Here is a 53,488-nt window from a genome sequence, read left to right as displayed (position 1 = left end):
TCACTTTTCCCCCCCCCCCCCGGGGGGGCGGGGGGGTGGGGGGGGGGGGGGGGGGGGGGGGGGTTGGGGGGGGGGGGGGGGGGGGGGGGGGGGGGGGGGCCCCCCCCCCCCACGTCGAGGCTGTCCACGATGGTGTGTGCACCCCACGAACCTGTTCCGGCTCAATCAGAACATCCGCCCGTCCTCAGCGAGGTGACCTGGTGCACCGCAGACCGCGTCGGCGGTACCGGGGCCACTGTGTCCGGTTGCTCCTGCCCGACAGTCGGCGCGGGCTGGGCCGTGCAGCCACCGGTTGCGGTGCGAGCGTGGTGCCGTCGGCCCTTGCGATGCCGCCGCGGCGCGGCACCGCAAGGGTCCAACTTTGAGGCTGGTGGTCGCAGTCCGCTCGCATACCAGGACGGATGCCGTGCGCGTGCCCCACGGGCTGATTCCTGGATCCCGTGCTGCAAGCACCTGGACCTACGCCCCAGTGCTCACATGTCCTCTCAGGTGTACCTCGCGATGGGGATGTGGATATCGAGGACGGCACCGCTGGCGCGGGCTGGTGGCGCGTCCAGACTCTCCAGGACGTGGAGCATCGGCGTGTTGACCGCGGCGACCGTCGCGGTCAGGGTGTGGTGTCCGGCCCGGCGGGCCACGTCGGCCGCGTGTGCGGCCAATGCGGTGCCGAGCCCCTTGGACTGCCATTCGTCCTCGATCAGCACGGCGAGTTCGCCGACCCCTTGCTGATCGGTGCGCATGACGTTGGTCATGGCGATGATGCGGTCCGTGCGCTGGGCGGTGGTGGTGACCAAGGTGGTGCCGCGCTCCGGGTCGGACAGCAGCCGCCATCCGGCCGGAGACATCTCAGGTTTACCCGCGTGGTAACGCAAGGCTCGACTACCCGGCGAGCAACGGCGGTGCAGGGCCTGGATGGGCCCGAGGTCGGCGGGGGTCACCTCCCGGGTCCGGGTGGTGGTGCCGTCGGTCAGCGTGATCGGGTGTGCGGGGCCTCGAGGGCCGGCGTCGGGCATGCGGCGCTCTCCTCACATAGCGAAGTGATTGGTGTGCCGCGACCCCTCCTGGGGGCATGTCCGCCTTGGCACAGGAGCAGTCTTTTTCCACTCCCCAGCCGATTCAAGGGGTGTTCACGCCATATCGATTACGCTTCGCGCACCACTTGTCACTCATCGGAGTGACATTTATGTGCTCTCAGTCCTCCTCCGCCGCCCCCGAGGCAAGGAGCATGTACGCACCGACCCGTACGACGTCCCAGTCAGTGCCCGGGTCACGGTCCCGCGCACGCTGCAGCCAGGTCGCCCGGTCCCTGTGCTGACGGCGCAACTGCTCCATGTCCAGTTGGACACCGGGCGGAGGGCCTGCCTCCTCCAGCTCGCTGATGCGCTGGTCCATCGCGGCGAACAGCGCCCGGTCGAGTTCGGTCACAGCGGCGAGGAACTCGCTCGTCGGCATGGTCACCCGGCCCGTCTGCGGGCCGGCGAACTCGATCACGCCTTCAGGGTCCGCCCGGTGCTCCCAAGCGACGGTCACGGCGTCGTCCTCGCCGACGATGGTGCGCCAAGGGCGTGTCCGAGGGCGGAGTGGGACGGTCGGGCCCCCTCAAGGACTCGGCTTGTCACGGCAGGAGCGGGCGTCGATCGAGGGGCCGCTCGGCTTGTGGGTGCTGATCCAGCCGGGTTCCGCGATGGGCAACCCGGGCAGGGACGTCACGATGTCCCCGATCCACTCGCTGGTGCCCACGAACCTCTTCAGCCAGGTGGCCAGTCTCCGGCAGTCTGCACGATGGCCCTTGGGCAGCCCGATTCCGTAGAGCTGAGGCGCGCCGATGGTGAGCCCGGGGAGCACGCGCAGGTTGTCCGCAGCGTGCTGCTGGGCAAATCCGTAGAGAATCGCCTGGTCGGTCGAGACAGCGGCGACCTGACCGGCCACCAGAGCCTCAATGCAGTCGGAGGCGTCGTCGAGGACCTGCACGACCACGCCCATCCCCTTGAGGTTGGCCAGCGCCTCCTGCGACGTGGTGCCGTCCCAGGTGCAGACCCGCTTGCCTCGCAGGTCCTCAAGTGCCGTGATGTCCCAGCCGTTTGAGCCCACGAGAAATCCCTGGCGAGTCTTGAAATAGGGACCGACGAAATCAACCTTGCGCATCCGTTCCGGCGTGATGGAGAACGAGGCGATCACCATGTCCGCCGTGCCGTCCTCCAGTTGAGCGATTCGGTCCCCCGACGAAACGTCGACCGGCTGGCTGAACGGGACCCCCAATTCCTTCTTCACGCGCTCGAAGAGCAGATAGTCCATGCCCGAACGGTCATAGTTCTCGGAATAGGAGATCCCCGGCAGATCATTGTGCGTGGCAACGGTGACCCTCTCGGCACCGAGGAAGTGCGGCTCGCCCGACGACGAGCCGCAGGCCGTAAGGGCAGCGGTGACCGCCACGGCAAGCGCGGCCGCGACGCAGGCCGACGGCCGTCGTGACATTTGACCGGCCGGCCCTGGGCACGGTGTGCGAGACATGGTCTCCCCCTCAGTCGTGGAACGCCGCACTGGCGACGGAAACAGCTAGCAGGCAGCCCTCTTCGGCGGACAGGATGACCTGGACGCGAACCTCGGTGCGTGAGCCGCCGAGTGGGAGGTCGACGGGCGTCCCCGCGCGCACCCCCTCGACCCGGCCCGTCTTGCTCCCCCCGATGAGTTGCAGGGTGAGTTCACTCTCGGGCGTGCAGGACTGCTGCAGCGGATCGGCGTCCTCGACCGCCAGCGTCAGGCGCAGCCAGGAGCGTTGCGCGGAGCCGTCGACGACGATCTGCGCGGCGGACGTGTGCGCCATCGGACCCGAGGGGGAAAGGTGCGTGCGTCCGGTGACGTCGATCTCGCCGTGCTCGGCGAGATGATCCATTCCCACGAGCCCCAGGACCGCGAGAAGCAGGGCGAAGCCTTGCACGAGCGCACGCGGAACGGGCGAGCGACTGTTGCCCACCACGCCCACGACCCGGCAGAAGGACAGCACCACGGCCGTACCGATGGCGGCGTACACCCAGGAGAACTGACGAGCCGGTCCGGCCGGACCCGCGATCAGCGCTGTGGCGCCCAGTGCCAGTACCAGAAAGAAGGGTGGCCAGTTCCAGCCGCTCCAGCGCTTGGCTCTGCCGGAGAACTCGCTGACATCACCTGTGAAGAGGGTGAGGACCACCCTGCCGACCTTGCCGATCGTCAGCGATCCGGAGCCTGTTGAGTTCACGTGATAGGTGTCGGTGGAGCGGTGGGGAGTCACCAAGCGGCTCCACCGTCCGGACGACGGCCGAAGTGGAAGTCAGCGTGCGTGATCCGGCCGATAGCCGGTGAGTTTTCACCGTGGGACGTCACCGTGATGGTGTCACCGGGCCGGTTCGACTCCATGGCCCGTCGTACGTGAGTGAGCAGGGCTTCGCCCGTCAGCGAACCCTCCGCCAGCCACCGACCGATCGCCGTCTCCAGTACCAGCCGGTCGCCTGCTGTCAGGTTGGCGACGGCTTCGACGGCAGCTGCTTCCTCCGGGCTCCCCGCCGAGGCGTCGGCCTGCCCGCGCAGCAGTCCGCCGAGAAGGGCGCGGCCGCGCTCCACGGCACTGTCCGCGAGTCGGTTCTGTACCGACTGGGTCAGCGTGCCGGCGAAGGTGGCCGCTGCTGCGGTCACGAACGGGGTAACGGCGGCTGCAGCTGCCAGCAGATCAGACATGGCTTTCCCCTCCTCGGCAGCACTCGCACAGGCCGCACTCGTACGCCTCAGGCAGCGCGTTCTGCCCTCGTTCAGCTGGCTTTCGAGGCTACGGAAAGCGAATGCGCCACATGCCGGATGGACTCTTCTGACGGTATTTCTCCGATGCTGTCAGCTGCGAGTCCGAGTGTGTGCTGATGCGGTCGGAACGCGTCACGTGAGGAGCGGTGAGCGCGGCTGCTGTCACCCAGTACTGTCCGGCCGAGTGTGAGTACGTCAGCCCGGACGGGCTGAGTACGTCGGCCGATTCCCACCAGCGCCGCTGCTGGTCGAATGAGAACCATGACTCCTCACGCAGCGCGCCACCCCCGCATGCAGCACGTCACCAACACCGGCTCTGCGCTTGCCGTTGTCCTGGTGCCACTGGCGGCCGGCATGCTGCTGGCCAAGGCGTTGGGCTCGGACCCTCTGACGTCGGTCAACGCGATGATCGCCCACAGCGGGCAGCGAGCACGCGTGTCAGCGTCGCAGTGGCGTGGATGCGGCAGATATGCACTGCGCGGGCGGGAGGCTGCCGCGCGCAGGGCCGCACTGCGCACGCGCGCGGCTGCCGCCTGCCGCTCGGCGACCCGCACGGAGAGGAGTACCGCTGCCACGAGCGCGGGCGCGGGCGCCGAGGAGAACCTGTCCCCTGTCCAGGGCATTTAGGTTTCGCACTTCTCCTCGGCGTTGTCGGTGGCTCAGCAATTGCGGGTACTTCCGGCTTTCGCGTGGGCTCTTGCCGCCCATCTTGCGGCGGTTGCACAGAACTCGACGCCGACGGGCGCAGCAGCATCTCCATGGAGGACGCCGCCGTCGCGCTTGTCGACGAGGCGGAACTGCCCCGCTTCGTCCAGCGCCGCTTCACGATCGGCTACTGATCGGTCGCCGACGGGGCATCAGCGGCGGGCCGGCGCCGAAGCCGCGCTCATCGTGGTGGGCTCGGCCCTCCCCTGGACCTGACTGCCTGGCAGCCCCGGAAGTGGCGCCGCTCCCGTGGATACCTGGCGTCAGCCACCCCCGCAGGTCGGGCCTGTTTTCGTGCAACGTCCCGAAGGAGTTGAGCCAGAACCTGACGAAACAGACACAGCCACAGGCGCCGATGGCACGTATCAGAACTTGCCCATGTGCTCCTCGGTGCGGTGCCCCAACTGCTCACGGAACTCCGCGAAAAAGCTGTCGGTGAGCGGCGGCCACCCCCAGAAGTCGAAGGCGAGCGCACCGAGGGCGAAGCCGGACGGCCACTCCCACTCGGTGACCGGGACGGACACGCCGCAGGAGGAACAGACGGCCCTCCCCTCCCCCGTTTCCCGCCATGCGTCGATGCCGTCCTGGAAAGGCTGCCAGGCCTCCTCGTCCGCCTCCCACTCCTCCGGATAGCTGATGATCACGGTCTTCGTCCGGCAGCGTGGGCACGTGGCGGATTCCGGCTCGCTTTCCCCCTGCCCCCCGATGTGGTCATCCCGCCCGACGATGACGGCCACCGGGCCCGGTATCCAGTCCGAACCCCAATCTTCCGCAGTCCGCTTCCAGTTGGGTCCCGGCACGTACCCCTCGTCCACACTCAGGCTGTACATCGCGTCACTGGACATCTCGCGCGTGAGTAGGCCTTCGGCAACCATCCAGTCGACCATCCGCTCCGCGAGCACCCCGGCCTCCTCGGCCGTCACCTCGACATCGACGATCCGCTCGAAGAAGTCACCCATCGTCCTTCAGTCCCCCTTGATCAGTCGGCGGAACCCACGATGCCATCCCCCTCCGACAATGGACCGCGTCACCAGGGCCTGTCCGGCGGATCTTGTGACCGTCGTGGTCTCGGGTCGTTGGCATGGTCATGGGGCGGGGAGATCTGACGAACGCGGAGTGAGTTCGGCTCAGGCCGCATCTGCCGAAATCCGGGCAAGTGGTGGCCGTTGGGCCAGTCACCGCAGGCTCATCAACGGGATCTTGTACCGGCTGCGCCCCGGGATGGCGGGATCTGCCTGCGCGTTTCGGTCCGTGGAAGACCGTGTACGAGCGACACAGACGCTGGTCGGCGGACGGCACACGGGACTAGATCTTCGCGGCCGTCCTGGCTGACGCCGACGCGGAAGGTCGGATCGACTGGTCGATGGTGAGCGTCGATTCGACCATCTGCCGGGCCCATCAGCATGCCGCCGGGGCCCGCAGGAGCGTTCCGCAAGTGCCGGGAAAAGACGCCAGCGGGCCAACCGGCAAGCCCGCGGCAGCAAGGGCGGCCGACCCGTCGGCTTCGACAAGAGGGTCTACAAGCGCAGGAACGAAGTGGAGCGGACAATCAACGCCCTGAAAACTTCCGGGCAGTGGCCACGAGGTTCGACAATCGCGCCTACATCTTCCACGGCACCGTCACCGTCGCCTCGATCCGACTCTGGCTCCGCTCATGATCCGCCGACTGGCTAGTCGTCCGAGCCGGTAGCCGACGGCGGTACCTCGACGACGAAGAACAGGAAGGTGGTTTTGATCGAAAGGTCATGGAAGTCGTCCGGGAACAGCTCACGGGCGGCCGGGTCGGGCTGCGGCTCGCTGATGACGGCAAGGCGGAAACCGGCGGTGGTGAAGGCATCGGTCATCGCGTGCAATGGCCTGCGCCAGAACCTCATCGGGACGGACTGCCCGTTGAACGTCCAGTCGAAGGTATAGCTGGTGGTCGCAAAGTAGTCGGGCCGAGGATCCTGGATCGTGTAGGCGACGAAGGGGTGGTCCACCGACGCGATCAGCCGGCCGCCGGGCCTGAGCACTCGCCGCAACTCGGCCAGCGTCGGCCCCCAGTCCTCCAGGTAGTGCAGCACCAGCGACGCGACCACGTCGTCGAACGCACCGTCGGCGAACGGCAGGCGGTCACTGAGGTCGACCACGTGCAGGGCTACGTCGTCACCGAGCCGCCGCCTTGCCAACGCCAGCATCCCGGCGCTGGCGTCGATGCCGGTGACGACCGCACCGCGGTCGCGTAGTGCAGCGGACAGGGGGCCCGAGCCGCAGCCGGCGTCCAGGATCCGACGGCCGGCCACGTCTCCGGCGAGGGCTAACATCGCGGGCCGCTCGTAGTACGCGTTCACGAAGTTGTTCTCGTTCTCCGCCGAGTACGCCTCGGCGAAACTGTCGTAGTCATTCACCTGGTCCCGATCTGCAGACCGGGCGAAGCTCTCGGGCACGTCGGTTACGCGTTCCATCGCCGCAGCCTAGTAGTCACATGATCCGCCGGACAGGCCCTGGTGAGGAAGCAACACCGCTGCGGGCGCACCGACTCAGTCCCCCATGTGCCGGGTGGGGGCGGGTTCCCACCTACCTGTTCCGGTCATACCTGCGGCGGCAACGCGTCTGCGCAGCGCCATTCCCGGCAAGGACAGAGCCCCGCCGGCTCACACGGTGTCGCACACCGATCTTCACCCCTGACACCTCCCCCGCATCGGACAGCGAGCGTCACATCACGGGGTCGGCAGTCCCTGACGCCGCACATTCCCAGCCAGTCCGAGCACATGACTATTTCCACCTCAAGTGGGATGGTCAGCTTCCACCTCAAGTGGGATGGTCAGCGCCGGGTCCAGCCGAGGATTGCAGCGACCCCCCGCCGACCAGGCGCCGGTTGTCGCCGATCTCCTCCGGGGTTGAACGTCGAGGACCGAGCTCGGCGTGAGCGGGTGCGCCCCGCTTCGGCCGAGTTGATCGAGGCAGGGCCGGTGACCGTGAGGTGGCGCGGCATTTCAGGGCGGCGGTGGCGCCGACGCCGTCTCGGTCGTGCGAGGCGCGGGCTGCCGAGTGGGACACATATGCGTAGAACTGACCCTTGTCCCGTAGGCGGAACGCAATTAGAGTTCGGCAATGTCGAACAACGGTCGGGGTGCTTTGTGGAGCCGATCGTGTGCAGCGGTTGACGCAGCGTGGCGCGCCGCTGGTCAGAGCACGCCCGAGGGCGCGGTTGAACAGCCGCAGGAAACCCTGCCGAGCAAATCCACCGGGAAATCGCCATGCGAACCACCGTCTTGAATCCGTCCACGGCGCGGCGCGGCACCATCGCACACCGTGTCGCGGCCTCTCGTCGCTGGCCGGGCAACGCCGTTTCCGTTTACACCTTCACCGTGCCAGCGGTACCCGCCGAGGTCCCCGTCGCCCGAAAGAGGGCGACCTGCGTCCTGCGGGACTGGGGGCTGCACGAGGACGGGCTGAACACGGCCGCGCTAGTGATCTCCGAGCTGGTCGGCAATGCCGCACGGCACGCCGTCCCGCAATCGGTCAGAACCACAGTGATGCTCACCAGAACCGGGACGACGCTGGCGCTGGCAGTGCACGACGAGCACCCCTTCCTGCCGCAGCCCCTGCCCACGGCCGATTCCGGACAGGAATGCGGACGGGGCCTGATGATCGTCGACAGCCTCGCCCGCGAGGCAGGCGGCGCGTTGCAGGTACGCCGGGTGCCCACGCGCGGCAAGGAAGTCCGGGTGCTCTTCCCCGCCGCCGACTCCGCGGACCTCGCGGCATGTCTGGCTGACGCATGCCCGGTGATGCACTTTCAACGGTGAAGCCCAGGTGATCGCAGTGACCGCAGGGCTGTGCGTCACGGCTGACCCGTCCGGCACCCGACTGTCGGCGGTCAGGTGGGCTCGCCTGCCGGGGCCCTTCTGGTGCCAGCCCCGGCGGCGTGCTGATGCGTGCCGATCACACTCAAAAACAGGCCCCTGACCAGCGCAGACAGACTTCCACGACGACGAGCATGACCCCGAGGGAGCCACGGTCGCGGTCGAACGGGACCGGCTTCGAGGCGTCCTGAAGCAAGCACGTGCCGACCTGGACGACTATGCGCATCGGTGGACTCGCCGCCGCAACGGGCGTGAGCGTGCGGGCGCTGCGCATCGACAAGCGGATCAGTGATCTGGTGAACACCCGGGACAGGCTCGACACCGCCTCACCATGGCCACCGATGCCAGGAAACTGGGCCGCCCCTGCCCCCGCTGAGCGGAAGCGGAGACCGCACCCTCTGCCACTCCTCCAACCGCTGATTACGGGGTCGCCGCGAAGAAGTGACGAAGAGTTGTAGAACACCGGCCGCCATACCACGGCCACCCCTGGACGACGGGCTGTGGCTTCGACGTAACCGGTCGGCGTACCGGGCGCCCACGGGGACCTGGGCCGGCCCTGCCGGAGTACGTCACAGCGGGTCCGGCTGACACCCCTACGCCACCTGCCAGGCGGCCGCCAGATGGGCGGCCCGGGCAGCGACTCGCCGATCTTGCCGCGGCGAAGATGGAACGGCACACCCAGGATTCACCTCTAGGGTGACGCACCATTACTTTCCCGAAAGGCAGTGTTGATATGGCCGTCGACGCATCGAGCGTCGCACGAGAGCGGGGCCAGGAGTCCGGTGATGAGCGATGGAACGGCGGGCAGGACAACTCGTCGTCATGGCGGACCGCCTGGCCTCTGGCTCTGTCGCTGCTGCCGCTCGGTCTGCTCGTCATGGCGTCGTGGATCGGCCGCCACGTGCGCCCGAGCGCGGACGAGTGGTGCTTCCTGCCGAGCGTGCGTGACCACGGCATCTCCGGGCTGATCGGGAAGTTCTACTTCACCGACAACGGACGGGTCGGCAACGGCCTGCTGGTCGGGCTGTACGCGCAGTTCCCCGTCGCCGGGCACCAGTGGTTCGGGCTGATCAGCGGAGTGCTCATGCTGGCGCTGCTGTGGGCGCTGACCGTTCAACTCCTGCGCAGGGCCGATCTGGCGGTGCCGCGTGGTCTCCCGCTGCTCCTGACGTCCATGATCACCGCGGTGTTCCTCTTCGCGACACCCAATACGTACAAGACGTTCTACTGGCCCGCGGCCTCCGTCTCGCACACAGTCGCACCGGTGCTCGCCTGCGCTGTCGCCATCCCGCTGCTGCGCGCAGGCGGCCGCCGCAGCCGTATCGCCGCCCTGGCCATCGTGTTCACGGCAGGCGTCTTCATGGGCACGCTCTCCGAAGAGGCGTCGGTCGTCGCCCTGGTGGTGCTGTCATGTGTGGTGCTGTTCGCGCACCGCGTCTTCACCGTGCGGGTAAAGGCCTTCGCACGCCGCTGGTCGCTGCTCGGGATGGCAGGCATCGCCATCGGCACGGTCGTGCTGGTGACATCTCCTGGTTCGCGCAATCGCCGCGAGCACTACGGTGCCGATCGTGCATCCATGTTCGCCCCCGAGTCGCTGCTGGACTCCCTGCGGGGATATGCGCAGATCCTCGAGACGATCCTCACCACCTGGCAGTACGCCGGAGCTGTCGCGGCCGGCGTACTGCTCGGACTGCTGGCACGGGGCCAGGCTCGGCGGCCCGCCGTCCTGCTCCCCTGCCGCCCGCTGCTGCTCACCACTCTCGGCGCGGCCGCTTTCCTGGTCTCCGGCTACCTGTGCACCGTCATCACCTACCCCGTCTTCGGAGCAGACGTGGTGACGACGGAACGCACCTGGAACGACTACCTCCTGCTCTACGTCATGCTGCTGGTCGGCGTCGGTGCCTTCATCGGGCGCTCACTTCGGCTGCGTGGGCGCCGTACGGGGGTGGCGACCGCGGCGGCCGCGGCGGTTTGCGCCGCGGCCGTGCTGGGGCTGGTCGGCCCGCTGAACGGACTCGGGGACGCAATGGAGGTACGGGCCGAGAAGTGGGACGGTCAGGACCGGTATCTGCGCGAGCAGGCGGCGGACGGCGCCAAGGTTGCCCCGTACACGCCCGTTTCGGTCGCCAGGATGCTGGAGCCCTTCAGCAACCAGGGCCGCAGGATCTGGCCGGCACAGTGTGTCGCCGACTACTACCACCTGGACAAGGTCACTTACGGTCGCACCCACGATTGATCGTGGGGTGGCTGTTTTGTGGCGTCCGAAGGGCATGCCATGGACCAGGGCCGTCGGTATCACGATCGCCGGGGAGACCCGGCGCGAGACCGCGCGGTTCCGCAAGGACGAGCCTTGGTTCCCGGCGGCCTACGCAGCCCTTGAAGCCATCGGGGCCGGCATGGCCACGGAGGACAGCTGGAAGGCCATCGCGCCCTTCACCTAGCGACAAGCACGCCTGGCGCGAAGCGCGGCGACCGGCAGTCATCAGCCCGGATCTGCGTCGAGCACACCAACGCCGAGCTGCGGCAGTCGCCTGCTGACCACCCGCCAAACAACGAACCACCATGCCGGCACGCCCCGAACTCAATGGCGGGTGACACCGTTACTCGACAAAGCGTCCCTGAGCTCGGATGCGGAGGCGGCCGCCGTGTGGGAGAGGTTTGTCTCCCGGACCACATAGTGCGGCCGCCGCTTCGCCTCGTGGTAGATACGTCCCACGTACTCGCCGATGACGCCGAGCGTGGCGAGCTGGATGCCGCTGAGTGCGACGATGGCAGTGATCAGGGTCGCGTAACCGGGCGTGTCCACCCCGTCGAGCAGGACGTTCGCGATGATCCACAGCGCATAGCCGAGGGCGGACAGGAAGAGCCAGAGTCCGGTGTGTATCGCCATGCGCAGTGGGCGGCTGTTGAAGGAGAGCAGCCCGTCGATGCCGTAGTTGAGCAGGCGCCGGCCGCCCCACTTGGACTGCCCGGCCGCCCGCTCCACATTCTGGTAGGTGAAACTGACGGTGTCGAAGCCGATCCAGGAGAAGAGCCCCTTGGAGAATCGGTTGCTCTCCGGGAGGGAGAGGACGGCGTCGACAGCTCGGCGCGACAGCAGCCGGAAGTCGCCTGCCCCGTCGACGACCTCGACCTCCATGAAGCGGCGCACCAGACCGTAGTACGCGCGGCTGAGAGTCCTGCGAACCGCGCCTTCTCCGACACGGTCGCGCCGGGCGACGACTTGGTCGAAGCCGTGCCGATGCAGCTCCAGCATGCGGGGCACCAGCTCCGGAGGGTGCTGCAGATCGGCATCCATGAGGACGACCACTTCGCCGTCGGACATCCTCAGCCCGGCGAGCATCGCCGACTCCTTGCCGAAGTTACGGCTGAAGGAGGTGTAGCGCACGCGGGAGTCCGCTGCCGCAAGGTCCCGGAGGTGCATACGGGTGTGGTCGCTGCTGCCGTCGTCGACGTAACAGATCTCGAAGGCGGTACCAGTCGACTCGAGAGCGGCGACCAGCGCCGTGTGAAAGGCGTCGATCACTTCACTCTCGTTGAAGCAGGGCACGACGACCGAAGTATGAACCGTTGTCATCTCTCTCCATGGTGCTGAGGTGCGGGCCGGCTGCGTAACTCTGCAAGTCGTCGCGTATGGAGGATGGTCGGCGGGCCGTAGAGGTTGCCTCCCGGCCTCACAGTGGGCACCGAAGTCATGGTGGAACAGCGGGATGACTCGCTGGACTTCGTCGGGGAGCTTGCCCAAGCCGTCACATCTGGGCCCAGGTTCCCCTTGAGCGGGTTGTGCGGAAAAGCAGGAGCCGGACGCATACGTGCAGTGACCCCCTGACCCGGCACCGTGGGGGCCGTTCATAAGATCGAGCCTGTGACAACGAGGACAACGGGGTGGGTCCCGCCGACGGAGACCGAGCAACTGCTGTACGAAGCAAGGGCGGCCGGCTCCGTCGAGGCGGAACTGGGTGTGCTCGCCCGCGCGACGCTCTTCCTGCCGGTCGGCCGCCTCTACGCGGACACCCCGGGCTCCACCGTCCCGTTCGTTCCGGCCAAGGACTCCCAGACCGGCAAGTGGAGCATCTCCGTCCACACGGCGGGCATGCTGCCGCCCTGGCATCCGGAGTGGGTGCACTGGTCCACCACTCTTGCGGAGCTCGCCCAGATCTGGCCGAACGACAAATGGCGGCTATCGGTCAACACGGGTACGCCGTGTGCCGTCAGCATCGAGGCCAAGCGGTCCCACCGTCAGGCATGGCTGAAGGCGACCACCGAGAACGGCGGCCCACCCCGCGGGCTGCTGGTCACGCACGCGGGCGGCCCACTGCAGGGCGCCTTGGGCCCACGGTCTGGCCTGCGGTGCGCATCTGTCGGTGCACAACAGCATCGCGTGGAACGAACTCGGCACGACGTACTTCGACTACCGCAAGGACGTCGGCACGCTGCGCAACACGTGGAAGGTGACGAACCGCGGCCAGTATCTCCGCACGCTCGCCGCCCTGTACGGGGCCCAGCTCTCCGGCTGGGAGGAGGCCATCGCCCTGAGCGCACGTGCCGGGCTGGCCGAACGCCTGGGCAGGACGCCCTCCGGGGGAGAGTGGCTGGATGCCGTAATCCGGTCCGCGGTCCTGCGCAGGGCCGACGAGGAGACCGTCGAGGAGGTCCGGCGGACCGCGGGGCGGATCGCCCGCTACGAGGAGCAGTTCCGCGCCGACGGGGTACTCGGCGCAGATGAACGCGTCAACTCACTGAACGCCTTCGACTACGGGCGAATCATCACTTTCGTACGGATGGGCCTCGGAGCCCGCCTGACCGATCCGAGGGAAGCGGAAGAGGCCGTTCTCAAGGCCGGCCGGCTGAGCCGGGAGACCTATGCCTCGTGGGAGGCGTTCTCCGCCGCGTACTCGCTCGCTCGTGTACTCGCCTTCGACAACGAGGAGTTCGGGCAGACCTACCAGGAGTCGGTGGTCCAGCACCGCATTCTGACCCAGGCCCCCAAGACTCCCTACCGGATCCTGCCGTGGTCATGAACTGGACACCACCGACACAGGTCGAGCGTCTGCTGCACGAGGCCGGGCTGCGCGGCGACGTGGATGCGCAGCTGAAGGTGCTGGCGGCGGAGGAGCTGTACATCGGGCAGCACCGGGCCGAAGTCGACGCCGAGCCGGGCATCGTCCGCTGGCGGCCGGTCGCACACCCGGTGACCGGGTCACGCTGCAAGCTCCTGCTCACCCGAGGCATGCTGCCGCCCTGGCACCCGGACTGGATCTTCCATGAGGTGGATCTGGACTGGATCGCGGACTTTCAATGGCCGGATCCCACGGTGTGGCTCGCCGTCAACCCGGGAACGCCCGCCGCCGTGAGTCTGCCGGCCTCGCCGCAGGACCACGCCCTGTGGCGCCGCTACCACACGGAGAACGACCGCACGACGCAGAACCGGCTGAATGCCCTGCACACCGGACCGCTGTTCGGGCCGCTCGCCTTCGGGCTCGCCTGCGGGGCGCACCTCGCTGTGGCCAACGGCGTGCCCTGGAACGAGGCCGGCACGGTCTATCTCGACTACTACTCCCAGCGGCGCATGCTGCTCGAATCCTGGGCGATCAGCGACAACGCGAGCTGGCACAACCAGATGACGGCCCTGCTGGACTACTCCAACAGCCCGCCGGAGCCCGAGTTCGCGCTACGTGTGCGCGAGCACCTGCGCAGGGGAACGGGCGAGCTCCCGCCCGCGGATCTGTGGCGCGAGACCGCTGCCGGAACGCTGCACGACCAGGGCGCGCCGCAGTCCGTCGTCACGGACATGGAGGAGCTGGTGCGCCGTATCTTGCGGTACGAGGCCAGATTCCGGGCCGACGGACTGCTGCCCGATGACGGCAGGGTCGCCACGGCCGCCGCGTACGACTACGGACGGGCGCCCTCCGTGGCCCGCTGGGGGCTGGCCGCCCGGTTCTGCACACCCCACGAGGCGGAGCAGGCGATCGTGCACGCGGGCGCGCTCGCCAAGGCGGCGTACGGGTCGTGGCAGGACTTCTGCGCCGGCTATGTGCTGGGCAGGGTGCTGCGCTTCGACGACGAGGAGTACGGCCCCTACTACGAGGACGCGCTGTCGTCCCACCGGATCCTGATGGAGAACGAGGGCAGCCCCTGGCGGAACATCCGCTGGAACTGACCGCCCCGCTCGGCTCGTTCCATGCGGGCACAGCCACCGGCCGGCGGGCGTGCCCGCGCATCACCACAGGGTGCTCCCCTGTTGAGCCGTCACGTCCCTATCCACGCACGCAGCGGGCCGAGGGCGGGTGCGACACCAGGAGGCGCGAACGCATGCGAGGCGCGAGCAAGAGCCAGTCGGAGTAGACGGCTGCCCTGAACGAAGGACAGCGCGCGTGGAGGGCCCGTCGGCGTCCCGGAAGTGTCAAAGGCTCTGTGGGAGGAAACCGGCCAGGACGAGGGGCCGGACGAGGCGTCGGCGGAACGGATTCCTGGAGGCACCATGCTCGACCGCACCCTGCCGTGCATGCTGCGGGGCTCAGGGATACGTCCGGCCGATGACGAGGCTCGCGAGACGGCGGACGACCTGGTGGCCAGGGGCGACGGCTTCGCCACCCTGAGACCGCGGCACCGGCGGCCCCGCGACGCACGAAACCGCCGGGGGACGCGGACGGCCCCGCTCCTTGAGCGGACACACATGGAACCTGCGGCCGATGGCCGGGTGCTGCAGGCGGTGGCCCTCCCACCGCGAGATCGGCGGCGCGTGGCTCCCCCCCGGCCACGAGATCTCCGAAGCCGAACACGAAGCGACGTCGCACAGCGAGTAGCCGCTGACCACTCCAACGAACACGGGAATTCACTGACCATGGTGCAAATCGGATACACGATGATGACCGAGCAGGCAGGCCCCCGCGAGCTGGTGGACCACGTCGTCCAGGCCGAAGACGCGGGATTCGACTTCTCGGTGACGTCTGACCACTACTTCCCCTGGCTACGCTCGCAGGGCCACTCCCCGTATGCGTGGAGTGTCCTCGGGGCGGCCGCTCAAGCGACCTCGCGCATCCCGCTCACGACGTACGTGACGTGCCCGACGTTCCGTTACCACCCGGCAGTGGTGGCGCAGAAGGCGGCGACCATGCAGCTGCTGTCCGAAGGCAGGTTCCGTCTGGGCCTGGGGTCCGGGGAGAACCTCAATGAGCATGTCGTGGGCGGCGGTTGGCCGTCGGTGGATGTGCGGCATGAGATGTTCGAGGAAGCGGTCGGTATCATCCGCGCGCTGTTCGAGGGAGGCCATGTCACCCACCACGGCGCCCACTTCGATGTGGACTCGGCCCGGCTGTGGGATCTGCCGGACCACCTTCCGCCCATCGGGATCGCCGTGTCGGGCGAGCGTTCCTGTTCCCTCGCCGGCCGCCTTGCCGACTTCGTCGTCGCCACGGAACCGAAGGCGGACCTGCTGACCTCGTTCGACCGGCACGGCGGAGAGGGCAAGCCACGCGTCGGCCAGCTGCCGGTCTGCTACGACACCGACCGGGACGCGGCGGTGCGGCGGGCCCATGACCAGTTCCGCTGGTTCGGAGGCGGCTGGAAGGTCAACGCGGAACTACCGCATCCGGATTCCTTCGCATCGGCGACCCGGTTCGTACGCCCCGAGGACGTCGCCGACTCCATTCCGTGCGGCGGCGACGTCGAAGACTTCGTAGAGGCCGTACGCCCGTTCGTCGACGCGGGCTTCACGGATGTAGCGCTGGTCCAGATCGGTGGCGAGACCCAGCCCGAATTCCTCGACTGGTCGGCGAAGACGCTGCTGCCCGCCCTCAGCGAGGCCTTCGGGTAAGTCCAGCCAGTGGCCGTCAATTCAGCTGAATCCCGGCCAGTACCCGGTCGGGCGTCAGTGGGAGTTCGCGGAAGCGGGTGCCTGTGGCGTGGTGGACGGCGTTGGTGATGGCCGCGGCCGTGCCGACGATGCCGATTTCGCCGATCCCCTTGCTTCCCATCGGATTGAGATGGGTGTCCCGCTCATCGAGCCAGTGCGCTTCTATGACCGGCACGTCCGCGTGCGTGGGCACGTGATAAGCGGCCAGGTCGCTTTCGGCGAAGTCACCGAACGCGGCATCCATGGTGCTGCCCTCGGTGAGGGCCATGCCCAGCCCCATCGTCATACCGCCCACGAACTGGGACCGCGCGGTACGCGGGTTGAGGATGCGGCCGGCCGCGTACATGCCGAGAAGGCGGCGAACGCGTACCTCACCGCTGTCCGTGTCCACCTGCACCTCGGCGAAGTGGGCTCCGAACGCGTGTCGGGAGAAAGGCGACGCACGGTCCACGTCGGCAGCCGTGTCGGCCCGGGCGGTGATGCCCTCGGCGGGCACCGATCCGGGCTGCTCGGCGAGGCGTTCAGCCAGCGCGGTGCACGCCTTGTGGACGGCCCACCCCCACGAAGCGGTCCCGGACGACCCGCCGGCGAGCGATGCGGACGGCAGATCACTGCTGCCGATCTCCGTGCGTACGGACTCCAGCGGGGCGCCCAGCGCATCAGCCGCGATCTGCGCGAGGACGGTACGGGCCCCTGTGCCGATGTCCGTCGCGTTGATCCGGACGACGTACGTGCCGTCGGCCCGCGCATGGGCCGTGGCCGTGGAGGGTCCCACGAGAACGGGGTATGTGGCCGCCGCGACGCCGGTGCCGGTCAGGAGCGGGCCGGTGCGCCGGATTGCGGGCCGCGGGTCACGCTCCGCCCAGCCGAAGCGGCGGGCCCCTTCCGTGAGGCATTCGACGAGATGCCGGCTGCTGAAGGGCCGGCCGCTGTCCGGTTCCGTGCCGGGTTCGTTCCGGATACGCAGCTCCACCGGGTCGAGGTGCAGGCTCTCGGCCAGTTCGTCCATGGCCGATTCCAGCGCGTGCATGCCCGGCGCCTCGCCGGGTGCCCGCATCCACGACGGGGTCGGGACGTCGAGCGCCACAACCCGGTGGCTGGTGCGGCTGTGCGGCGACGCATACATGACGCGCCCGGGCACCGCCGCCTGTTCGACGAACTCCTTGATCTGTGAGGTGTGCGTGGTGACCTCGTGGATGAGGGAATTCAGGACGCCGTCGTCCCCCGCACCGAGCCGTACGCGGTGCAGCGTGGGAGGGCGGTGGCCGACGACCGTCGGCATCTGCCGCCGCGGCAGAGCGATCTTCACCGGTCGGCCGATGTGCCGCGCGGCCAGAGCGGCGAGCACCACGTGCGGCCGAGGGGTGCCCTTGGAACCGAATCCGCCGCCCACGTGGTCGGACACGACGGTCACGTCACCTTCGGGCAGTGCGAACAGAACGGCCAGGGCTTCGCGGACCTTGGTCGACCCCTGGCTGGAATCGTGCACGGTCAGCCGCCCGTCCTGCCACTCCGCGGTGGCGGCGTGCGGTTCCATCGGATGGTTGTGCAGCGGCGGGATCACGTAGGTGGCATCCACCCGCACGGGCGACTCCGCGAACGCCGCGTCGGCGTCACCGCGCTCGCGAACCGCGGGATGGCCACCGTTGGCCTCTTCCGGTGTGTAGGCGCGGGGGTGGTCGGACGTGAGGATGACGTCGTGCGGCTGCGATGCGTCGTAGGCGACTTCGACCAGGCGGGCACCTTCGCGGGCTTCTTCCAAGGAGTTCGCGAGGACGAGGGCGACGTACCAACCCCAGTGCGGCACGTGGGCGTTCTGGAGCACGGCGAGCGTAGGGTCGTCCGGCTCGGCGAGCCGCGGGGCCGATGCGTGGGTGAGGATGGCGAGCACGCCCGGGAGGGCCAGCGCGGCGGAGTCGTCGATGGCGACGACCTCTCCCCGGGCGATGGTGGCAGGCACTGGCCATGCGTACGCGCAGCCGGCAGGGGCGTGTTCGAAGGCGTAGCGGGCGACGCCGGTGACCTTGTCCCGGCCTTCCCTGCGCGCGGCGGGCGTGCCGAGCGCCGGAGGGGTGTGACCCATCGCGGGCTCCTTCCTGGGACGCGGTTCGGCTCAGGTTCGGTCGGCGAGCCGGGACAGGACGTCTGTCGCGAGGTTGCGCGCGAGGCCGACCTTGAAGGCGTTGTCGCGCAGGGGCTGTGCCGCGGCCAGTTCGGCATCGACGGCACGGCTGATGTTCTCCATGGTGGGCGGCGCTCCAAGGAGGTGCGCCTCCGCCTCGCGTGCCCGCCACGGCACGTGGGCAAGGCCACCGAAGGCCAGCCCCACGTGGCGCACCAGGCCGTCCACCACCTCGAGGACAGCAGCCACCGAGGCGAGCGCGAAGGCGTACGAGGCCCGGTCCCGCGCCTTGCGATAGGCCGAGGGAAGGCCTGCGGGGTGGGCGGGGAGCAGCACACCGGTGATGAGTTCGCTCGGCTGGATCACCGTGTCCCGGTCCGGCCGGTCGCCGGGGAGCCGGTAGAACTCTGTGACGGGCACAGCTCGTTCGCCGCCCCTCCCCTGGAGCGTGACCGTGGCGGCGAGGGCGGCGAGGGCGACCGCCATGTCGGACGGGTGGGTGGCGATGCAGTGCGGTGAGTGCCCCAGCACGGCGTGGTCGCGGTGCACTCCGTCGCGTGCCCCGCACCCGCTGCCGGGCACCCGCTTGTTGCAAGGCTTGCCCAGATCCTGGAAGTAGCCGCACCGAGTGCGCTGCAGGAGGTTTCCGCCAGTCGTGGCGGCGTTGCGCAGTTGGCCGGATGCACCGGCCAGGAGTGCCTGGGACAGGAGGGGGTAGCGAGCGCGTACCGCGGGATGGGCCGCCAGGTCGCTGTTACGGACGGTCGCGCCGATCCGCAGACCACCGTCCGGCAATTCGTCGACCGTGCCGAGCGGGAGCCGGGCGATGTCGACGAGCATGTGGGGGGTCTCCACACCGAGCTTCATCAGGTCGACGAGATTCGTGCCTCCGCCGAGGTAGTACGCGCCGGGCCGCCCTCCGTGCGCGGCGACCGCTTCGGTGACGGTCGTGGCCCTGACATAGGCGACAGGTTTCATCGGACGACATCCCCGACGGCGTCGACGATGTTCGGATACGCGCCGCAGCGGCACAGATTGCCATTGAGTCGTTCCCGGATCTCCGCCGCCGTCAGCGTCACAGGACCGTCCGTGGGATGTGCCGGGTCCGTGGCGCACGAAGGGTGACCCGCGGCCGCTTCGTCGATGGCACCCAGCGCCGAGCAGATCTGACCAGGGGTGCAGTAGCCGCACTGGAACGCGTCCCGGTCGAGGAATGCCTGCTGCAAGGGGTGCAGGCGGTCACTGGCAGTCTCGGCCAGCCCTTCCACGGTCACCACGTCAGTGCCGTCCTGCGCGACTGCCAGGAGTAGACAGCTGTTGACGCGCCTGCCGTCGACCAGGACGGTGCACGCGCCGCACTGGCCGTGATCGCAGCCTTTCTTCGCGCCGGTGAGTGAGAGGCGTTCGCGGAGCACGTCCAGGAGCGATTCGCGGTTGTCGACCGTGACTGCTTGGGAGATTCCGTTCACCCGCACGGTGATGCAGGACTGGGTGTCGAGTATTCCAGCCGTGCCCGCGTCGTGCGGACTGCTGTGGGGATCCGCCATGGCCCTGGCCCTTCGTCCGGTCGCGCTGTGCGCCTCGTCGCGTATCCAGGCTGGACCAAGCCACGATTCGCGGCACGTGGAGCGCCGGCGGAAGTGCCTGGGAACGCGGCCGAAACAAAGCACGTACGCGGCACCCAAGCGAGCAAATGAGTGACTCATACCGCAACCGACCTGCCCTGAAGCGGCGCAAACGCGGCTCCGTCCTTGGGCTGGGCCTCGACCCCTGTAGCGTGGAGGCGACCCTGCGCGATCCGGACGGCGTGCTGTTCACCGTGACGAGCGACCCTCGAATGGCTGAAGGTCATCCCAGGCGGCTTCCGCGGGTCAGGCCGGTGTATCACAGCGGCTTCCGCAGGCTGGAGTGACCGCGGCGCCACGCCGAGAGGAGGTGGTCACCGAATCGGGAATCGACCCAGCCCGTGGCGTCGATGCCGAATGCCACCTCTTCCTCGAGCCAGGGTTCCTCTTCGAGCAGACCGCCGATGACATCCCGCCGAACGACCTGCTCATGCACCGCGTCCGCCTCGACGTGCTCCGCGTAGAAGTGCACCGCGGCCGGTCCTGCGCCGACCCGCCGCAGTGCTTGAGCCATGCGGCGCGAGCCCGGCGACGACGTCACCTCGACGGCTGCGAAGTGCCCCACCAGAGCGCCCCGCAGTGCCCGATGCAGGCCGAACAGCGACATCAGGTTGACACTCGTCAGCATCCCCGAAGCGGCGGAATTCACATAACGGCCGTAGGACGTGTCCAGGCCGAGATCCGCCATCAGATCGGCGAAGAGCTGCGCGTGCACTTGCTCCGCACGTCCCGCGCCGAATTCGTCGAACTCCACCGCCACCATCGCCGCTTTGGCCCTGCCCCAGAGACGCGGGAGGACCCATGCATGCGGATCCGCCTCTTTGAGGTGGTAGAGGGATCGCTGGGCTGCGTACTCGCGAAGCTGCCACAACTCGCCCCGGTCCTTGAGGAAATGGGACGTTCCCGTGCCGTTGAGGGGTTCGACGAGGATGTCCTCGAGCGCCTCCTGCACCCCCCTGCGCCGCCCTGCGTCCATGCGCAGCGCGGCAAGAAAGCACCGCTCCATCTGCCCGCGCAGGCGCAGCAGTCCGGGATCCCATTCCCAGTCGGGGTCGACGCCGGAAAACCCCCGGTAGTGCAGCTCGTAGCAGAGGTAGAGCGCGAGTTGCAGGTCGTCCCCATACGGAGGGGCGCACGCCACCACCTCTCCCTCCGGCAAGGGGTGGCCGGGACGGCCACGCAGTGCGCGTACGACTCCGTAGGAGAGCTCCCCCGGTTCTCCGGCAGGACCGGCCCGGCCAGACGGCCATCACAGGTTTCCACGGGAGCCTTCACTGTTCTAGCCGCTTCCCCCGGCGACGGTGGCTGGTGTCGCACCACGGATAGGTCCGGCTGCGTCGGCAGGTGCACAGCGCAACGGTGAAACGGTCCGACACCGCCGTACCCCCGTCCTCGAGAACCACTTCGACGGGGCCCTCGACAAGCATCGGGCCGTCCCTCGTCAGGGTGACGCGACGCCGCACAGTCGGTTCGGTCGGCTCAGTGGGTTCGGTCGGCATGGAAGATCACCAGCTCTTCCTTCTGGTCGCCGGGATCGATCAACCCCTGGTCCTCCAGCCACTGCCTTCGTGAGCTCAGCACCGGCCCGAAGGGGACACAGCGGCGGTCCACCACCGCCGCCCGCAGGCCCGCATTGTTCAGACGCGCCAGTGTCTGAGCGACGCCGCACAGGCCGGAGTGCACCAGCAGCAGTGCCCCGCCGGGACGGAGCAAGCCGGCTGCCCCGTCGCAGATCCGGTCCACCACGGCCCGGCCGTCGCGCCCTGCGTCCCAGGCCATGGCGGGGCCGCGTCGCGGCAGGCCAGGCCCCGGTGCGGGCACGTAGGGCGGATTACTGAGGATGAGATCGAAGCGACGGCCCTCGACCGGAGCCAGTAGGTCGCCGTGCAGCACTTCCACTCTCAGCCGGGCGAGGGCCGCATTGAGGCGGGTGGTCAGCGCCGCGCGCCAGGCCCGGTCGACCGCGGTGACGCGTGCGCCGCGCCGGGCGGCCGCCAGGGCGAGGGCTCCTCCGCCGCTCCCCACGTCGAGAACGTCGGCACCCGGTCTCAGTGGCTCGCGTTCCAATGCCTGCGCGAGCAGGAGCGTGTCCTCGTGCGGGGCGTAGACCCTGGGCGGAACCAGTACAGGGCCGCCCTGGTCATCCCTTTCCAGACTGAGCATCCATGTCACCTCTGTTGCTTGCGGCGCCTCGTGCTTCACAGCCGCCCATTCCGTCACAGTCCGCGAGTGCCCACTGAGGCGGCCTTCTCACACCGAGCGGAACAATTTATGGACTGTTTCATCCGGATTGCCCCTGGCGCGGCCGCTCACGCGCGGGCACCGGCGGCGTCGCGCACATCCCGTCGCCTCCCCGTCATCACGCTCGCGGCAAGCTGACGTCGCACCCGGACGGTGCTTGCTGTGAGGCGGATGCAACGCTGCCGACCGTCAGCAGGATGAGATCGTCCACGACGCCGACAAGACCGTGACGCGATTCAGCAGAGGCGCGCTGGCGCTGGGCACCGGACCCCCGAACCGCCAACCTCCGCAGGAATGCCCTCACCTGGTCCATGTCCCCGTGCTCTTCCAGCGCGGGCCGGACGTGGTCGACCAACCGTGCGGCTTGCACCGAGGCAGGAAGAATCCGGCCGGTGAGCGCGTCGACGCCGTTGCCCGACCAGCCGTCCCGCGCCGCGCGCCAGTACGCCCCGCGCAGCAGCTCACTGCTGGGGCGCGGACCCGGGTCGCCACGCCGGACCCGTGCCGCCGCAGTCATCGTGAGTGCCCTGATCAGGACCGCCATGGCTGCGGCGTCATCGATGTCCGGCATCACATCCATGGACCGGATCTCCAGCGTCGGCAGACGCGGGTTCGGCCGGATGTCCCAGAAAGGAACGGCCGCGTCCAACATGGCCTCGGATTCCTGCATGGCGACGGCGAGGCGCTCGTAGTGGTCCAGGGATTCGAAGTACGGCGGCGGCCCCAGGCAGGGGAAACGCCCTCTGACGACGGAACGCCAGCTTTCGTACCCCGTGTCGTGCCCTTGATGGAAGGGAGAGTTGGCACTCATCGCCACAAGGAGCGGTAGCCAGGGTCTGAGGTGATTGCTCACCAGTACGCCCAGCTCTCGGTCCGGCAGATGCACATGTGTATGGAATGCGGAGACGGCGAAGTCGTCGAGCATGGCACGGTACTGGTCCACGCTGGCCCGATAGCGCGGATGGTCTCCGATTTCGGCCGGTCCGCTGCCTCCGATGACCGGAGTACCCGATGCGCACAGGCGTAGCCCTTCGGCCTGGGCAGCTGCAGAGACAGCACCGCGTATCCAGGCCAGTCGGCTGAAGAGTTCCCCGAAGCTGGAGCACGGTGGTGTCTTTCCTTCGATTTGGTATTCCGTGAACTCGCCGGAGACCAGATCGCCCATCACGGAGGAAGCTCGTGCGACCACCTTGGTACCGCCCGCTTCCACGGAGCGGCTCCCGGGGTGAACGAGAAAGTACTCCTCCTCCACACCCACGGTGGGGACGGCCGCCTGATCGTGGCCGTTCGCATCGCTGGCCGCGACTGCCTCTTCGGCGTCAGCCATCGCGTTTCCTGACGTCCTTGTCGGGAGCCGACCGGGAACCCTGGTTCCCGAAACCCCTCAGCTCATGCGGGCTAAGCCTCTCGCCCTCGCCGCCGAAGTCGTCGGCTTCGCGAGTTTCCTCAATGTGCGTCTGGCGAGCAGGGCGTCGGGGCTGCTCATCCGGACGGGGCGGCCTGCTGCGGCCTCGCCGGATCCCCCAGCCGACCAGGCCGATCAAGAAGGCCACCACAACGATCCCAATGAAAAACGGGGCAATTCCTGTGAGCCATTCGTTGTCGGCGGCAAGGCTGGGCACACTTCCGCGGCCAAGTGCGACTGGGAATGTGTTCATGGCGATCATCTCCTCCGTTCGGTGCACTGGAAGCCGACCCGACCGACAGCGGATTCACAATGCAAGGCTCAGTACCATGGCCAGGAAGTTCCAGAGATCGGGGTCGGTTGTGGATACTCACGTGATGGCGGGTGCCCGATACGGTCCTATTCATGTCGCGTACGAAGCCCGCATCGCGTCAAGTGGCGTGTGCTCAAGGATTGGCCGACGTGCATTGTGCCTGCGCGCAGAAATCGGACCGAGTCGATGGCGCGGCGCGACCAGCGCAGATCACCGCGGGGAACCGGCGCCATCGCGATTCAGTATGTGAGTTGGCGGGTGCTGTGGGCGCCCCGCCGCGCGGCGGCAGCACACGCCGAGTGGAGCATGGAGCTGCGACGAGGCACGCTGTATCCATGCGGTTGCTCTTCCGCTCCTCTCCCCGACCAGGGGCGGGCGGCCATAGCCGGGTCCTCTACACACTGGCGGAGTGTGTGCCCTTCGCGATCGCAGTGCTGGTGGTGGTCATCGAGCTCTCACCTGCGCACTTTCTGTACACCGGTCCCCTCCTCACCGCGACTCCGGCGTTGGCCGCGGTAGCGATGGGCCCCAAAGGCACCTTCGCGGCAGCGGCTTTCGCCTTGGCCATCAGTGTTGCCACCGCCACCTACAACCAGGCGTGGGGTAGCCAGCAGGTCTACACCAACTTTCTGGCTCTCTTCTTGGTCTCCGCGGCCAGTGTCACGACCAGTAGCGCGGTGCACACCCAGAGGCAGAACGAGCTCAACCAGATTCGCCGGATTGCCGTGGCGGCCCAACGGGTGCTGCTGCGGCCCGTACCCGACCGACTCGGCCCAGTGCGGGCGGCGAGCATGTATATCGCGGCGGAGACGGGGGCGCAGATCGGCGGTGATCTGTACGAGGTTGTGCAGACCCGGTACGGGGTCCGGATGATCGTCGGAGACGTCCGCGGCAAGGGCCTTCCTGCTGTGCGCTCGGCCGCAGCCGTGCTGGGCGCCTTCCGGGAGGCCGTGCACTATGAAGATGACCTGGTGGAGGTCATCAACCACTGTGCGGCTGCGCTGCGACGGGAGCGCGCCATGCCGCGCGGGATCGAACAGGACGCTGAGCAAGATCAGTCGGAATCGTTCGTCACCGCGCTCGTGGCTCAGGTGCCGGACGGGCCCGTAGTGGACTTCGTCAACCGTGGCCATCTGCCTCCCCTGGTGCTGAGTGAGGGCAGGGTTCAGGCCGTGATGCCCGCTTCACTACTGCCGCCCCTTGGTCTGGAAGAGTTCATCACCGGCCCTCCGGCCAAGGCGGAGAGCCATCCGTTCGCATGCGGCGACCGCCTGCTGCTGTACACCGACGGCGTGACAGAAGCCCGCAACAGCGAGAAAGAATTCTTCGCTCTGCCCGCGGCCATGGAAGCGCTGAAAGACCGCACCCCGCCCGAGTTCCTGGAACAACTGCATCAGGGATTGGTCCGCCACACCCAGGGCCATCTGGCGGACGATGTGGCGATGATCCTCGTTGACCGGCTCGACGAGGAATTGGATGAATAGGGCTGCCTCCTATGTGGTGACCGTTCGGTCCTCGACTCAGCCGATGTCAGGGCCGGCCAGCTGGACCAGGACCAGTCGGCGATCTTCAAGGCGCACTCGTCGGCGCCCGGCCATCGGATCGTGTCCAGGCGGATACTTGTTGGGTGAACGTGTCAGTGCCCGGGGCCTTCGACCTGCGGGAGCGACTTGGCAGCGGCCTCTTCACCCGCGTCGCAGGCCCCGCGGGCCCGGACAATCGTGCTCGCATTCATGACACACCGGGACCTCGCTGGTTCGGTCCGGACAGGCCAATCCGTACCGTCCACGGCGACGCCTCGATGTTCATCGGCGGACTGAGGGCCCTGTTGCTGCAGTCCTTGCACCCGCTGGCCATGGCCGCGGTGGCAGCTCACTCCGGCTATCAGGGTGACCCGTGGGGGCGGCTGCAGCGCACCAGCACATTCCTCGCCGTGACGACCTACGGCACCGCCGACGACGCCCAGCAAGCGGTCGACCGCGTCCGAGAGGCGCACGACCGCGTGAAAGGGACCACCCCCACCGGGGAGGCATACCACGCCGCCGACCCGCATCTGCTCGCCTGGGTGCACATCGCCGAGGTAGACAGCTTCCTTCAGGCCCACCAGCGCTACGGCGCGCATCCCCTGGATGCCACCGGGTGCGACGCATACATCGCCGACACTGCACGCGTCGCAGCCGCGCTCGGTGTGACCGACCCTCCACGGAACCGGAGCGAGCTGGCCGACCGGCTCGCTGCCTACCGCCCGGAACTGCGCGCGACCCAAGAGGCCCGCGAGGCCGCGCGCTTCATACTCCTCCACCCGCCCCTCCCCTGGATCGCCCGAGTCCCGTACGCCGTCCTCACCGCCAACGCGGTGTCCACACTTCCGCTGTGGGCCCGCAAGCCGCTGAGGCTGCCCCATCTGCCGGGGATCGAGGAAACCTGCGTACGACTGGGTGGACATGCGCTGATCACGACGATCCGATGGGCCATAAAGCCTTCCCGGCCCGTCGCCCACACGACCTGACCAGCGGACACTGCGTCCGCTCGCACTCGCCACACCCCTGTCGACTACCGCATCGGGCACCGGGGGGTCCGTAGAACTCATGGCACGATCTTGTCGATCAGTGCAGCGTCTCGGTCGTAGGCGGGGACCGTGTTGTTCACTCTCCCGCAGCGACCGCCCCTTGGCATATCGGGCACCGGTCCTTGCCATCCCACCCGTCCCACCCGAAAACCGCGGGCGAGAGGGACTGGCCTTCAAGCTCCTTGCGCACGGCGACCCGATAGGACCAAACCGCGCCGATGTAGGGGTGGTAGACGTCATGAAAGGCCTGTGACGCCGGTGAGGCCCCTGCCGCAACCGCACGTTGAAGAGCACGGAGCTGCTCGAACATCACCTGCCCGGCACCGGCGACGGCCGCGGTCGCATCGATGAACAGACGTTCACGTACTTCGTAGATCGCGGCATCGCTCAGTGCCGCGCGGGTCGCTGTGCCCAGGTCGACTTCGGCACCTGGGGCTTGCGCGATCTGGCGCAACCGCGCGTGGCACGCCCCAGCGGCTCCGATGAACTCGATGTACACAGCCCGCCGCCGTGCCCCGACTCCCCGGTCATCTTCGTGGCGATGGCGCAGGTAGTCAGCCAGAACGGTGCCGGAAATGGCAAGAGAGCCACCACTGACCGCCGCGACGAGCGTCCCCCAGTCCACGTCTGCCCCCCCAGCAGTGATCACAACGTCGACGTCTGGAATCTACGCGCGGCTTCCCTCGAAGAACAGAGGCCAAGCCAGACCCAGTTGCCGCGCAGGGGGGCACCGCATCACGACGCTGCAGGGGCAGCCCGCGCAGACCTGCTGGATCGAATCGCCCAAGTGGAAGTGTGAGATACGTCGACAGGCAGACGTGGAGTTCGTGGACAGCCTCACTCACTCTCCGCCCGTGTGGAGTGAATCGAGGAGGGCCAGTTCGTCCGCAGAGAGCCGCAGCGCGCTTGCGGCCACGTTCTCGACGAGGTGGTCCGGATTGCCGGTGCCGGGGATGGCCAGCACGTGCGGTCCTTGCTGAAGGGTCCACGCCAGCCGGACCTGCGCGGCTGTCGCGCCATGCGCGCGTGCGACGGCGAGTACCCCTTCGCTGTCGGTGGCGCTCGCACCCGCGTCACCCCCGGCACTGGCGATTGCGTAGAACGGTACGAACGCGACGCCCTGCTCCCCGCAGGCGCGCAGGAAGTCGTGATCCTCGGGCCGTGCGCCAACGCCGTAGGAGTTCTGCACGCAGACCACCGGTGCGATGGTCCGGGCCTCGGCGAGCTGTTCGGGCCTGACGTTGGAGATGCCCAGGTGGCGGATCAGCCCGGAGTCGCGCAGACCGGCCAGCGCACCGAAATGCTCGGCGACCGAGCCGGTTGCCAGGCTTCGTGGGATGCGCAGGTTCACCACGTCGAGGTGGTCACGGCCGAGCTGGCGCATATTCTCCTCGACCTGGCCGCGCAACTGCCCGGGCGTGGCCCACAGCCACTCACCCGAAGGATTCCGGCCCGGTCCGACCTTGGTGGTGATCACCAGATCATCCGGGTACGGGGCCAGCGCGCGGTTGATCAGCTCGTTGGCGGAGCGCAGCGGCGAGAAGTAGAAGGCGGCGGTGTCGATGTGGTTCACACCGAGCTCAACGGCGCGGCGCAGCACGCTGATTGCCCGGTGACGATCGCTCGGGATGCCGTTCCCGAACGCCCGGCCGTTCTGTGTCAGGCGCATCGAGCCGAACCCGATCCGGTTGACTGTCAGGTCGCCGAGTTCCCAGGTGCCCGCGGCCGCCGCGGTGATCGATTCTGAGGTCATGACCGGAGTCTGTGTCAGACCCCTTCGGAGCGCCTCAGGGTGGCAACAACCTGCCAGAGACAGCGCATCCGCTCGCGGCCCCAGTGATCAGCGCAGCCTCGGAGCCGGCAGCGAGCCGGCGGACGAAGACCTGATGCTCCGGCAGACAACAGGTGCCGGCTGGTTCATCGGCCAGTCAGCTGCGTCCGCCAGGTGGCGAAGTCGACGCCGTGGGAACCGCGTTGGCCGTCGGCGTTGACGCCGACGGCGATCAGGACGTGGACGCCGACGATGCGCGGGGCAGCTCTGCCCCGTCCGGGTAGTCGGTGACACCGCGTGAAGCATTGGCCTGTAATGTCTCGCGGAAGCTACTCGGTGGGGGGCCGCGAGCCATTGTGCCCGCGTGTGAGTATGCGCCCCACGAGTCGCCGACATCCGAGACAACGAAGACTTCGGGGACCCGTATGAAACACACCGGCCTGGGGCGCAAGCTCTTCGCCATAGCCGCTGGCACAGCCTTCGCGCTACTCCTTCCCGCCGCCTCTGCCGACGCGGCCGGCACTCAGGTGTACTCGGGCAACGGATGGAAGGCACTGCCCAACATCCACTCCCTGTCGGGGGACGGCACCGGCTACACGATCCAGTTCGCCAGCGCCGACGCCCGGACCAAGCTCGGCCCGGCCGCCAAACAGGCTGCCGCCCAGCTCACTTCGGTGACCGGCATCAAGTTCACCGTCTCGACGACTCTCAAGGCTTCCCCTGAGGGGTGCGCAGCCCAGCCGCGCCATGTCCTGACGCTGGGCACCAAGTACCGGCCGTTCGACGGCAGGAAAGGCATGTCCCGCGCGTGGCACTGCTTCAACAGCGGTGACCACAGCGTGTGGGGCGGGTGGTCCTGGATCGACACGGAGTACTGGTCGAGGCCCGACTGGTTCAGCAGCAACAAGGCAATCAACGCTGCCATCACCAGGAACGCCGTCAACCACGAGATCGGGCACCTGGTCGGCATGGACCACCCGAACAAGGACCTCAACGGTGACGGCAAGGTCGCCGACTTCGAATGCGTACTGACCCCGAAGAAGTATCGGCCCCTGATGTGCTCGCCGAACGGCGGCTACACCACGGCGGCCGACGGAGGCAAGTTCACATCGATCGAGACGCCTGGTCTCAAGCAACTCGCCGACAACTGGACGCTCCCCGCCCCGGTCGGCAAGGCCCGCCTTGCCAGGACAACACCCGGCATCGACGGGGGCGCGCTCGGCGGAGCCGACTCCTGAGGCATCAGGAAAGCGACATCTGAGGGAACAACCCTCATCTCGTCACAGGGTGCCGCCGGAGCCACCGGCGGCACCCTGGAACCACCCTGACGCCACGGCTCCGGATTGGCCGATTCACGCCACAGGTACGTTCTGCATCGCCTTGAACGCTAGGTTGAGTACAGCGAGCCCCGGCCTCCGTGTCATCCCCCGTACACGGAGCCCGGGGCCGCGCTTTCATACTCCGCCCGAGGGGCATCACCCAGAGCCCTCTGCGACGCGGTCACGCGGCGGCCCAAGTCCGGGAGTGTCGGCAGTCATGGGGCAGGCACGTGAACGGTTCCGTGGCCCCGCCCGTCAGCCGGTCGGCGCCGCACACTGTTTACGGGGAGGACAGAACCACCTGAGGGCCGTGTCCAGCAGCTCCTGCTCGTCGTCGGAACCGTCGGCGTCGGAACCGTAGGCCACTACGGCGTACCGCTGCCCGTCCTCCGCTTCGAAGCGGTGGTCGATGACATGCCGGGTGAAGCTCTGCGACTCCCCGGCGACTTCGTCGGCGCGGTACTCGTGCGTGGCGGCCTTCCGCGCGGCCCCCGAGCTTTCCTCCAAGGTGATGACCTCGTAGCCGTTGAGTTTCCGGCTCTCGAGCTGTGCCGCCTGGAGCGAGGCGTACGGCGATGTCTCCATCACCGCGAACACCTGGAGCCGCCGGGATCCGTCGGAGCTGCGGTATTCGACCACGGCCATGCCGTACTGCGACGGGTGGCTGGTGCGCTCCCAGCCCGAGGGCACAGCGGACCGGAACCCCTCGGAGTCCTGCACGACTTCGTACCCCGGCGGGGGCGTGGCGGCCGAGGTCGCCGCGGGCGATTCGGCTGACGGCTCGGCAGACGATTCACCGTCGCCGTCCCACGACTCGGTGGCCGTTGGCTGCGCGGCGGCAGGTTCCTTCACCGGCTGCGGCTCGCCCTTCCAGCCCAGCGCCCATATGAGGAAGCAGAGCCCGACCACAGCGAGCACCACGGCAGCCCGGCGCAACATCTGCCCCTGTTCGACGGCCTGCATCTGCTGATCGCCGTTGAAGCGTGTTTCCCGCTCGTCGCCGGCCCACTCCTGCCGGTCGGCGTCGAATACCCGCATTGGTCCTCCGCCCGTCACACCAGGAGTTGCGCGATGCCTTGAACGACAGCCGTGGCCGAGGCGACCGCTCCCGCCGCGGCCGCGTTGGTGCCGAGCCATCCGCGCACACCCACCAGCAGCCTCGTCAGACTGCCGCGGTCGGCAGTGCCGTCCCGGACGATCTCGGCCTCTGCCTCTGCCAGTTCACCGTCGAGCACTGTGTCCGCGGCGCTGCGGTCCTCCCGGGGCAGTGCGCGGCGCAGTGCCCGGATGGCATCGAGCAGTTCCCTGTGCTCCGGGCCGGGCCCCGGCGCGGTGGTGTTGACGGACGTCGCCACACCGTGTGAACCCGTCGAGACGGAGCCTCCGCTCATGGCGTGGATGCTCACACTCCCTCCACCGGTCTCTGCCCGCCCCGCGGGCTCGGACGGGGTTTCCCGCTCCGTGCTGCTCATGCCCTGCTCCCCTCCGTGTCCGGCGCCGAATCCGAGTGCGCTGCCCTGTCCGTGTGCGACGCCCTGCCGTGAGTGCCGGTGGCCACCGCGCCGCCCGACATCTCACCGATGAAGACACTTCCGCCGCTGACCTGGTAGACGTGCTGTTCGAAACGGTCCGTGCGGTAACCGTGGTTCTTCAGCGCGTCCCGCATCCCGTTCACGATCCGGTCCTGAATCGTCTTGATGTACCGGGCGACATCCATCTCCTGGAACGGCGACAACTGCTGCGTACTGGCCACTTGACGCAGCGAGACGCGCGGCACGTCGGGAGCCGGGTCGCGGTTGGCCACCTCCGTCCGGATCTCCGAGCCGAAGCTCACCGCTGCCCCGAGTCCCACGGCGAGCCCCGTCGCCGGCCCGTCCCGCAGGGCGCGTACGGCACCGCGCCACCACTCCTCCGGCAGGTCCGCCATGAGCGTGTCGACCTTCTTGAACTCCGCACGGACGGGCCCGAGTACGTAGGGCGCCACCTCCAGGACGAGCATGCCGCCCTGGGTGTGGACCCGGACCAGCACGGTGACGACGACCTGCTCGTGCCAGGCGCCCACCCGGATGCGCAGAAAGACCCGGCGTCCTTCACCGCCCTCGTCCACCGACTCCCTGCGGTGCCGCTCCACCTGCCCGGGCTCGTACACACTCGCGCCCTGCCGGTCCGGCCGACTCTCGTCCTGCGCTCCGGCGCCCGAGCCGAGCAGCAGTGCCTCGTCCCGTTCCACTCCGCCCGGCAGATACACGAATTCCTCGATCTCCAGCTCGCGCAGCCGGTCTTTGCCGGACATGGCCGCGGATTCGCGCAGTTTCTGCAGCCCGGGCTTGATCATGTCCAGGGCGCCCCGGGCCGTGAGCGGCTGCCCCCACTGATGAGGTACGCCGTTCTCGGTTCGCTTCGGTTCCGTTTCCCTCTTCAGCTCCAGCGCGAAGGACCAGGGTCTGCGCGGGGTCCCGGCACCCACGAACGGGCTGTCCACGTCGTAGAGGGTGAGCGAGGCGGCCTGCTCCCGGCGGATGTTGTCCTGCAGGTCCTCGAACAGCGGTCCTGCCGACAACGCGGGCTGAACAGCGCCCTGGAAAGTCCACCTGGACAGCCAGGTGGCAAGCGCGCGCCTGTGCTCCAGCTGGTGCCACCAGACCACCAGGGCAATCAGCAGCGGGAAGATCAACGGGTAAGGGGTCTGCACCGTGCCGTCGAGCGCCCCGGCCACGAACCAGTACCAGTAGAACGCGGCGAACAGCCAGGCACCAACGCCCACCAGCCGTCCTGCCCCCTGCACGGCCTGAGCCACCTGACCACTCCGCCCGGCAGAGAGGCCGTCAGTCCCCCGCCCGGACACCGAGCCGGCGAACCACAGCGCCGCCGCGACCATGGCGTACAGCTGGGACCAGGGCAGCGGCAGCCCTCCGGTGAGCTTCAGGGCCTCGTCCCCGGAATAGAAGGCCCTCAGCACGTCATGGAACTGCACATCGGAACCTGCGCCCCACTGGTCCCCCAGGGCATCCCAGAACATCACCACGTCGGTGATCAGGAATCCGCTCCACACGGCGAGCAGCAGCAGCGCCGTCGTCGTTTCCTGGCGCATGACGCGCAGGGCGTGTGCCAGCACAGGCAGGACGTCCACGCCCAGCGGCGGTGCCACGGGCCGCTCCGGGTGTCCGACCAATTCACCCACGACGCGGCGACGGAAGGACATGTCCAGGTAGACCCCGGCACACAGCAGGCGAGTGGCCTCTGTGCGGCTGTACTGGTGCTGCGGGAGGTTCTCTCCGGCCACGGGCATCCCCACTCAATCCGGGCAAGGAATAGGCAAATTACTGGGCGGTCGGCACCCAGGGTGAGAAACAGCCATACACACGCACCGATCAGGTGAATTTCTGCACTTCGCCTTGATTTTCCTAAGGTGGGCAATGAAGCACCCTGCCGGAGGAAGACGCGCGTCGCACGGTGCTCGCCCCCAACTACCGTGCTCTGGACTCGAAATGACGCCGAGTTTCCGGCAGTCCCCGGACCCGGCGTGGCCGACGGCACGCGCTCGATCCCCAATGCCGGGTCGAACAAGCCACGGTAGTGTGCCGAGACATGCTGATTCTTGGTCAAGAGGACGTTGCGGCGCTGCTGGACTGCGATGCGCTGATCGACGCGCTCGCAGGGGCCATGGCCGACCTGAGCGCCGGGGACGCCGTGGTCCCCGCGCGGACCGCGGCGCCGGTTCCTGGGCTCACGGCGACGATGCTGGTGGACATGCCCGCCTACGTTCCCTCGACTCGGGCGCTGATCAGCAAGCTGGTGTCAGTGTTCCCGGGAAACGCGGGCGGGCCTGTCCCCGTACGCCAGGGCGTGGTGGCCGTCTTCGACCCGGACACCGGCGTACCGGCGGCGCTCATGGACGCGACCTGGCTCACAGCGGCCCGCACCGGCGCCTGTTCGGCTCTGTCCGCCCGACTGCTGGCCCGCGAGGACGCTTCCGTACTGGCGGTCCTCGGGACCGGCCCGCAGGCGCGCGCTCACGCGCTGGCTGCGGTCCGGGTACGACCGATCCGCGAGCTCCGCATCGCCGGCCGGGACCGGGCCAAGGCGTCGGCGCTGGCGGAGGAGGTCTCGGACGACCCGGCTACCGCCGGGGTGGCGGTTCGGGCCGTCGGATCGTACGAGGAAGCACTCGATGATGCCGATGTCGTCTGCGCGGCAACGTACGCACAAGAGCCGGTCGTCCGCCGTGACTGGATCAAACCGGGCACCCACATCACCTCGGTCGGCTACAACCCGCAAGGCCGGGAGATCGACGACCAGACCGTCGTCGACGCACTGCTGTTCGTGGAGTCGCGCTCGGCCGCGCTGTCCGCGGTGCCTCCCAACCGTGATCTCGCCGAGCCGATCGAACGCGGCCTGATCAACGCCGGGCATGTGCGGGCCGAGCTGGGCGAGCTGGTCGCTGGAACAGCCACCGGGCGAACCGGCGACGAGCAGATCACCCTCTACAAGTCGGTCGGCGTGGCCGTGCAGGACGCCGCCGCGGCGGCCCTGGTTCTGGCCGCCGCACGTGAGCGCGGAATGGGCCAGGAGGTCTCGCTCTAGCTTCGGGCGGCGGCATCCACGATCCGGCTGTGGTGTCCGGCACTCGTGCGGCCCGGGACGTCGCCAGTGCCCGGCTCGCCGAGGCAGCCGGGACTCTGACCGAACTACCGGCCCAGCACCGACCGGAGCGTCATGCCATACCGGGTGCGCAGCCGCCGCACTTCCCAGAGCGACAGCGCGGACACCGACAGCGGGCCGCCGAGCGAGAAGGCGTAGATCACGAGCGGAGGCGCGGCCACATCCGCGTCGTCGAAGAGCTGAAGACCGAAGAGCGACCAGACCAGCAGCGGTGAGAGCAGGGCCGGCAGCAACTCATGAACGTCCCCGGTACGAAAGCAGGAATTCAGTCCGGTGACAGCGGCCGCAAGGGTGAAGCACACCGCCGCGACGAGAACGGCAGCGCAGGCGAGCCCGGCCGCGATGAACAGCAGAGCGATCACCAGACCACTGATCAGCGTGCCCACGGTGTGACCGAACAGCCCGAAGGTGAAGTCGTGAGGACCCACATCCGCGGTCGAGACGATGTCGCCGCCCAGGGCGGCCACCGTCAGCCAGACCACGCCCGCTCCGAGGGGCACCGCACCCAGCGCGGACAGCGGGCCACCGATGCGGCCCGCATACATGCGCCCCAGGGGCGCTCGGGCCGAGACGATGAAGAGGCTGACGCCAACGACACCGGCCACCACAACGATGCAACAGCCGATCAGCAGCTCCTCCAGCTTGCCGAGCACGAAATCCTCGCGCCCTTCGCGCAACGGATAGGCCAGGAGCAACCACGCCATGGCCACCAGCCCCAGCGCCGTGCGGACGCGCTGCGTCCGGGCGATGACGGGGTCTTCGATACGGTCCGGGCGGGAGGGGCTGGTCAGTACCGAAGCCGCGGCTATGGGACTGGGCACTGCTCTGACCAGCGTGTTCAGGGAATGACGGGTAGTCAACTACGCTCTCCGGTACGTGTTCACATGTGAGGGGAGCCCGGCTTCGGCGCCAGGCGTCCGTCACCTTAGCTGATCATGAACGCGTCACCGGATCCCGTCCGTCGAGGTAGACCGATTGACCGGGTGGGATCACGGAACGAGCCCGCCCCGACGCCGCCACCCAACCCCGCAGCTGGGCATGAGCGACGCCGCCCATCACGTCCATGATCGGCGGTCACCAGTCAGCGGCCGCGCCCGTCAACGCCTGGTGAGGGCGGACGGCGCACCGGCCGACTGCGCGCCCTCGTCGCCCAGGCTCAAGGTGTCGCGGCCGGTCATCGTGACCACGTAGATATTGCCCTTGGGGCAGGATGCGACGGCCGACTGGTCGGTGGGGTGGCTGGTGACCGCCTCGAAGACCATGGATGTCTTGCGTACCTCCCGCAGCTCCAGGGCCTCGGTGCAGCCCAGCTCGCGGCCGGTGCCCACTTCGGTCACCTCGCTGACCTGCTTGCCCGCCAGCTCACCCCGCTGCGCAGGATGCAGCGTCAGGGTGACGGCGAAATCGTTGGTACGGGCCTGAGTGACGCCGTCGGCGGACGGGGTGCCCGGGCCGGTGCCCACCCATGTGCCTGTCCAGGACGTGGGCAGGGAAGCGACGTTGGGAGACTGTGACGGCTTCCCGCCGGTCGCGTTGTCAGCCTCGCGATGCTGTAGCGCGAGGGTACCCGCCGTCGCGAGCAGAGCCGCGGCGATGGCGCCTGCGATCGCCCAGGCGGCACGGCCGGACGACCGCCATCGCGGGACACCGGTAGCGGACGGGTCGACGGCTCTCCCCACGTCGGAATCGGGGCCGTGCGCCGCCTCACCCGATACGGACGCCGGGGACGGGGGGCGCACCGGCGCGGAAATCAGCGCGTGTGTCTGCGCCTCCCGAGCGGCGAGATCCGTCTCCAACGCCTCAGGCAGCAGCTGCGGCCAGTCCCCGGTCCGGCCGCCGAGACCCTCCAGCAGCGCGCCGACGGTGCTCGCCGTGGGCCGCTGCTGCGGGTCCTTGGCCAGGCAGGACCGCAGCAGCGAGGCCAGGGCTGCCGGCACTCCGTCGAGAGTCGGCTCCTCGTGCTCGATGCGGTACAGCAGCACCGCTGCAGAGACCTCCTCGCCAGAGCGGGAAAACGGGCCGGTTCCGGTCGCCGCGTACACCAGCACCGCAGCCGACGAGAAGACGTCACCCGGTCCGCCCGAACCCCCGGCACTCGCCTGCTCGGGCGACAGATAGCCGGGAGAGCCGATCACGCCGCCGGTTCGCGTGTGGCGCGAGTCCTCGGCGGCACGGGCGATTCCGAAATCGATGAGCAGGGGACCACGACGGCTCAACAACACATTGGACGGTTTGACATCCCGGTGCGCGAGCCCTGCCGCATGCACGGCCCCCAGCGCCGCCGAAAGCTCAACTGCCAGAGCCAGTACGGACCGCTCGGGCAGCGGCCCGTACCGCTGCACCCACTCCGCCAACGAGGGCGCGGCAACGTACTCCGTAGCGAGCCACTGCGGCCGCTGCCCCACGGGGCTGTAGTCCACGACCGAAACAGTCCACGGAGAACGCACCCGGTCGCTGTTGCGGATCTCGCGAGCGAACCGTTCCTCGAACCCCGGCTCCCGCCCGAACTCGGCACGCACCATCTTCAACGCCAGCGGACGCCCCGACACGGTCCGCGACAGATACACCCGCCCCATGCCACCTTCACCGAGCCGGGCCAACAGCGGATAGCCACCAACAGCCACCGGATCCGACCCGTCCAGCATCTCCATACGCCGCCGCCCCCCGCCCCTTCACACCGGCAGCCAGGCTAACCCCGCCGTATCCGCGACAACCTATCCAACGATGGTTGGCTCCTGTTCGGCCGCGGCAAGACGTACCGGTCCATGCCGACGCCGTACGGGGAACTGGCTGCATCCCAGGTCGTGTTGGCAGGTACGGCCCGCCCGTGCGCCCACCCGTCCGACGGCGCTCGGCTCGCATCGACCATCCACGCAGGATCGCCACAACCGGCCCACGGTGATGCTCTGCATCAGAGTCGTCGCGCAGGCTCATACCCAACAGCCCGAACACCACATGCATTCATCTCATCCTACTTATGGAGATGACCGACTTCGATATCTGATTTCAATGAGTATCCGATACACTTCCGCGGCAAGCGGAAGGGTTGTTTGTCCAGGATGTGACCCGGGGGGGCACCTTGGAACCATTGGGGCCTGACGACCCCGTCGTCGTGGGGCCGTACCGGCTGGCCGCCCAGTTGGGCAGTGGCGGCATGGGCCGGGTCTACCTCGGGTACTCGCCGAGCGGTCGGCAGGTCGCGATCAAGGTCATCCGTCCGGAGTACGTGCAGGAGCCCGCCTTCCGGCAGCGCTTCGCCCGCGAGGTGATCGCCTCCCGCGCCGTGGGCGGGTTCTTCACAGCCGGGGTGGTCGATGCAGACCCCGAAGGGCGCCAGCCGTGGCTGGCGACCGCATACATTCCCGGCCCCTCACTGCAGCAAGCGGTGCAGAAGAGCGGCCCCCTGCCGGAGCGGTCCGTGCGGGCGCTCGGCGCGGCGCTGGTGGAAGCGCTGACGGCAATTCATGGTGCGGCTCTGATCCACCGGGATCTCAAGCCCGCCAATGTGCTCCTGGCCCAGGACGGGCCACGTGTGATCGACTTCGGGATCTCCCGGCTGGCCGAGCACAGTGGACTGACGCTCACCGGCACCACGATCGGATCTCCGGGCTATATGTCGCCCGAGCAGATCCAGGGACTCCCGATCGAGCCCTCGACCGACGTGTTCTCGCTCGGCTCGGTTCTGGCCTTCGCCGCGATGGGCGCCGGCCCCTTCGGTGAGGCGTCTGTGCCGGCACTGTTGTTTCGCGTAGTGCACGAGGAGCCCAATCTCCAAGCGATACCGGCCGAGTTGCGCTCGCTGATCAGTTGGTGCCTTGCGAAGGAGCCCGCCGACCGCCCGGCACTTTCGGCTCTGATGCCCGCTCTGACCGGCGGCCGGTCACCGATGGAACTGCTCGACGCGGGCTGGCTGCCGAAGGCCTGGCAGGGCGAAGACGCGGCGGGGACGCCCGCTTTCCCGGACGTGCCCACCTTGACTACGGCGCGGCACACCCCCGTCCCAGCCCTCGCCCCCGCCCCGGAGCAGCCGCAGAGTCTGCCGGAGCCCCTGCAAGAGCGGCCGGTCAGCCGTCGCCGACTGCTGTACGCCGCAGCCGGCACCCTGGGAGCCGGCGGGCTGGCAGCCGCCACCTGGGCGATGACGCGGGACGGCAAGTCGGCCGCCTCCGGATCGCTGCGCTGGCGATTCACCACCACCGGCACGGTCCTGTCCTACCCCAGCGTGGCCGGGGATCTGATCTACGCGGCGAGCAACGACGGCACGCTGTACGCGCTGACCACCACCGACGGGCTGCGACGGTGGAAGCACACGACCGCCGCAGCCATCGGCTCCGCACCCACCGTGCTGGGCGGCAGCGTGTACCTCGGCAGCGACGACCGCATCCTGTACGCCTTCGACGCGCTTTCGGGGAAGGTCCGTTGGCGGTTCACCACGGGAGGCATCGTCCATACCCCGGTCGTGACAGGGGGCGTCGCGTACGTCGGCAGCGCGGATCATCGGCTCTACGCCGTGGACACGGCCAGCGGAAAGCGTCGGTGGGCCTTCGCCGCCGGCAACGACACCCACTCCCCCGCCGTGTCCGGCGAAACGGTGTACGTGGGCAGCAGCGACACCAGCCTCTACGCGGTGAACGCGAACACGGGCGAGAAGCGGTGGGCCTTCACCACACGCGGGGCAGTGTCCGGCATCCCGTCCGTAGCGGGCGGTTTCGTCTACTTCGGCAGCACCGACGGAAACTTCTACGCGGTCGACGCAGACACAGGGAAGCAAGTCTGGCAATTCGGGGGTGCCTCCGTCGGGTCCAACCCGGCCATTGCCAAGGGAGTGGTGTACGTGGGAGGCGGCAAGACGCTGCACGCGCTGGACGCCGGTACCGGCAAGCCCAGATGGGAGTTCACGGCCACAGGAGACGTCCATGCGCCGGCCACAGCTGGAGCGGTGGTGTACGTGGGGAGCGATGACACCAAGCTCTACGCGTTGAACGCTGCGACAGGAAAGCAGCTTTGGGCCTACTCCGCCTCCGCTGCGGTGCACTCGCCGACAGTCGCCCAGGACACGGTGTATTTCGGCAGCGACGACAGCACCCTGTACGCCGTTCGCATCTGAACCAACCGGGAACCGGGCAGCAGACGCAAGCAGTCCTACTCACTGCAGGTAATGGCTTTTTCATGTCTGAGTGACGCTGTTTGTTACAAGGGGGGACATGTCAAGATATTCATCGCGGCTGGATCGGCGCGCCGGGAGGAGGAATCGCCGCAACGCTTCAGCCGTCGCTGCCTACGCCCGTGCTGCCCGGACCTGCGGCCCGCTGGCCAACCCGGGCCGGGAAGTGGAGTTCCGCTCGGTACTACGACCGGGCCATCGGGTGTCGCTCACTGTTCTGACCGCCGCCACCGCCCTGGCCGACATCGTATTCATCGGCTGGCTGCTGCTGCCCGAGCATGTGCCCGGGCCCGGGGTGACCGGCGTCGGTAACGGCTGGCTGTTCCTGGCCCGGCTCGGGTTCTGCTTGGTCATCGCGGTCGAGACGATCAAAATCGTGCAGGCGGTGGCGATCTGGGTGTTCGCCTTCCGGGCGAAGGACCCCATCCCCATGGTGCCGCCGCGCGGACTGCGGGTCGCCATGCTCACCACCATCGTGCCGTCCAAGGAGCCGATTGCCGTCGTTCAGCGGACGCTGCGGGCCATGCTGGAGGTGGCGCGCTGGGACTGCACCGTGGACGTCTGGATCCTGGACGAGGGAAACGATCCGACCGTACGGCAGATGGCCGCGCGCCTGGGGGTCCACCACTTCAGCCGCAAGGACCGGCCGGAGTACAACATGCCGTCCGGCCCGTTCCGTGCGCGTACCAAGTCGGGAAACCACAACGCCTGGCGCGCCGAGCACGAGTACGAGTACGACGTGGTCGCCCAGATGGACCCGGACCACGTGCCGCTGCCCTGTTTCCTGGAGAGGACCCTGGGCTACTTCCACGACCCGGACACCGCGTTCGTGGTCGCCCCCCAGGTGTACGGCAACGCCTACGACAACTGGGTCGCCCACGGCGCCTCGGTGCAGCAGTACCTGTTCAGCAGCATCGTCGAGCGGGGCGGCAACGGTCTGGACGCCCCCTTGCTGATCGGCACCAATCACCTCTACCGGGTCGCCACATGGCAGCAGATCGGCGGCTACCAGGACTCCATCATCGAGGACCATCTCACGAGCATGAGGGTCCACGGCACGCTCAATCCGTCTACCGGAAACGGCTGGAAAGGGGTCTACACCCCCGACGTCGTGGCCGTGGGCGAGGGCCCGACCACCTGGACCGACTACTTCAATCAGCAGAGGCGCTGGGCCTATGGCATCTGGGAGATCAAACTCAACCCGCGGCTGAGGCAGGGCATCCGGCTCCGGCCCCGCCAGCGGCTGCTCTACGACCTGGTTCAGTTCTACTACCCGAGCGTCGCCATGAGCCTGACGCTCGGCACCCTCGCCACCGCCCTGTACATGCTGCTCGGGGTCTCGTCCATCCAACTGCCGGGGCTGCCCTGGTTCCTGCTGTGGTCGGCGGGCATGGGCGGCTCATTCGCTCTGTGGCTCTGGCTGCGCCGATTCAACCTCGCCGAGCATGAGAGGCGGGAGATCGGTATGGCGGGGATCCTCCTGTCGCTCTTCGCCGGGCCTGTCTACATCGCCGCCGCGGCGAACGCCCTGCTGCGCCGACCGCTGGCGTATGTGGTCACCGCCAAGGGCGAGCTGCGCAGTTCGGAGTCGCTGCGCACCTTCCGGCTGCACCTGATGTGGGCCCTGCTGGCCGGGGGTCTGCTGACCGTCAGCTTCCTCCACGACCATGACTACACCGGCATGCGGATCTGGACGCTGCTGGCCCTTGCGGCCGGCTCTGCCCCGCCGCTGCTCGCCCTGGCCCAAGGTGTCTCCACACGCTTGCGCACCGCGAGGGCCGACCGGTGAGGGTCACTACCCCACGGGTGCTCGCGCTGCTGTGTGCCGCCCTGCTGTCCTGGTACACCTTCCAGGTGGCGCCGGATCTGGCGGACCGCGAACGCCGCGAGGCAGCGGCGCGCGCCGACGCAGTGCTGCCACCGACGACCGTGCTGCCGGACGACGATCGCACGCCGCACCACCCCGCCCCGCAGAGGCCCACGGTCTTCTTCCCCGCCGCGGGAAAGGCGTTCATCGGCGTCTTCACCTCCGCGGGCACCCACGACTTCACAGAGGCGGCCGATTTCGCCCGGCAGACCCGGCACCGCCCGCAGGTGTACGAGTTCTCGGCCGACTGGGAGACCGATCACTTCGACGCTCAGGCCATCAACCGTGTGGCCAAGCGGGGCATGCTGCCCATGGTCGCCTGGGAGCCATGGGACCACAGAGCCGAGGCCGAGGAACCCACGCTGCGTGGAGAGCAGCCCGAGTACCGGCTGTCGAGGATCATCCACGGCTCCTTCGATTCGTACATACGGTCATGGGCGCTGGGCATCAAGTCGCTCAGCTACCCGGTGGCCATCCGCTTCGCTCACGAGATGAACGGCTACTGGTACCCCTGGTGCGAGCAGTCCAACAGCAACCGCCGTGGGGAGTACGTCCGAGCGTGGCGTCATGTGCACAAGATCTTTGACGCGGTGGGAGCACGTAACGCCCTGTGGGTGTGGAGTCCCAACGTCAGCTACACGAACTCCACACCGCTCACCCGGCTCTACCCGGGAGACGCATACGTGGACTGGGTGGGTCTGTCCGGCTACTACGGCACCGTGGGCAAGGAGAACTACCAGTCCTTCGACCACCTCTTCACTCCGACGAGGACCGAACTGCGCCGCTTCACCCGCAAGCCACTCGTCATCACTGAACTCGGCGCCACGGACGCCGCCGGGCGGAAAGCAGAGTGGATCACCGGCATGTTCCGTGCGCTGCCGCGCCACCGCGACATCATCGGCATCATCTGGTACCAGGCGGTGAAGGAGATCGACTGGCGCGTGGGCACGTCCCACGCATCCTCAGCCGCCTTCACCGCCGGGGCCTTGGCGAGCCGGTACCAGCAGAAGTGGGAGCCAGGTATGGCGCCGCGTCTTCGGTGAACCATTCAACGGTGCGGATGCACGACGACTTGAAAGATTCCGAACGCGCTCACCCGGACGTAGGCGTGCGGCAGCAACACCACCCGGCGCAGCCGGAGAAGGGCGTCACGCAACAGCGGGTCCGTCAGCGCCGTCGGCGTCCAGGCGCTCGACCATGTCCTTGCGCGAGGCGGTTGTGACGGCGGAGAGGTCAGAGGACATGGCGCTCGCCGCTCGGCGCCTTGGTGGACGTCGTCACCCGACGTTGACGTAGAGGTCGCTGGCGACGAAGGCGCGCAGGACCTCCTGGGTGAAGTTGTGAGAGTCGGCCGGCGGGTCGTGCGGGTCGACCCAGACCAGCTCGCTGTGCATGTTCGGCTCGGCGTTGCACGGCTCGCCTTCCCACTCCTGTAGGACGAACACGGCGCCGATCACCGCTCTCCATCCGCGGCGAAGAAGTGCGGAAGTTGGCAGAAACGCAGTTGATGCGGGGCGTTGCGGACGCCGACCTCCTCGAACAGCTCGCGCGCCGCGCCCTCGTCGAGGAATTCGCCGTCGTCGAGGCGTCCTCCGATAACGGTGAGCAGCCCTGGGGAATGCCAGGAGGTCAATCGGTGCCGCAGGGTCAGGACGTGGCCGTCGCCCGGGCGTTGGAGCAAGACCATCACGTGGGCAATGCTGCGGTATACGGGCCGTTCCGACGGGCGTGTCTCGTCCGATCCGGCGGGGGGTGCACGGGGTTTCTCCTCTCGTCGCGGCCGCCGTCGGCCCGGAGGCTGGGCGGCGGCCTACCGAAATGCCGGAAGCCCGGTCGGTGGTGTGGTGGCTAGCGGTCTTGCGAGAGCTCCAGGAGCTCGGCGAAGGTTCCGCCGGCGTGGATCAGGTCGTCGTAGCGGCCCTGTTCGGTGATCCGGCCCTCCTCCATGACGATGATGTGGTCGGCGACCTTGGTGTTCTCCAGGCGGTGGGTGACCACGATGGTGATGCGGTCGCCGGAGATCGCCTTGATCTCCTCGAAGATCCGGTGTTCGCCGCGGGGGTCCATCTGCGAGGTGGGCTCGTCCAGGATGAGCAGCGGCGGTCGGCGGTACAGGGCCCTGGAGCAGGCGAGCCGCTGCCACTGTCCGCCGGACAGCTCCGCGCCTCCGAAGATCTCGCGGGCGAGGAGGGTGTCGAGGCCGGAGGAAAGGCCCTCGATCGCTTCGCGCATGCCGACTGCGTCGATGGCTTCCCACACAGGCCCATCGTCGACGGTGCGGGGCTGGCCGAGGGTGACGTTCTCGCGGACCCGGAGCGGCCACTGCGCGAAGATCTGCGGGACCAGGCCGGTGCAGTTCCACACGGTGGCCGGTTCGATGTCGGCGAGGTCCGCGCCGTTCCAGGTGACGTGGCCTTTGTCGGCGAGGTAGATCCCGGTGATCAGACGGGTCAGGGTTGACTTGCCGGAGCCGTTGACTCCGACGATCGCGAGGATCTGCCCGCGCCGGAGCATCAGGGAGACACCGTCGACGGCCGGTTGGTCTTTCCCTGGGTACTGGTAGACGACCTTTTCGAGGCGGATCTCCTCCACTGGCGCACTGGCCGTCAGGCTGCCGCGCTTGGGCGCCCTCTCGGCGGCGTCGTCGAGGAAGCTCTGCATGTCGCTGAGGTAGAGGCTGGTGTGGAAGACGGCGGCCCCGTTGATGACGACCTGAGAGAGGGCCGCCAGGGTGGTCTGGACGGCGACAACCGCGGTCGCTGCGATGGCAAGTGCGATGCGCCCGGTAACGGCCAGCCACGCCAGCATTGCCCAGGTGGCAACCAGGAAGATCCCGCCGGCGAGCGAGGAGAGCAGCGCGATGCGCAGGGTCCGCGGGGCGGCGGCGAGGGTTCGCCGGTCGCACCGTTCGGACAGGGACCGGTACCAGAACAGGAGGTAGTCCGTCATGCCGTTGGCGCGGACCTCATCGCCGTACTTGGGCGAGGTCGACCACCAGCGCATCATGCCGCGAACGTTGCGGTCGGCGACGTTCGCGTAGTGGATCTCGTAGTCGACGCGGGCGGACAGGACGGCGCCGATCCCGGCCGGGAGTACCGCGAGGAGGAGCAGCGGCAGCATCAGCGGGTTCAGCACCGACAACACGCCGCTGGCAGTGATCATGCGGACCAGCGCGGACATGAAGCGCTGCGCGTCGGTGACCATCACGTGCGTGCGGATCACGCCCATCTCCGCGGCCTCCTGCCGGTCAGCGAAGCCATCCACCGCGTACGCGGACGCCTCGACCCGGCAGACCGCCTCGACCAGGGCGGCGTCCGTCTCGGTGGTGAGCCTCGGCGTGATGCGCCGCTCGGCGTACGTGGCGACAGCCCCTGCACCGCGGTTGAGAGCAGCAGCGCCGGCCACGACGAGGAGCGCCGGCAGGGCCTCGCTCAGCCGGCCGCCCACCAGCCCGGCGCCGAGGATCGGCTCCATGGCGCGCGCCGTCGCAGTGAGGAGGACGGCGGCGGCCAGGCCCGTCACCACCTGGCAGGTGATCAGCAGCTGCACCGCCCGGCGGTCGGTGGCCCATGACATCAAGGCGATGCGGCGCAGAACCGAGGGGATCTGGGCGCAGAGCTTCCTGAAGGACACCGTGCCGAGCGGGTTCACCGAGTACTGCCCGCTGTAGATGATCTCGGCGGGCGGCGGCGCGGGAGGCGGAGTGGTGTCCTGCGTGCTGCGGGTGTCTGTCGAGGTCAACTGATCCCCCTGGACGGTCGATTGGGCTGTGTCGTCGAGGTCAACGACAGCCGCGGAATATCGAACACACGTGTTTCAGACGCGATGAAATCCGCCTAGTGGCGGGAGAAGCGGAGCGTGCGTGATGCACCGACCCGTGGCACGCACGGGTGCCGTCTGCAGGCGGGGTGGCCGAAACGCCGAGCCCCAGCCGCGTCCGCCCCGCGGAAGCGTGCAACTCGAGCCGTGCTTCCCGTCCAGGCTCGGACGCCCTCGGGCCCAGGCGGCCGGGCTGAGACTTTCAGCAGAGGTTGGCACTAGAAGTGGGCGCCGATCTGCGGATTCGGCAAGTGCTGTCAGCGCGACTTGGCACCGGATGTCGATAAGGGGTGGCGCCTTACTGGTCTTTCAGGCCTTCTGGCACCGCTTCGATCGAATACCTCTGTACAGAGCCTTCGCTTGTGTCTTCTGTACGCATGAGACAGATCAGCGTGGACGAGCCGTCACGGACCGTTGAGCCACGCCCACTTGAGGGCACGGTGACCAGTCCGCTGTGGTCAGACATCTGCGGCTGGGAGGACCTGGCGACTACGTGCAGCCAGGAGGACCTGTCCGTGGGCCGGAGGATGCTGGACCTCGATCACGGCTGGTCAACCCGATGGTCGGCGACGTGGAAGGTCGGCAAGGCGAAGCGAACCGGGCCCGTTGTCGATCTGGATTCCGTGCCTCTGACCGGCTGTGTTCCCTGGCGCGGTTTCACCTGGCGCCAGCGTCAGTACCACCGGCCTGGACTGGAGTCGATGCTCACTACCGGTCGCCAGCACGGATTTGAGTCGCACCGTGAGGACCAGTTTGTGGTGATGGCGGATTTCGCAGGTGAAGCGGAGGAAGTCCTCTCGCAGCCTTTCCAGCTGAGTTTTCAAGGTGAGGGCCGACGGCGTGAGCACATTCCTGATTTCCTCACGGTCTCCCGTCAGGGCCGGTGGCTCGTGGACATCAGGCCGGCGGGCCGGATGGACGACGACGACCTCATGAAGTTCGCGGCCTCCGCCGAGGTCGCGCTGGCGTTGGGGTGGGGCTACGCGGTGGTCACTGGCTGGAGGCCGTTGACCTGGAGAAACGTCGATTGACAGCGCTCGACGAGTACGCGGCCTACCTGACGCCGATCATCGACCGCATCGGAACAGCACCCACCCAAGCAAGTCCGTGGACCTGAACCGCCCGTCCAGGTCAACTAAGCGGCTCGGGGGAAGTTCGCTGCTGATCCTGAGCCACGGGTTCCGTTGACGCGTCAGCACCTGCCCTTGCGCAGGTTGACTGCCCGCCCCGGCGGGGCTTCCATGGCAACCATGGGCGCACTGTTGGTAATCGGGATGACTCTGCTTGGTCTGTGGCTCTGGTGGGAAAACTCGAAGACTGGCAAGTGGTGGCGGAGGCAGACGCGGATCGAGAACCGGCGGTCGAACTCGAACCCTCTACGACAGGCCCCATGCCGCAACTGCCACGGGAAGGGGACTACGGCTGAGTACCCCCAGTCCTGTGCAGCATGCATGGGCACCGGAGAAGCCAACCCGCGCTTCTGACGGCTCGCATGGATCGGCATTCAACTTCACCCAGCCTGCTTAGGCTCCGCGCAGGGCGCATTCAGAGTGGTGCCACTTCTCGCTAGAAAGTGTCATGTCGCACTGAAATTCTCACGGGCTATTCGCCGGCGGGACGCTGGCGGACGGAAGTGCGGTACAGCCGGCCGTGGCGGGAGCTGTTACAGGGCGATCATCTAGCGTCCGGCGGACAGGGACCGATGGTTCCACGAGCGGGTTACAGAAGCCCGCAGAGCGCGACCTCGGCTTTCTCCACGGCCTCAGTGAGGGCTTGCATGTGGACTGTTGAGAGGTTCCCTGCGCCGAGCCCTGATGCGGTGAGGACGGCGTCGAGTGTCTGTCTCTGCTCACTGGTCAAGTGGGAGCGCGCCAGGTGGTGGTTCAGAACGCCGAGTGCGGCGTAGCCGTCGGTCGCCTTCATCGTCCGGCGGTACAGATCCGCGACCATCAGGCGCGCGGCCGGGTGCTCCGACGAGTCGACCACGTCCAGCACTGCGAGTCCGAGCCGTGTGGCGAGGACGGTCATGTGGCCCCTGCCTGGGCGTTCGAGGTAGGTGGTCACCAGGTCCTCCAGGAGGCGCCGCCACGCCCGGCCCGCTGTACGACGGCACAGGACGGTCAGGCAGTCCGTGACGGCTCCTTCCCAGGCCTCCCCGGGCTCTGTGTGGGTCAAGAGGATGTCGGCGCCGAGCGTGTTTCCGCTCGCGAGGGCGGCGAGGACGGCGACTTGGCGGCCGTCGAGCATGCGCTGCCCGACGCCGCGGTGCGCCTCGACGTGAGCAAGTGCTTCGGCCCAGCGGCCGGCAGCGGTCAGGGCACGGGTTCCGTCGGCGAGGAGGACCCGGCACAGCCAGGCGCGGACCTCTTGTCGGTCCTCGACGGTCTCGACCAGGTCAGCGGGGATGGCGATGTCCTCAACCTGGACGGGGCTCCCGGTGCTGACCGCCTCGAACAGCGCCAGGAGGCGTTGACGGCCGTCGTCGGCCTGCCCGGCGCGGAGTTGGAGGCGCGCAAGGTTGACGACGGGTTCGAGGGCGCGGATCGCCAACGTGCCGGGCAAGGGGGCGGCGTGCAGGTAGGCGGCCGCGTGCTGGTGGCACATCTCGCGGGCGGTGTCCGGGTCGCCGACGTCGGAAGCGATCAGCGCCGCCTGGTTGTAGACCGTGGAGGCCATGCTCGGGTCGCCCAAGGTCGCGGCGCTGGCGGCGAGTTCGGTCAGGGTGTGCACGCGCTGGGGCAGAGGGAGGCAGGCGGGACAGGGGCGGGCGATGAGCGGGAAACGCTGGGCTATGGACTCAGGAGGTTTCCACACGGCGCGCAGCGCTCCTTTCTGTGGTGGGGTCGGGGCCGAAGATGACGCTCTTGGCGGCGGCTGCGAGGGTGGCTTGCGTGGCGTAGGGCAGGCCGATCCGGTTCCAGGCGAAGAGCACGTGATGGGCAAGGACGTCACGCATGCCGCGGTGAAGCTGTCCGGAAGATGTGAGGTGGGCCAGTTCCCGTCCGGCGTCGGTGTAGGCGTGGGCCCAGTCGGCGGCGTGGGCCAGTGTTCCGCCCGTGTGCATCAGGTCTTTCGCGTTCACGGAGATCAGCCGGTGCACGGCGGTGTGGAGTCGGTCGCGGCTGTTGCGTTCGGTGCCGGGGGCAAGCGGGCGGTGAGCGCCGACGCATGCCCAGACGTCGCCCTGCTCGTACCAGTCCAGTCCGGCGGAGCGCATCAGGAGGCTGCACAGCATGAGGGACGTCTCGCGCCGGTGTCTGCCGGCGTCGCCCTGGAGATAGTCCAGCAGGCTGCGGCTGTCGCGGTGGAAGAGGCGGTGAGCGGATGCCATGGCTTCGGCGCCGCCGAAGGCGTGCACTTCGGGTTCGTAGATGATCTCCGTCCACCCTTTGATGAATCCGTCGGCGATCAGCGCGTCCAGGCCCTGGCCGATGCGGTCCTGCGCCTCAGCGGCAGACAGGTAGCGCACGCGCCAGCACGACCTGGGTCAACCACAAGATCCACGGACGCATGGCGTTCTTCCCGATCAGCCAGGCCCTCGCCGAGGAGATCGCCGCCCAGCAGCGGCGTGTCCAGACCCGCTTCCCGGCCGGCAGCCGCTTCCTGTTCCCCGGCTGGCAGTCCAACCTCAACGGCACCAAGCCCGTCTCGGACACCTGGTGTCGCGAGCAGATGGAGTGCTGGCTGCAACGCATCCGCATGATCGACGAGCACGGGCGTCCAGCTCGGGTGACCTTCCATCAGTTCCGGCACACGCTGAGTACCCGGCTGATCAACGCCAACGTTGCGCAGCACATCGTCCAGCAGCTGTTGGATCACATGTCGCCGCAGATGACGGCCGTTTACGCCCGGCTTCACCAGAAGACGCTGCGCGACCACTGGGAGAAGGCCCTCAAGGTCAACGCGGACGGCGAGCCGGTCGCCCTGGCCGCCGACCATCCCCTCGCGGACGCCACCTGGATGCGGCTGTCCCTGGTGCGGCCCAACGGCTACTGCGGCGCCCCCATCCAGACCGACTGCGAGTACGCCAACCCCTGTCTCGACTGCCGCTTCTTCATCACGACCGGAGACTTCCTCGACCAGCACCGGCGCCAGCGCGACGAGACCCGCAAGCTCATCAACGATGCCGAGAACGCCGGGCTGTCGCGCATCGTCGAGAAGAACACTCGCACGCTCGGCAAGCTCGACACCATCATCGATGCCCTGGAACAGGCCGGCCCTGAGCAGATCGTGGCCGGCGGGAAGGTGACCGATCTCGATGCCACCGGCTGACAACGCCCGCTTCCTCGTCGAAGCATCGAAGATGCGCAGCCAGCAGGCGCGCGAGCGCGCCGAGGACGTCATCAAGGCGTCGGGCCGCCGCAGCGAACGGCCCACAGTCGTCGGCATCGCGCACGCCGCCCGGGTCTCCCGGTCATGGCTATACACGCAGACCGACCTCATCTCCGCGATCAACCAGCTCCAGCAGCGTGCCCCCGCACCGCGCCGGAACGGACGGCACTCCGCGAGCGACACATCGCTCCAACGCAGGCTGGAAACCATGCTGGAACGCAACCGGCAACTACGTGACCAAGTCTCCAATCTCACCCGGAAATTGGAGACCCCCACGGCGAGATCCGCCAGCTCCGTACCATGCGACCCAGCCCAACGGGATCTGAGAGCAGGGCCATTGAGCGCGGTGCCCCTACTGAGAAGGATTGACACACATGGCGGATACCAGCGCGTTGTACGGACTGCTCGGGGCTCTCGGCGGCGCCGGCTTTACCGGCCTGGCGGCCTTCTACGGCCCGCTGCGCCTGCATCGGCGACAGGCTGAGCAAGAAGCGAGTGGGGCACACGAGAAGCGCAAGGAAGCAGAGGTAGCACGGCTGTTGAGGATGCGCACCACGGGCAGGGCCTGGTTGGACGCATTGGAGCGAACCGTCCAGGATCTGCAGGCCAACCGGCCCCCGGACGTCGATCGCTTTGACGAGATCGTGAGCAGGATCCGCGGTGAGGCAACTGAGGCCGGTTACGGTCTGGCCCATAGCGGTATATGGCTCGGATCGGCTCCCCCGCCGCCCCACATCGCGCTGTCTCGGACTACTACGAGGCAGATTGAACCGCTTCATACCGATGATGAGGAGGCGGCCACGGCCCAGTCCTATGTGCTGGCCCGCTTGCGGGAGGCTACTCGCGAGGTCCGAGACGACGTCCTGCGATGCTCCCAGCAGCAAGGCGAGGTACGTGTTGAAGTGCTCCTTGCGCTCCAGGGAGTTAGAGAGGCCCGGGAACAACTGAACACGGCTCTCCTCAACCGTATCGAGGAGGTCAATGGGGGACCAGTTCAACGCCTTTAAAGACTTGCGCTCGTGATTGCACCCAACGGTTCCATGACCAGCGGCGCCGACCGTCGAAGGCAACGACACTCCTTGCAGACCATCCTCTAGACAGGCATGCGTGGGAATCAGTACATGAACGCCTTTCCCTGTGAGCCGCTGAGAGGACATGTCCAGGTCGCAAATACACAGCTCAGAACCATCAGCACCGCGCGACATCGACATAACTTCGAAGAGCAAGACGCCGTTACACAGCAGGCTCCAGCCCTGTTCTGGATGGTGGGCTGTCAGGCGGGCGGCCTCCCGGTCTGCGGCGTCGGCCAATGGGCAGGTCGGCTGGTGCTGACACATGCGCTTTTCCTCTCAACTGCGCAACGGGAGGGGGTACAGGCCCTCTCCGGCCGGTCAGCGCGCCGCGGGGGTCGGCGGGGCTCTGGCCAGAGAAGGCGTCTGGGACCGCTGTACAGCCAGCGGCATAGCCGTAAAAGCTGAGGCGTTCAGGGCTGCTGAGGGGTTCGTTCGGTGCGCGCTCGCCCCACTCGACGATCCAGTGCTCTCGCGAGGTCAGGCGGATCCGCACTTTGGGGAACCCGGCACGGCCGAGGAGGTGGTCACGGATCGCGAGAGCGACGGCTGCCGGGCCGGCGTCCATACGTCCACCGCGTCGGCAGCCACCGACCGGCACGGCGAGGAGGACAAAACGGAAGAAGCGAATTGCGACGCTTTCCTGCAAGAAGCCTTGGTCGTGGAGGCGGGCGGCGATGAACTCGTAGTCACAGGCCTCGCGGGGGTCCCGCACTGTGACGGTCAGCGGAGGGTCCGGCCGGCGGCTGGCGGGCGCGGCGGCCATCACTCTGAGTCCTTGATGTACTGGGCAATGAGCATCAGCTCGAGAAGGTCGCTGGTGACCGTAGCGAGCCTCCGCAGGTGTCCGACCGCCGGCCAGTAGTCGCCCGGCAGCTCCTCGGATCGGAGGCCGCACGCACGCGCGATCTCCCTGAGCATCCCTTCGGTCGGCGGGAATTTGGGGTCCGCCACGGCGATGTTGACGAGCTGCATGAGGGTGCCGCGTAAACATTCGCTGAGCTCGTCGATCTGATCGGCCGGAGGCGTCTGGTCCCCAAGGACTCTGTCCAGGTCGTCGAAGATGGCATCGACGACGAGCGGATCCCACGCCCGCAGCTTGGCAACAACGGCTCTCAGCGCATCCCCCTCGAGCGGGGGCTGCGCCCGCTCGGCGGGCATCGGGTGTCCAGGCCCCCCGTGCTCGAACCGGGTGGCGCGGTCATGGTCGTGGCAGGCATTGCAGGGCTCCAGGGGATGACAGCAGGACGGGAGAGGCTGACCGGCTAGTGCGGTGGCGTCTCAGCGTCCGTCTGCGGCTGCAAGAGGATGACCCACACGTCCTTACCGGCATCGGTGACGGACACTGAGAGCCAGGGCGGCGACGAGGAGCAATCCACGTCCGGTCTCGTCGAGCGCGTCGGGAGCCGTGTGGGTTGGCTGGCTCGTGTCCCGGTCTCGGACGATCACAGTGAGACCGCCGGGTACGCGCTGGACGAGGAGCTTGGCGTTTCTTCGGCCGTTGTCGTCCGGCTCAGTGTGCTCAAGGACGTTCGTCAGCAGTTCATTCACCGTAATCAAAGCCCGGTCGGCGAGAGCGTCCAACTCCGGCCCCCACAAGCGCAGGTGGGCACGGACAATGCGGCGCACGATCCGCAGCAAGTCCGGTTCCAGGTTGATGCTCATGTCGAGCTGCCCTGGGACACTGCTCGTCGTGGCTCGGACAGCAGCACGCCGGGCATGGGCGGGATCAGCGAGTAGTTCCATCGCAGTTCCGTTCGTTTGCCGGAACCCCAACAGAGGGGTTCGGTAGCGGTGTGTACTGGTTACGAACCGGTCAGCAACCATTGAGACAGCGCGAAGAGCAAACGTGGAGTGCCTGATGCCGAGAGCTTCAGATATCGGCATCACGAGCGCGGGGGCGAGGAATGCCGCAGCCAGAGAAGCAGCTCGATCCGGGGGCGTCGCCCCAGGATTGGTTCGGGAACGAACTGAGGGAGCGACGCAAGGCGGAGAAGCTGTCAGCCCGCCTGCTGGGCAAGTTAGTGCAGGTCAGCGACGATGTGATCCTGAACATCGAAAAGGGGAAGTACCCCAGTTGCCAACACGCGCTGGCCGAGAAGCTCGATGAGGTGTTGGAGACGGGTGGGCTCTTCGAGAGAGCCTGGCCCATGGCCTTCAGGAAGGCCGATGCCGACAAAAAGCGGTCTGATGCCGATAAGGCGGCCAAGGAAGAGGGGGAAGGAGTCGTTCAGGTGCGCGGAGGCCGCATCCTGGGCAGTGATGAACTGCCACCTCGTACCGGGAGCCCTGAGCCCGTGGACCGTCGCTCTTTCCTCCAGGCCAGCGGCGTCGCCGCGTTTGTCCCCATAGACCTCACTCAACTGCTGACACCTTCAGCCCCGGCGGAACTCCCAGCTGTCATCAGCCCGATGGATATCGATCAGGTCCTGGGTGTTGCCACGTCCATCAGCCGTTGGGACAACAGTTTCGGCGGGGGCGGACTCGTCCGCGACATCGCAGGCAAATCCATGCAATGGGCCGCTGGCCCTGCTGTACTCAGACTGCCCCGAGGTCCTGCGTCCGGAGCTGTTTGCCGCCGTCTCCCGCCTCGGCATCGTCGTCGGCGCGAGCGCCTTCGATGCCTACGCGCATGCTGATGCACGGAAGACATTCACGTTCGCGGCGGACTGTGCCGAGGAGGCCGGCAACTGGCATCTGAGGGCCAAGTCGTACTCGCTTCTGGCACGTCAGGCCGTCTGGATCGGTGAGCCGGATGAAGGCCTCACGCATGCCGAGAAAGGTCTTGTCCGCTCCGACCGCCTCACGGCAACCGAGCAGGCGATGCTCCACACAGCACGCGCCCGAGCGTTCGGGAAGATGGGCAACGTACGAGACACGATGACCGCGGTGGGCCGGGCGGATGACGCGTTCGCCGATGCTCGCCCTGATGAAGATCCGCCCTGGATGGCGTACTACGACGCCGCGCAGCATGCTGGCGACACGGCGCATGCTCTGTTCGATCTCGCCATTCTTGCCGGGCAGGATCCT

At 68.0% G+C, this 53,488-nt stretch carries 50 protein-coding genes and 5 pseudogenes (1 of these 55 cut by a window edge); 22 read left to right on the top strand and 33 right to left on the bottom strand.

From position 1 onward, the window contains the following. Positions 1-485: 485 nt before the first annotated feature. From ACFWDI_RS08540 to ACFWDI_RS08520, 5 genes and pseudogenes are all read right to left on the bottom strand, one after another. Positions 486-1,013: a GNAT family N-acetyltransferase gene (locus tag ACFWDI_RS08540; RefSeq protein ID WP_385302142.1), complete on the bottom strand. Its 528-nt coding sequence runs from the start codon at positions 1,011-1,013 to the stop codon at positions 486-488. Positions 1,014-1,191: 178 nt separating this feature from the next. Next, positions 1,192-1,563: pseudogene (locus ACFWDI_RS08535) on the bottom strand (DUF5984 family protein); the annotation flags it as partial. A gap of 36 nt (positions 1,564-1,599) precedes the next feature. Beyond that, complete coding sequence (locus ACFWDI_RS08530) at positions 1,600-2,475, bottom strand: transporter substrate-binding domain-containing protein (protein WP_385302140.1); 876 nt, start codon at positions 2,473-2,475, stop codon at positions 1,600-1,602. A gap of 46 nt (positions 2,476-2,521) precedes the next feature. Further along, positions 2,522-3,268, bottom strand: coding sequence for a hypothetical protein (locus tag ACFWDI_RS08525; protein ID WP_385302138.1), 747 nt, complete (start codon positions 3,266-3,268; stop codon positions 2,522-2,524). After that, a complete protein-coding gene (locus tag ACFWDI_RS08520) occupies positions 3,265-3,711 on the bottom strand; it encodes a hypothetical protein (protein WP_385302136.1) in 447 nt (148 codons plus the stop codon). The genes ACFWDI_RS08525 and ACFWDI_RS08520 overlap by 4 nt, the downstream gene beginning before the upstream one ends. Positions 3,712-4,032: 321 nt before the next feature. Here ACFWDI_RS08520 and ACFWDI_RS08515 point away from each other — a divergent pair, with 321 nt between their 5' ends. Continuing rightward, positions 4,033-4,398, top strand: a complete 366-nt coding sequence (locus ACFWDI_RS08515) for a hypothetical protein (protein WP_385302134.1) — start codon at positions 4,033-4,035, stop codon at positions 4,396-4,398. Between the two features lie 62 nt (positions 4,399-4,460). After that, positions 4,461-4,610 carry a hypothetical protein gene (locus tag ACFWDI_RS08510; protein ID WP_385302132.1) on the top strand — a complete coding sequence of 50 codons (150 nt, stop codon included), beginning with the start codon at positions 4,461-4,463 and terminating at the stop codon, positions 4,608-4,610. Positions 4,611-4,841: 231 nt separating this feature from the next. Here the strand turns inward: ACFWDI_RS08510 and ACFWDI_RS08505 are convergent, their stop codons facing one another. Next, positions 4,842-5,435 carry a hypothetical protein gene (locus ACFWDI_RS08505; RefSeq protein ID WP_385302130.1) on the bottom strand — a complete coding sequence of 198 codons (594 nt, stop codon included), beginning with the start codon at positions 5,433-5,435 and terminating at the stop codon, positions 4,842-4,844. Positions 5,436-5,614: 179 nt separating this feature from the next. Here ACFWDI_RS08505 and ACFWDI_RS08500 point away from each other — a divergent pair. After that, positions 5,615-6,134, top strand: a pseudogene (locus tag ACFWDI_RS08500) (transposase). A 12-nt stretch (positions 6,135-6,146) separates the two neighbouring features. Here ACFWDI_RS08500 and ACFWDI_RS08495 read toward each other — a convergent pair. Continuing rightward, positions 6,147-6,920, bottom strand: a complete 774-nt coding sequence (locus ACFWDI_RS08495; RefSeq protein ID WP_385302128.1) for a class I SAM-dependent methyltransferase — start codon at positions 6,918-6,920, stop codon at positions 6,147-6,149. A 795-nt stretch (positions 6,921-7,715) separates the two neighbouring features. On the opposite strand from ACFWDI_RS08495, the gene ACFWDI_RS08490 reads away from it, so the two are divergent. The 3 genes from ACFWDI_RS08490 (at position 7,716) to ACFWDI_RS08480 (ending at position 10,765) form a co-directional block, all read left to right on the top strand. Next, complete coding sequence (locus tag ACFWDI_RS08490) at positions 7,716-8,267, top strand: ATP-binding protein (RefSeq protein WP_385302126.1); 552 nt, start codon at positions 7,716-7,718, stop codon at positions 8,265-8,267. Between the two features lie 790 nt (positions 8,268-9,057). After that, entirely contained in the window at positions 9,058-10,560 is a 1,503-nt protein-coding gene (locus ACFWDI_RS08485; protein ID WP_385302124.1) for a DUF6056 family protein, read from the top strand. 34 nt (positions 10,561-10,594) lie between these two features. After that, positions 10,595-10,765 carry a hypothetical protein gene (locus ACFWDI_RS08480; RefSeq protein ID WP_385302122.1) on the top strand — a complete coding sequence of 57 codons (171 nt, stop codon included), beginning with the start codon at positions 10,595-10,597 and terminating at the stop codon, positions 10,763-10,765. Positions 10,766-10,905: 140 nt separating this feature from the next. Here ACFWDI_RS08480 and ACFWDI_RS08475 read toward each other — a convergent pair whose 3' ends face one another. Continuing rightward, positions 10,906-11,901 carry a glycosyltransferase family 2 protein gene (locus ACFWDI_RS08475; RefSeq protein WP_385302120.1) on the bottom strand — a complete coding sequence of 332 codons (996 nt, stop codon included), beginning with the start codon at positions 11,899-11,901 and terminating at the stop codon, positions 10,906-10,908. A 787-nt stretch (positions 11,902-12,688) separates the two neighbouring features. Here ACFWDI_RS08475 and ACFWDI_RS08470 point away from each other — a divergent pair. The 3 genes from ACFWDI_RS08470 (at position 12,689) to ACFWDI_RS08460 (ending at position 16,140) form a co-directional block, all read left to right on the top strand. Further along, positions 12,689-13,345 carry a DUF1266 domain-containing protein gene (locus ACFWDI_RS08470; RefSeq protein WP_385302118.1) on the top strand — a complete coding sequence of 219 codons (657 nt, stop codon included), beginning with the start codon at positions 12,689-12,691 and terminating at the stop codon, positions 13,343-13,345. Next, positions 13,342-14,484 (top strand): DUF1266 domain-containing protein, encoded by a 1,143-nt coding sequence (locus ACFWDI_RS08465; protein WP_385302116.1) that lies wholly within the window; start codon positions 13,342-13,344, stop codon positions 14,482-14,484. The genes ACFWDI_RS08470 and ACFWDI_RS08465 overlap by 4 nt, the downstream gene beginning before the upstream one ends. Positions 14,485-15,168: 684 nt before the next feature. After that, complete coding sequence (locus ACFWDI_RS08460) at positions 15,169-16,140, top strand: LLM class F420-dependent oxidoreductase (RefSeq protein WP_385302113.1); 972 nt, start codon at positions 15,169-15,171, stop codon at positions 16,138-16,140. Between the two features lie 16 nt (positions 16,141-16,156). Here the strand turns inward: ACFWDI_RS08460 and ACFWDI_RS08455 are convergent, their stop codons facing one another. The 8 genes from ACFWDI_RS08455 to ACFWDI_RS08420 all read right to left on the bottom strand — a co-directional run bounded on the left by ACFWDI_RS08455 (position 16,157) and on the right by ACFWDI_RS08420 (position 23,825). Then, positions 16,157-18,262 (bottom strand): xanthine dehydrogenase family protein molybdopterin-binding subunit, encoded by a 2,106-nt coding sequence (locus ACFWDI_RS08455; protein WP_385302111.1) that lies wholly within the window; start codon positions 18,260-18,262, stop codon positions 16,157-16,159. 30 nt (positions 18,263-18,292) lie between these two features. Further along, positions 18,293-19,279, bottom strand: coding sequence for an FAD binding domain-containing protein (locus ACFWDI_RS08450; RefSeq protein WP_385302109.1), 987 nt, complete (start codon positions 19,277-19,279; stop codon positions 18,293-18,295). Then, positions 19,276-19,848, bottom strand: a complete 573-nt coding sequence (locus ACFWDI_RS08445; RefSeq protein WP_385302108.1) for a (2Fe-2S)-binding protein — start codon at positions 19,846-19,848, stop codon at positions 19,276-19,278. Before ACFWDI_RS08445 ends, ACFWDI_RS08450 begins: the two co-directional genes overlap by 4 nt. Before the next feature lie 337 nt (positions 19,849-20,185). Further along, positions 20,186-21,067 carry an iron-containing redox enzyme family protein gene (locus ACFWDI_RS08440; RefSeq protein WP_385302107.1) on the bottom strand — a complete coding sequence of 294 codons (882 nt, stop codon included), beginning with the start codon at positions 21,065-21,067 and terminating at the stop codon, positions 20,186-20,188. A 130-nt stretch (positions 21,068-21,197) separates the two neighbouring features. Beyond that, on the bottom strand, positions 21,198-21,425 hold the full coding sequence (locus ACFWDI_RS08435; RefSeq protein WP_385302105.1) for a CDGSH iron-sulfur domain-containing protein: 228 nt from the start codon (positions 21,423-21,425) through the stop codon (positions 21,198-21,200). Continuing rightward, a complete protein-coding gene (locus ACFWDI_RS08430) occupies positions 21,406-22,089 on the bottom strand; it encodes a HemK2/MTQ2 family protein methyltransferase (protein WP_385302103.1) in 684 nt (227 codons plus the stop codon). The genes ACFWDI_RS08435 and ACFWDI_RS08430 overlap by 20 nt, the downstream gene beginning before the upstream one ends. Positions 22,090-22,285: 196 nt before the next feature. Continuing rightward, positions 22,286-23,494 carry a glutamate--cysteine ligase gene (locus ACFWDI_RS08425; protein WP_385302101.1) on the bottom strand — a complete coding sequence of 403 codons (1,209 nt, stop codon included), beginning with the start codon at positions 23,492-23,494 and terminating at the stop codon, positions 22,286-22,288. Next, a complete protein-coding gene (locus tag ACFWDI_RS08420; RefSeq protein ID WP_385302444.1) occupies positions 23,487-23,825 on the bottom strand; it encodes a DUF6479 family protein in 339 nt (112 codons plus the stop codon). Before ACFWDI_RS08420 ends, ACFWDI_RS08425 begins: the two co-directional genes overlap by 8 nt. A 473-nt stretch (positions 23,826-24,298) precedes the next feature. Here ACFWDI_RS08420 and ACFWDI_RS08415 point away from each other — a divergent pair, with 473 nt between their 5' ends. Together ACFWDI_RS08415 and ACFWDI_RS08410 are read left to right on the top strand one after the other, a co-directional pair. After that, on the top strand, positions 24,299-25,369 hold the full coding sequence (locus ACFWDI_RS08415) for a PP2C family protein-serine/threonine phosphatase (RefSeq protein ID WP_385302099.1): 1,071 nt from the start codon (positions 24,299-24,301) through the stop codon (positions 25,367-25,369). Between the two features lie 143 nt (positions 25,370-25,512). Beyond that, positions 25,513-26,394 (top strand): oxygenase MpaB family protein, encoded by an 882-nt coding sequence (locus tag ACFWDI_RS08410; protein WP_385302097.1) that lies wholly within the window; start codon positions 25,513-25,515, stop codon positions 26,392-26,394. A 136-nt stretch (positions 26,395-26,530) separates the two neighbouring features. Here the strand turns inward: ACFWDI_RS08410 and ACFWDI_RS08405 are convergent, their stop codons facing one another. Further along, complete coding sequence (locus ACFWDI_RS08405) at positions 26,531-27,079, bottom strand: CchlQ (protein ID WP_385302095.1); 549 nt, start codon at positions 27,077-27,079, stop codon at positions 26,531-26,533. A 216-nt stretch (positions 27,080-27,295) separates the two neighbouring features. Beyond that, positions 27,296-28,207 (bottom strand): oxidoreductase, encoded by a 912-nt coding sequence (locus tag ACFWDI_RS08400; protein ID WP_385302093.1) that lies wholly within the window; start codon positions 28,205-28,207, stop codon positions 27,296-27,298. A 443-nt stretch (positions 28,208-28,650) separates the two neighbouring features. Between ACFWDI_RS08400 and ACFWDI_RS08395 the strand changes: the two genes are divergently transcribed. Then, positions 28,651-29,463, top strand: coding sequence for a hypothetical protein (locus ACFWDI_RS08395; RefSeq protein ID WP_385302091.1), 813 nt, complete (start codon positions 28,651-28,653; stop codon positions 29,461-29,463). Positions 29,464-29,799: 336 nt separating this feature from the next. Here ACFWDI_RS08395 and ACFWDI_RS08390 read toward each other — a convergent pair whose 3' ends face one another. From ACFWDI_RS08390 to ACFWDI_RS08380, 3 genes are read right to left on the bottom strand one after another with little or no spacing between them, the layout of a single operon-like run. Continuing rightward, positions 29,800-30,582, bottom strand: coding sequence for a hypothetical protein (locus ACFWDI_RS08390; protein ID WP_385302089.1), 783 nt, complete (start codon positions 30,580-30,582; stop codon positions 29,800-29,802). A gap of 14 nt (positions 30,583-30,596) precedes the next feature. After that, positions 30,597-31,016 (bottom strand): hypothetical protein, encoded by a 420-nt coding sequence (locus tag ACFWDI_RS08385; protein ID WP_385302087.1) that lies wholly within the window; start codon positions 31,014-31,016, stop codon positions 30,597-30,599. Continuing rightward, entirely contained in the window at positions 31,013-32,833 is a 1,821-nt protein-coding gene (locus ACFWDI_RS08380) for a hypothetical protein (RefSeq protein ID WP_385302085.1), read from the bottom strand. The genes ACFWDI_RS08385 and ACFWDI_RS08380 overlap by 4 nt, the downstream gene beginning before the upstream one ends. 299 nt (positions 32,834-33,132) lie before the next feature. On the opposite strand from ACFWDI_RS08380, the gene ACFWDI_RS08375 reads away from it, so the two are divergent. Then, positions 33,133-34,128 (top strand): ornithine cyclodeaminase family protein, encoded by a 996-nt coding sequence (locus ACFWDI_RS08375; RefSeq protein WP_385302083.1) that lies wholly within the window; start codon positions 33,133-33,135, stop codon positions 34,126-34,128. A gap of 104 nt (positions 34,129-34,232) precedes the next feature. On the opposite strand, the gene ACFWDI_RS08370 is transcribed toward ACFWDI_RS08375, so the two are convergent. Both ACFWDI_RS08370 and ACFWDI_RS08365 read right to left on the bottom strand, forming a co-directional pair. Continuing rightward, the gene (locus tag ACFWDI_RS08370) at positions 34,233-35,027 is read right to left on the bottom strand and encodes a hypothetical protein (protein ID WP_385302081.1); all 795 of its coding nucleotides are present in this window, start codon (positions 35,025-35,027) and stop codon (positions 34,233-34,235) included. Between the two features lie 276 nt (positions 35,028-35,303). After that, positions 35,304-36,857 carry a serine/threonine-protein kinase gene (locus ACFWDI_RS08365; RefSeq protein ID WP_385302078.1) on the bottom strand — a complete coding sequence of 518 codons (1,554 nt, stop codon included), beginning with the start codon at positions 36,855-36,857 and terminating at the stop codon, positions 35,304-35,306. Positions 36,858-37,294: 437 nt separating this feature from the next. Here ACFWDI_RS08365 and ACFWDI_RS08360 point away from each other — a divergent pair, with 437 nt between their 5' ends. The 3 genes from ACFWDI_RS08360 (at position 37,295) to ACFWDI_RS08350 (ending at position 42,280) form a co-directional block, all read left to right on the top strand. Then, entirely contained in the window at positions 37,295-39,313 is a 2,019-nt protein-coding gene (locus tag ACFWDI_RS08360) for a PQQ-binding-like beta-propeller repeat protein (RefSeq protein WP_385302076.1), read from the top strand. Between the two features lie 259 nt (positions 39,314-39,572). Continuing rightward, positions 39,573-41,159, top strand: a complete 1,587-nt coding sequence (locus ACFWDI_RS08355; protein ID WP_385302074.1) for a glycosyltransferase family 2 protein — start codon at positions 39,573-39,575, stop codon at positions 41,157-41,159. Further along, positions 41,156-42,280 (top strand): glycoside hydrolase family 26 protein, encoded by a 1,125-nt coding sequence (locus ACFWDI_RS08350; protein ID WP_385302072.1) that lies wholly within the window; start codon positions 41,156-41,158, stop codon positions 42,278-42,280. The genes ACFWDI_RS08355 and ACFWDI_RS08350 overlap by 4 nt, the downstream gene beginning before the upstream one ends. A 234-nt stretch (positions 42,281-42,514) precedes the next feature. Here ACFWDI_RS08350 and ACFWDI_RS08345 read toward each other — a convergent pair whose 3' ends face one another. From ACFWDI_RS08345 to ACFWDI_RS08335, 3 genes are all read right to left on the bottom strand, one after another. After that, positions 42,515-42,694, bottom strand: coding sequence for a hypothetical protein (locus ACFWDI_RS08345; protein ID WP_385302070.1), 180 nt, complete (start codon positions 42,692-42,694; stop codon positions 42,515-42,517). Then, positions 42,691-42,924 carry an NUDIX hydrolase gene (locus tag ACFWDI_RS08340; RefSeq protein WP_385302442.1) on the bottom strand — a complete coding sequence of 78 codons (234 nt, stop codon included), beginning with the start codon at positions 42,922-42,924 and terminating at the stop codon, positions 42,691-42,693. Before ACFWDI_RS08340 ends, ACFWDI_RS08345 begins: the two co-directional genes overlap by 4 nt. A 161-nt stretch (positions 42,925-43,085) precedes the next feature. Continuing rightward, positions 43,086-44,978: an ATP-binding cassette domain-containing protein gene (locus ACFWDI_RS08335; RefSeq protein WP_385302068.1), complete on the bottom strand. Its 1,893-nt coding sequence runs from the start codon at positions 44,976-44,978 to the stop codon at positions 43,086-43,088. 518 nt (positions 44,979-45,496) lie between these two features. Between ACFWDI_RS08335 and ACFWDI_RS08330 the strand changes: the two genes are divergently transcribed. Continuing rightward, positions 45,497-46,087: a hypothetical protein gene (locus tag ACFWDI_RS08330; RefSeq protein ID WP_385302066.1), complete on the top strand. Its 591-nt coding sequence runs from the start codon at positions 45,497-45,499 to the stop codon at positions 46,085-46,087. 688 nt (positions 46,088-46,775) lie between these two features. Here the strand turns inward: ACFWDI_RS08330 and ACFWDI_RS08325 are convergent. Both ACFWDI_RS08325 and ACFWDI_RS08320 read right to left on the bottom strand, forming a co-directional pair. Then, positions 46,776-47,870, bottom strand: coding sequence for a hypothetical protein (locus tag ACFWDI_RS08325; protein WP_385302064.1), 1,095 nt, complete (start codon positions 47,868-47,870; stop codon positions 46,776-46,778). Next, positions 47,854-48,525: a thiopeptide-type bacteriocin biosynthesis protein gene (locus ACFWDI_RS08320; RefSeq protein ID WP_385302061.1), complete on the bottom strand. Its 672-nt coding sequence runs from the start codon at positions 48,523-48,525 to the stop codon at positions 47,854-47,856. Before ACFWDI_RS08320 ends, ACFWDI_RS08325 begins: the two co-directional genes overlap by 17 nt. A 41-nt stretch (positions 48,526-48,566) precedes the next feature. On the opposite strand from ACFWDI_RS08320, the gene ACFWDI_RS08315 reads away from it, so the two are divergent. From ACFWDI_RS08315 to ACFWDI_RS08305, 3 genes are read left to right on the top strand one after another with little or no spacing between them, the layout of a single operon-like run. After that, positions 48,567-49,328, top strand: a complete 762-nt coding sequence (locus ACFWDI_RS08315; protein ID WP_385302059.1) for a tyrosine-type recombinase/integrase — start codon at positions 48,567-48,569, stop codon at positions 49,326-49,328. Beyond that, positions 49,315-49,872, top strand: coding sequence for a DUF6262 family protein (locus ACFWDI_RS08310; RefSeq protein ID WP_385302057.1), 558 nt, complete (start codon positions 49,315-49,317; stop codon positions 49,870-49,872). The genes ACFWDI_RS08315 and ACFWDI_RS08310 overlap by 14 nt, the downstream gene beginning before the upstream one ends. Beyond that, the gene (locus ACFWDI_RS08305; RefSeq protein ID WP_385302471.1) at positions 49,763-50,395 is read left to right on the top strand and encodes a hypothetical protein; all 633 of its coding nucleotides are present in this window, start codon (positions 49,763-49,765) and stop codon (positions 50,393-50,395) included. Before ACFWDI_RS08310 ends, ACFWDI_RS08305 begins: the two co-directional genes overlap by 110 nt. A 207-nt stretch (positions 50,396-50,602) precedes the next feature. On the opposite strand, the pseudogene ACFWDI_RS08300 reads toward ACFWDI_RS08305, so the two are convergent. The 4 genes and pseudogenes from ACFWDI_RS08300 to ACFWDI_RS08285 form a co-directional block, all read right to left on the bottom strand. After that, a pseudogene (locus ACFWDI_RS08300) lies at positions 50,603-50,725 on the bottom strand (DUF5999 family protein); the annotation flags it as partial. Between the two features lie 124 nt (positions 50,726-50,849). Beyond that, positions 50,850-51,224: pseudogene (locus ACFWDI_RS08295) on the bottom strand (DUF6302 family protein); the annotation flags it as partial. Continuing rightward, positions 51,224-51,619 (bottom strand): DUF6415 family natural product biosynthesis protein, encoded by a 396-nt coding sequence (locus ACFWDI_RS08290; protein ID WP_385302055.1) that lies wholly within the window; start codon positions 51,617-51,619, stop codon positions 51,224-51,226. The pseudogene ACFWDI_RS08295 and the gene ACFWDI_RS08290, both read right to left, overlap by 1 nt. Positions 51,620-51,781: 162 nt before the next feature. Further along, on the bottom strand, positions 51,782-52,123 hold the full coding sequence (locus tag ACFWDI_RS08285) for an ATP-binding protein (protein WP_385302053.1): 342 nt from the start codon (positions 52,121-52,123) through the stop codon (positions 51,782-51,784). A 242-nt stretch (positions 52,124-52,365) separates the two neighbouring features. Between ACFWDI_RS08285 and ACFWDI_RS08280 the strand changes: the two are divergent. Beyond that, positions 52,366-52,527 (top strand): annotated as a pseudogene (locus ACFWDI_RS08280) (helix-turn-helix domain-containing protein); the annotation flags it as partial. Here ACFWDI_RS08280 and ACFWDI_RS08275 read toward each other — a convergent pair. Beyond that, the gene (locus tag ACFWDI_RS08275; RefSeq protein WP_385302470.1) at positions 52,480-52,821 is read right to left on the bottom strand and encodes a hypothetical protein; all 342 of its coding nucleotides are present in this window, start codon (positions 52,819-52,821) and stop codon (positions 52,480-52,482) included. The pseudogene ACFWDI_RS08280 and the gene ACFWDI_RS08275 sit on opposite strands and share 48 nt — an antisense overlap. A gap of 70 nt (positions 52,822-52,891) precedes the next feature. On the opposite strand from ACFWDI_RS08275, the gene ACFWDI_RS08270 reads away from it, so the two are divergent. Beyond that, on the top strand, positions 52,892-53,488 hold the 5' portion of the coding sequence (locus ACFWDI_RS08270) for a hypothetical protein (RefSeq protein ID WP_385302469.1). 285 nt of this gene lie beyond the right edge of the window; 597 of the gene's 882 nt are visible here — the first part of the coding sequence; the start codon lies at positions 52,892-52,894; its stop codon lies off the right edge, out of view.

Origin of the sequence: Streptomyces sp. NPDC060064 (genome assembly GCF_042736455.1) — a bacterium.
Classification (GTDB): domain Bacteria; phylum Actinomycetota; class Actinomycetes; order Streptomycetales; family Streptomycetaceae; genus Streptomyces.
The sequence above is the reverse complement of the archived record's forward strand: the minus strand, read 5'-3'. Positions and strand labels throughout refer to the sequence as shown.

Bases quoted from the DNA above. Each gene is read 5' to 3' on its own strand.
- ACFWDI_RS08540 (WP_385302142.1), bottom strand. From the start codon at position 1,013: ATGCCCGACGCCGGCCCTCGAGGCCCCGCACACCCGATCACGCTGACC.
- ACFWDI_RS08530 (WP_385302140.1), bottom strand. From the start codon at position 2,475: ATGTCACGACGGCCGTCGGCCTGCGTCGCGGCCGCGCTTGCCGTGGCG.
- ACFWDI_RS08520 (WP_385302136.1), bottom strand. From the start codon at position 3,711: ATGTCTGATCTGCTGGCAGCTGCAGCCGCCGTTACCCCGTTCGTGACC.
- ACFWDI_RS08515 (WP_385302134.1), top strand. From the start codon at position 4,033: ATGACTCCTCACGCAGCGCGCCACCCCCGCATGCAGCACGTCACCAAC.
- ACFWDI_RS08505 (WP_385302130.1), bottom strand. From the start codon at position 5,435: ATGGGTGACTTCTTCGAGCGGATCGTCGATGTCGAGGTGACGGCCGAG.
- ACFWDI_RS08495 (WP_385302128.1), bottom strand. From the start codon at position 6,920: ATGGAACGCGTAACCGACGTGCCCGAGAGCTTCGCCCGGTCTGCAGAT.
- ACFWDI_RS08490 (WP_385302126.1), top strand. From the start codon at position 7,716: ATGCGAACCACCGTCTTGAATCCGTCCACGGCGCGGCGCGGCACCATC.
- ACFWDI_RS08485 (WP_385302124.1), top strand. From the start codon at position 9,058: ATGGCCGTCGACGCATCGAGCGTCGCACGAGAGCGGGGCCAGGAGTCC.
- ACFWDI_RS08480 (WP_385302122.1), top strand. From the start codon at position 10,595: ATGCCATGGACCAGGGCCGTCGGTATCACGATCGCCGGGGAGACCCGG.
- ACFWDI_RS08475 (WP_385302120.1), bottom strand. From the start codon at position 11,901: ATGACAACGGTTCATACTTCGGTCGTCGTGCCCTGCTTCAACGAGAGT.
- ACFWDI_RS08465 (WP_385302116.1), top strand. From the start codon at position 13,342: ATGAACTGGACACCACCGACACAGGTCGAGCGTCTGCTGCACGAGGCC.
- ACFWDI_RS08460 (WP_385302113.1), top strand. From the start codon at position 15,169: ATGGTGCAAATCGGATACACGATGATGACCGAGCAGGCAGGCCCCCGC.
- ACFWDI_RS08455 (WP_385302111.1), bottom strand. From the start codon at position 18,262: ATGGGTCACACCCCTCCGGCGCTCGGCACGCCCGCCGCGCGCAGGGAA.
- ACFWDI_RS08450 (WP_385302109.1), bottom strand. From the start codon at position 19,279: ATGAAACCTGTCGCCTATGTCAGGGCCACGACCGTCACCGAAGCGGTC.
- ACFWDI_RS08445 (WP_385302108.1), bottom strand. From the start codon at position 19,848: ATGGCGGATCCCCACAGCAGTCCGCACGACGCGGGCACGGCTGGAATA.
- ACFWDI_RS08435 (WP_385302105.1), bottom strand. From the start codon at position 21,425: ATGCCGACCGAACCCACTGAGCCGACCGAACCGACTGTGCGGCGTCGC.
- ACFWDI_RS08430 (WP_385302103.1), bottom strand. From the start codon at position 22,089: ATGCTCAGTCTGGAAAGGGATGACCAGGGCGGCCCTGTACTGGTTCCG.
- ACFWDI_RS08425 (WP_385302101.1), bottom strand. From the start codon at position 23,494: ATGGCTGACGCCGAAGAGGCAGTCGCGGCCAGCGATGCGAACGGCCAC.
- ACFWDI_RS08420 (WP_385302444.1), bottom strand. From the start codon at position 23,825: ATGAACACATTCCCAGTCGCACTTGGCCGCGGAAGTGTGCCCAGCCTT.
- ACFWDI_RS08400 (WP_385302093.1), bottom strand. From the start codon at position 28,207: ATGACCTCAGAATCGATCACCGCGGCGGCCGCGGGCACCTGGGAACTC.
- ACFWDI_RS08395 (WP_385302091.1), top strand. From the start codon at position 28,651: ATGAAACACACCGGCCTGGGGCGCAAGCTCTTCGCCATAGCCGCTGGC.
- ACFWDI_RS08390 (WP_385302089.1), bottom strand. From the start codon at position 30,582: ATGCGGGTATTCGACGCCGACCGGCAGGAGTGGGCCGGCGACGAGCGG.
- ACFWDI_RS08385 (WP_385302087.1), bottom strand. From the start codon at position 31,016: ATGAGCAGCACGGAGCGGGAAACCCCGTCCGAGCCCGCGGGGCGGGCA.
- ACFWDI_RS08380 (WP_385302085.1), bottom strand. From the start codon at position 32,833: ATGCCCGTGGCCGGAGAGAACCTCCCGCAGCACCAGTACAGCCGCACA.
- ACFWDI_RS08375 (WP_385302083.1), top strand. From the start codon at position 33,133: ATGCTGATTCTTGGTCAAGAGGACGTTGCGGCGCTGCTGGACTGCGAT.
- ACFWDI_RS08365 (WP_385302078.1), bottom strand. From the start codon at position 36,857: ATGGAGATGCTGGACGGGTCGGATCCGGTGGCTGTTGGTGGCTATCCG.
- ACFWDI_RS08340 (WP_385302442.1), bottom strand. From the start codon at position 42,924: ATGGTCTTGCTCCAACGCCCGGGCGACGGCCACGTCCTGACCCTGCGG.
- ACFWDI_RS08315 (WP_385302059.1), top strand. From the start codon at position 48,567: ATGGCGTTCTTCCCGATCAGCCAGGCCCTCGCCGAGGAGATCGCCGCC.
- ACFWDI_RS08310 (WP_385302057.1), top strand. From the start codon at position 49,315: ATGCCACCGGCTGACAACGCCCGCTTCCTCGTCGAAGCATCGAAGATG.
- ACFWDI_RS08305 (WP_385302471.1), top strand. From the start codon at position 49,763: ATGGCGGATACCAGCGCGTTGTACGGACTGCTCGGGGCTCTCGGCGGC.
- ACFWDI_RS08290 (WP_385302055.1), bottom strand. From the start codon at position 51,619: ATGCCCGCCGAGCGGGCGCAGCCCCCGCTCGAGGGGGATGCGCTGAGA.
- ACFWDI_RS08285 (WP_385302053.1), bottom strand. From the start codon at position 52,123: ATGAGCATCAACCTGGAACCGGACTTGCTGCGGATCGTGCGCCGCATT.